Below are 57671 nucleotides of genomic sequence, written 5' to 3'. Positions count from 1 at the left end.
GCGTTGATTGTCTTGAGTTTAAATGCAGCGGCTTTTATGTCTGAAACAATACGAGGTTCCATATCCTCGGTCAATAAAGGACAAATGGAGGCCTGTGTTTCTGTAGGAATGTCATATTTGCAAGCGATGCGAAGAGTTATTCTCCCTCAGGCAACACGAGTCGCGATTTCGGCTCTTTTTAATAGTTTTATTAGCATAGTAAAAAATTCATCTTTGGCTTTTACCATAGGTGTTACGGAAATGATAGCTGTTGCCCAGCTAGAAGCGGCGTCAAGTTATAGATATTTAGAAGCTTTTATTGATATTGCTGTTGTTTATTGGGCATTAACGCTTGTTTTAGGAAAGGTGCAACAACGTATTGAACGAAATTTAAGTGTTCAAAATTAAGATTTAGGTGGTTTGTCAAATGATAGAAATTAAGAGTTTATATAAAAGTTTTGGAGATCTGAAAGTTTTAAAAGACATCAACCTCAATGTTAAAAAAGGAGAAATAGTTGCAATTATAGGCCCTTCCGGAACTGGAAAATCAACATTACTAAGATGTATAAATTTTTTGGAGGAAGCAGATAAGGGAAAAATTCGAATAGGTGCCATTGAGGTGGATGTAGAAAAGGCGGCAAAGAAAGAGATAAGGGAACTTCGCCAACAGACAGCGATGGTATTTCAATCCTTCAACCTCTTTAATAATAAAACTGTTTTGGAAAATATCATAGAAGCCTTAATTATAGTGAAGAAAGAAAACAAGAATCAGGCAGTTGAAAAAGGACTTCAGATTTTAGAGAAAATCGGACTTAAGGATAAAGCAGATTCATATCCATCCAAACTCTCTGGCGGTCAGCAACAACGTGTAGGTATAGGTAGGGCTATTGCGCTTAACCCTAAGGTTATTTTATTTGATGAGCCTACTTCCGCCCTTGATCCGGAGCTTGTCGGAGAAGTCCTTGACCTTATTCGCGAGCTTGCTCATGAGCATATGACCATGATGATTGTTACTCATGAAATTGCCTTTGCCAAAGAAGTGGCCGACACGGTAGTTTTTATGGACGAGGGAAGGATTGTTGAAACTGGCAGTCCTAAAGAGATATTTGCATCTCCTAAAAATCAGAGAACAGAGCAATTTTTGAGCCGTTTTACGAAGCAATAACAGAGCAAGTATACTTTCTCTCTTCAGTATGGCGACATTATTTTTTGTATAATTAAAGAGTCAATCATGATAGTAGAGGAGGGGAATGATGAAAAAGGTTTATGTTGTCGGAACATGCGACACAAAATCCAGCGAATTGCTTTATGTGCGAGATCTTATTCGTTCAGAGGGTATCGACGCTTTTCTTGTAGATGTTGCCACTCGTCCACACTCCTTTAGCGCGGATATCTTAAACACTCAGGTCGCTTCCCATCACCCCGATAATCCACATTTTCTTGGCTCTATCACAGATCGAGGACAAGCCATTATAGCTATGTCACAGGCCTTGTCCGCTTTTCTTTCACAACAGAATGACATTGCAGGCGTTATTGGCCTTGGCGGTTCTGGAGGAACCTCTCTTATTACGGCAGGTATGAGAACTCTTCCAATTGGAGTTCCTAAACTTATGGTTTCTACTGTGGCGTCAGGCAATGTGGCTCCTTATGTGGGGCCTAACGATATTTGCATGATGTACTCTGTAACCGATGTAGCTGGCCTCAATCGTATATCTCGTATAGTGCTTGGGAATGCTGCTCATGCTATTGCCGGTATGGCGAAAACAACGATCCCAGCGCCATCCATAGAACGTGAACCAGTAGGCATGACAATGTTTGGAGTGACCACTCCCTGTGTTGATATGATTCGTCACGAACTGGAAAAAGAATATGATTGTCTTGTATTTCATGCTACAGGAACGGGCGGTCAGTCTATGGAAAAGCTCATTGATTCTGGTATTCTCAAGAAAGTAATAGACGTGACTACAACTGAAGTTTGTGATCTTTTCATGGGCGGTGTTATGAGTGCTGGGGAAGATCGTTTCGGAGCAATTATTCGAATGGCCATTCCCTATGTTGGTTCTGTAGGCGCCCTTGATATGGTTAATTTTGGTGCTTTAGAGACTGTTCCAGAGAAATATAAAAACCGCAATCTTTATGTTCATAATCCTCAGGTAACATTGATGAGAACTACTGCTGATGAGAATGCCCGGATGGGACGCTGGATCGGAGAAAAGCTTAACCACTGTTCAGGGCCTGTACGCTTTTTGTTGCCAGAAAAGGGTGTTTCGATGATTGACGCTCCAGGTCAGCCCTTCTATGATCCCGATGCGGATGCCGTTCTTTTCGAGGCTATCGAAGAAACGGTGTATCAGACTGACATGCGCAAAGTTATCTGCTTACCCTATCATATTAACGACCCGGAATTTGCTCAGGCGCTGTTTCAGAATTTTAAGGAGGTTGCGAAATGACCTATAAAACACGATCTGAAATAATGTCATTTTTTAGAGAAAAAGTAAGTAAGAAAGAACCTATTATAGGCGGCGGTGCAGGAACCGGCATCTCTGCCAAGTGGGAGGAAGCTGGCGGCATCGACCTCATTGTCATATATAATTCTGGCCGTTACAGAATGGCTGGAAGAGGTTCCCTTGCGGGGCTTCTAGCCTACGGAAATGCTAATGAGATTGTAAAAGAGATGGCCAGAGAAGTTATTCCTGTGGTGAAAAATACGCCAGTATTAGCTGGGATCAATGGAACTGACCCTTTCGTAAAATGGGACTACTTTCTAAGTGAGTTGAGAGCTCTGGGATTCGCGGGAGTTCAGAATTTCCCTACCGTAGGTCTTATTGACGGAGTCTTTAGAGCGAACCTTGAAGAAACTGGAATGGGATATGCCCTTGAAGTTGAAGCTATTCGTATGGCACGAGAGATGGATTTACTTACAACTCCCTACGTTTTCAGTGTTGAAGATGCCATGGCCATGACTGAAGCTGGAGCCGATATTATCGTATGCCATATGGGACTCACCACAAAGGGTGGCATTGGAGCCCAGACATCAAAAACGTTGGAAGAATGCGTGCTTCTTATTGATCAATGGGCAGAAGCGGCGAGAAGCGTTCGTAAAGATGTTATAGTCCTCTGCCACGGAGGCCCTATCGCTATGCCAGAAGATGCTGAATATATTTTAAAACATTGTAAAGAGGTTAACGGGTTTTACGGCGCAAGCAGTATGGAACGTCTTCCAACTGAACAAGCCATAAAAAAACAGACAGAACTTTTTAAAACAATAAAATATTAACTAACACCAATAAATACCAAAAAGCAGGGGAGACAAAAACCTCCCCTGCTTTTTGTATTTATCATAATTTTTAGTTCGGGTTTTTTATGCTTCCCAAAGTGTCTTTTTCGGTCTTTGTACGTTTTGATTTTTTATGAAGACGTTCCAGAATCTCATCTTGACCACGTGAAACGTGCCTATGAATAATTTCTCGCGCTTTTTCTGAATCCCGGTTTTTAATAGCTTGGCAAATTTCCATATTTTCTTTTCTATGTTGTTTTAAAGCTTCTGGACTAAAATTTTTAAAGATAAGCCTTTGTGTTGCCAGTTCATTTCTGATTGATTCCAAGAGCCTCAAAATGAAGCGATTCCCTGCCATTTCAGCTAAAATATTATGAAACTTGTTGTGTATATCGGCATCTGGATTTTTTTCATTTTCAAGTAAGAGCTTTTCCAGCTTCTCTATCTCTTCTGATGTGGCGCGTTCCGCAGCCCAATAGGCAATCTGACCTTCCAGTAAAGATCGAGCTTCAACAAGTTCTTTTAAGGTCGATTCTTCAAAAAGATTCGCGACAAATTCCATATTAGCGATGTTACGAAGAGCGTTTAGCGATAAATACGTTCCGTCTCCAGGGTGTGCTTCTACAATTCCGGATAATTCCAATGCTTTCAATACTTCCCTGATGCAATTTCTACTTACGCCGAATGTTTTCGCGAGTGACTGTTCACCGGGTAGTTTCATCCCAGGTTCCCAAACGCCTTTTTTTATTGCCTCTATAATTTGATTAAGAACATTCTCATGAAGTGTTGATTTACTTGCAGGCTTGAACATAAAGTCCTCCTTGCTTGACATAAATTTCTCTAATTAAGTTTATACTACATTGAACTCAATAAAGCGATTAAAACTTTAACTTATTCTACTACATAATAAAATATATTACTTTTTATACTTCTTTCCTTCTGCCTTCTCTCCTGTTTCTTTCTAATATTTCATTTTGTGAGCGGAGAAGGTGTTGAATCATAGCTTCCTGAGCTTTTTCAGGGGCTCTTTCTTTTATGGCCTGACAAATTTCCCAATGATCTTTTTTAAATAGTTCTAATTCGGTAGATGGCCATGATTTAAAAACAATTCTTTGAGCAGAAACTTCTGTGCGAAGAGAATCGAGAAGACGCAACAGAAAAGGATTGCCTGCAATTTCTGCAAGGTAATTATGAAAGTGATAGTGAACTTCCACATTTGGTGTTTCTGGCTCCTCAACTAGGATGCGTTCGAGATTCATTATTTCTTCATCGCTTGCACGTTGTGCTGCCCAGTAAGCGAGTTGTCCCTCCAACAATTGGCGAGCCTCTATAAGTTCCATAAGTGTGCTTTCTTCGAAAAGAGAAGCCACAAGATCCGAATTGGCAATGTTGCGCAGTGCATTTTCAGAAAGATAAGTTCCGTCACCAGCCCGCGCTTCTACTATTCCTGTAAGTTCAAGAGCTTTTAAAACTTCTCTAATGCAATTTCGGCTTACTTCAAAGGCGTTTGCCAGACTTTGTTCCCCAGGAAGTTTGCTTCCCGGTTCCCATTCATTTTCTTTTATTGCGGTAATCATTTGATTAAGTACATTTTGATGCAAAGTTGCTTTGTTAGCAGGTTTAAACATAGGGACCCCCTGTATTCAATACAATTTATTTCTAAATTTTTTATTTTTTCTATATTGACGTTATTAAATGACTGTGCTAATGTTCAATTGTTCAACAGCAGTGCAGAAGAACATTGTTACTATACGGCACCTTTTACAATCAGTAAAGCAAAAATATCATTAAACTACAATGAAGGGGGAAAACTCTATGAAAACGTTGTTATTGAGCCAAGATGAAATCAAAGAGCTTATCACAATGAAAGACGTAGTAGAAGCCTGCGACAAAACCTTCCAAGGTATGGGCGATGGAACTGTTGTAAACCCCACAAAAGTTAACCTTGATCTCGGAGAAACGGCACCATTCCCACCATATAGCGGATTTATGAACGCTATGCCAGCTTACGTCGGATGGTCAGACACGGCAGGCATAAAATGGGCCGGAGGTTTCCTAGGAGAACGTAAAAAGGCTGGCCTTCCCTATATTACCTCTCTTATTATGCTTATTAATCCCCAAATGGGCAACTTTACGGCTGTATTAGACGGATCTTATATTACAAATATGCGTACCGGTGCGCAAACTGCTGTTTCCCTCAAATATCTTTATCCCAAAAAATCTCTTCGTTTAAGCCTTTATGGAGCCGGAATGCAGGGACATACCCAGACAATGGCTATTTCTGAACTTTTCGATTTAGAGGAAGTACGTGTATACGACATTAGCAAAGCTTCTGCAGAGCGTTACGCTTCTGATATGGAGCCATATGTGAAAGGGAAAATTCACATTGCCGAAACACCTGAAGAGGCTGCCGATGGTGGTGACGTAGCAGTTTGTGTAACTCAGTCTAAAGAAAAATTCTTTAAAAATGAGTGGTTTAAACCAGGCAAATTGCTTTTCCCCATGGGCTCTTACCAGGAATGTGACAACGATTGCATATTAAACGCCGATAAGATCATTGTTGATCACATTGGACAGACCCTTCACCGTGGAGCCCTTGCCGAGCTCGGTATAGCCGGAAGAATTACAGAAAAAGACATTTATTCTACCATTGGCGAACTGGCCGCAGGGAAGAAAAAGGCATCAGTTGCTGACGGTGAAAAAATCCTTTGTATTCCTATTGGAACAGGTGCTATGGATATTGGCGTTGCTTCTGTTGTTCTTGAGCGCGCACGTAAGAATAACATTGGAGGGACGTATGAATTCGTGTAACAAGTAGCGTCACAATGCATGATGGGTGTCATATGGCGAGTGTGACACCCATATTTAAAAAGTCGAGAGGGGAGGGAATTACATGTCTGAACCGAAGGGCCTTTTTAGCAATATTTTGCATTGGGCGGGACAAGCCCAAGATATGGTACTTGTTTTCCTTATGTCGTTTATTGCTATTCTCGTTTTTGGCCAGGTTGTTTTAAGATACGTATTTAAAGCGCCTCTTATGGGAATAGAGGAATTGCTTCTTTTTCCTACCACATGGGCCTACCTCATAGGCTCCATCAAAGCTTCAGCTGATAAGAATCAAATAGTAGCCCGCGTGCTTGAAGTTTTTATGAAAAAACAAAAAACAATCTATTTAGTACGAACTGTTGCTTCTGTTTTAAGTGGGATCGTTCTTATCTGGCTTTCCTACTGGGGATATGACTATCTTAAATATGCGTTGAGAGTGCAAAAAGAGAGTCCAACTCTTTTTATCCCCATGATATGGTCTGAAGCTTTGGTTTTTATAAGCATGGCTTGTATGACTTTTTACACCGTTCTTGAATTTTTAGAACACCTCAATAGTTTTGTCCACACACCCAAAGATATGTTGGCCCAAACGGAAGAGGAGGTTTTTTAAATGATATCTGTTGCACTTGTAGCGTTGCTTATTCTTGTTGTATTCCTCTCCTTTGGAGTGCCTTTGCCTTTCTGCTTTGGTGGAGCCCTCATGTATATGAGTATTGTCGGCGGAGTTTCAATGAAAGGTATGATGATGTGGGGGTTGCAACAAATTTTAAGTCCAGTTCTTTTGTGTGTCCCTCTATTTATCTTTGCAGGAAGCCTCATGAGTCAAAGTGGCATTGCGAAATATCTTCTTGACTTAGTTGATGTTTTTGTCGGACGAGTACGTGGTGGTTTAGGTGTTGTAGCCGCTATAAGCTGTGCCATTATTGGAGCTATTTCAGGCAGTGGCTTTACGGGTGTTGCAGCAACTGGCCCCATTCTCATTCCACGCATGGTCGAGCAGGGGTATCCAAGAGGATATGCAACAGCACTAGTTACCGACTCTTCAATTTTGGGACTTCTTATTCCTCCAAGCGTCATTATGATCGTTTATGGGTGGGTAACAGAAACGTCGATATTAGCGTGCTTTTTAGCGACAGTTGGTCCCGGAATTCTTGTCACCATTCTTTTTTCTGTAATCAACCTTGTATGGGCCAAGCATTTTCCTCTTAAACTGGAACCTGAACTTAAAAAAGAAGAAAAGGTACGCGAAATAGCCCGTCGTGGTTGGAAGGCCTTACCTGCTCTTATGATGCCCGTTATTATTCTTGGCGGTATCTATGGAGGCATTATGACTCCTACAGAAGCGGCGGCAGTTGCCGTTATCTATGCTATCCCAGTAGGATTTTTGATTTATAAAGGTCTTAAAGCTAAAAATTATTACGAAGTGGCCAGAGATTCCGCTATCTCGGTAGGATCAATCATGGTTATGATCTTGTGCAGCCTCATGTTGAGTCAAACCTTTGTTATGCTGCAAATTCCTCAGGCTATTGTCAAAGCCATGTTCGGAATTACCCAGAGTAAGGTCATACTTTTAATTCTTATTAATTTCCTTCTTTTCTTTATCGGAATGATAGTTAACGACCTTACGGGAGTTATTCTGGTTGCCCCTCTGCTTTTGCCTCTGGCTCAGGCCATTGGAATTCATCCGATTCACTTCGCTTCAATTCTCGGAGTTAATCTTGCAGTTGGCGGTGTTACCCCTCCCTATGCAAGCATTCTCTATCTGGGAATGAAAATAGGTAATGTGGAGTTCGTAGAAATATTGCGACCTGCCATGACTTTCCTCCTGTTAGGGTATGTACCTGTGATGATCCTTACGACATTTTGGCCGGCGCTATCGCTCTTCCTGCCTGGTCTCATGGGGTATGTGCAGTAGTAAGAGCCGTGTTTGTAAAGGAGAGTGAAAAGCGTGACCCTTTGTCGAAATCGAACGAGACTCGTTAGTCTTTTTGATTCACTCGGTCCCATAATGACCGGACCTTCAAGTTCTCATACAGCAGGAGTTCTTCGCATTGGACGTATGGGACGTTCCTTTCTTGGAGGAGAACCGGAAAAAGTAGACCTCTTTTTCTACGGGGCGCTGGCTGAAACCTATAAAGGGCACATGAGTGACTCTGCCATAGTTGGTGGCTTACTTGGTATGCATGAGGATTCGCCTGAGATAGGTGATGCTTTGGCTATTGCGGAGCAAAAAAATATCCCCGTATCTTATCACCTGGAACCACTGTCAGAGAGGAATCCTAACACAGTAGATATGCTGCTAACCGATAAAAAGCATTCTGTTCGTGTTGTTGGAATCTCAGTCGGTGGTGGCGAGATTCTCATGACAGAGTTGGAAGGATACCCGATCTCTTTACGTGGAAGTGAAGACGGAGTTGTCTTTATTGCCGAAAGTGATTTTTCAATAAAAACGCTTTCGGAGGTTTTAAAAGTCTCTGTTATCTCTTGCGAGAAGAGCGTTTCTTCTGATTCAAATGTTAAGGATTGTTTATATACCTGCCTTACAGAAAAGAGTTTAAAAAAAGAACAACTCAATGAACTGGAAAAGGTTACGGGGATTAAGAGAGTATTTTCTCTTTCTAGCTTGCTTGATTATAAATTGAAAGACGATATGCCTCTTTTCTCCTCATTTCAGGGATGGATCGATTACGCTTCATCGCACCAGATATCTTTAGCTGAAGCTGCCATAGCCTACGAAACAAAAAGAAGTGGTCTGACAAAAGAGTTTATACGCTCAAAAATTCAAGATGCATGGAAGGTTATGAGTCAATCAGTTTCTGATGGGATGAAAGAAAATTTGACTCTACTGGGAAATCTTATGCCTCATGATGAAGGTTTGAAGCTTATGAAATTAGTGGAACAAAAACGGGCTCTGTCTGGACCTACAGTTGGCAAATCCATAGCAAGAGCATTAGGAGTAATGACTCTCAATGGGTGTATGGGGTGTGTTGTGGCAGCGCCAACGGCCGGATCATGTGGAGTGTTGTCAGGGGCTCTCTTCACAGCAGCGGAGTACTTGAATTCAGAAAGCTCTCAGATAGAAGATGCTTTGCTCGTTGCAGCAATGGTCGGAGCCTTAATTGCTATGAGAGCTCCTGTTTCCGGCGCGCTAGGTGGGTGCCAGTCAGAGATTGGTGTTGCTTCGGCTATGACTGCATCTGCGTTGGCACAGCTTTCTGGCGGATCAGAGAGTCAGATTGTACATGCAGCATCTCTGGCCTTGAAAAACATTCTGGGGCTTATCTGCGATCCCGTAGCTGGACCAGTAGAAATTCCGTGTATCAAGCGTAATGCCATTGGTGTTGCTAACGCATATGCAGCTGGCGATATGGCGGTTGCGGGCATAGAAAGCATCATTCCGCCAGACGAAGTAGTAGGTGCTCTCATCAATGTTCAAAAGCTTCTACCTGTTGAATTAAGGGGAAGTATGCGTGGTGGTTTGGCTTCAACGCCTACAGCGGAGAAGCTTAAAGAAAAATGGTTCGCAAAATTGGCAGCAAAGAGTCACAAATCATAAAGGAGGCGGTAACAGTGAAAAAGTTTTTTGCAGCGTTGTTGGGGATTTCTTTTGTTTTCGCAGCTCTCTCTATGGTCGGTGGGCAGGCTATGGCTAAAGAAAAATCGTATACGTGGAAAATCTCTCATATCCGCCCGGCAGATACGGCAATTGACAAAGATGTGAAATGGTTTGCAGAGAAATTAGAGCAGGAATCCAATGGTCGTATCAAGCTTCAAATATTTGATAATGCTCAGCTTGGCGATTACACCGTTGTACACGAGAGAGTCAGTGTAGGCGCTGTAGAAATGGCTATTCAGCCAGTTGTTACAACCGCTGATAAAATGCTTCAGATTCTTAACCTTCCTTATATTGTTAGTGACTGGGAAGGCGTTAAGAAAAACTATGTAAGCGGTACGCCTCTTATGAATTGGGCTGCTGAAAGATATGCCAAACAGGATCTCAAAATTATTAGCGTATGGCCAGTCTATTTTGGTGGAACTGCTCTTATGAAAGAACCTAACAAACCTGGAGATCCTTCAGTATCCAAGGGGTTGAAGGTTCGTGTCCCGACTCAAAAGGCTTTTGAATTGTTAGCTGATGCACAGGGATATATGGCAACTCCTCTTGCATTTGCAGAAACATTTACAGCTTTGCAGACAGGTATCGTTGATGGTGCTTTTGGTGCTGGTGCTGAAGGCTATTATGCAAATTTCCGTGACATTATCAAATGCTACGTTCCATCAAATACACATTTTGAACAGTGGTATCTCATTATGAATATGGAGCTTTGGAACTCTCTTTCCAAAGAAGATCAGGCACTTATCTCCAAATTGGCTCTTGAAATGGAAAATCGCCGAGTAGCTCAGGCTGAAGCAGATCAGGCTGCCAATGAGAAACGTATGGAAGATTACGGAATCAACGTTATACGTTTAAGCGGAGAAGAGCTAGGAGTTTTGACTCAGAACGCACGTGAAAAAGTATGGCCCGAGATGAGAAAAATATTGGGAGAAAAGAATTTCGACGAGGCAGTAAAACTCGTTCTCGATTAGTAAATGTTTTAGGCAGGGGCTTCAAGCCCCTGCTTTTCAAGGAGGAAGTATCATGGCTGAATCGTTGCTGACTATTCTTAAAAAAGAAGTTAATCCTGCGCTTGGATGTACTGGTCCAACCTCTGTTTCTTTTGCGACAAGTGTTGCTCGTGCAGCTGTTGGTGGAGAAGTTGAGTCTGTCACTGTTGTAATGGATAGAGATACGTATAAAAATTCCATCGCTGTAGGTATTCCTGGAACAAAACTTATGGGACTCGACATTGCAGCATCTCTTGGTGCTGTAGCTGGCGACGCTGAGGCTGGACTTGAAGTTTTGCATAACGTGACAGAAGAAGATGAAAAAAAAGCTGTTGATATGTTACCTAAAACTCTTATTTCTATTGATTGGAGTCGTAAAGAAGTCGGTCTCTACATTGATGCTAGCGTAAAAACTACAAAGGGCATTGGTCAAGCAGTCATCGTCAAAACGCATACAAATGTAGTTCTTGTCAAAGCTAACGATGAAACGATATTAAGCAAACCTGTAGAAGAAAAGGCCTCTTCCGATTATTCAAAAGACGCTATTCTTTCTTACGTCCTTAAAGATCTTTATACATTTGCTTTAAATGAACCTGTTGAGAATTTATACTTCCTCCATAATGCCATTTCCATGAATGAAAGCCTGGCTCTTGCTGGCCTTGAGCAGCAGGCAGGCGGTCGTTTTGGTCAAGGTTTTCTTGATTATCCTTACGCCAATTCGATAACTAAGGCAAAAGCCCTTACTGCAGCTGCATCAGATGCCCGTATGGACGGGGTAGGCTTGCCTGCCATGAGTTGTGCGACCAGTGGAAATGTTGGCATTACAGCTTCCCTTCCTCTCGTTGTTATGGCTCGCGAACTTGAAGCGAACCAAGAAGTTCTCATTCGAGCACTCGCCTTGAGCTTTCTTGTAACGATTTATCTGAAGAGTCATATTGGTCGTCTTTCTCCCATGTGTGCCTGTGCAATAGCAGCAGGATTGGGTGTAGCAGCCGGTATGGTGGTGGAATTAGGCGGTTCTTTCGAACAGGTCGAAAAGGCCATTAATACCGTTGTGGGAAGTATTGGCGGAGTTTTATGCGATGGAGCAAAGCTTGGTTGTGCAATGAAATTGGCAAATGCAGTAGGGACGGCTATCGAATCTGCATATCTTGCAATGAACGATATATCCATTCGTCCAGGCGATGGCCTTGTCTGTGAAAGGGCAGATGACACTATAGCTATTCTTGGCCGAATAGCGAGAAGGGGTATGGCACCTGCCGACGAAGAAATGTGTCGCGCCATTATTGAACGCGAACAGGCTTAGGAGGAGTAAAAGATGGAAACCTTGAAGCTGAGACGAATTAAAGTAGCAGACGTGCAATTTGGTTCAGTTACAGAAATTCAGGGAAAAACGCTTTTTATCAATAAAGAAGAACTCATCTCTCTTCTGCTCGAAGATAAACAGCTTCAAAGTGTTGATGTTAAGTTGGCGAGGCCCGGGGAAAGCAAACGAATAGTTCCTGTAAAAGATGTGATTGAACCACGGACAAAATTAGACGAAAAGACATACACCTTCCCGGGCTTTTTTTGTGATCCCGATTTTATTTCTGGTCGAGGAACGACTATTGTCCTTGATGGTGCTGCCATCGTAACGTCAGGAAAACTTGTCAATTTTCAGGAAGGGCTTATCGACATGTCTGGCAAAGGGGCAGAGTATAGTGTCTTTTCGAAGAAAAATAATATTGTGCTTCTCTTCGAGCCCGTTCCTGGCCTGGGAAAACATGAACATGAACGAAGTGTACGGAACGGCGGAGTGAAAGCTGCTCGCTTCATTGCCGAAGCTGTTAAAAATTTCGGGGAATATGAAGAGGCAGAATATCCTGCAGCAACATTACTTGAACTTCTAGGTAGCAATGCTGCATTACCAAAGGTCGTCTATATTTGTCAGACCATCGCTCAGGGCCTGCTTCATGACAATTACTTTTATGGACTCAATGCCCAGGGGTGTCTTCCTGTGCTTATGAATCCAACGGAGCTTATGGACGGAGCAGTGGTAAGCGGAAACTGTGCGGCCCCCTGCCACAAGCACACCACTTACCACCACCAGAACAATCCCATTATAGAAGACCTTCTCTCTGAACACGAGAAAAAAATAACATTTCTTGGAGTTATCGTTGCACCTGTTCGTACTGCTTTTGTGGAAAAGGAAAGAATCTGTAATCAGGTTTTTAAGATAGCTCAGATGATAGGAGCGGAAGGAGCCATTGTCTCTGAAGATGGAGGCGGCAATCCTGAAGCTGATCTTATGATGCTCACGAGACTCTTTGAGAAGAATGGCATAAAAACTGTGTTGGTGACAGATGAATATGCTGGCTCTGATGGCGCTTCTGCCGGTCTCGCCGATGTAACGCCTGAAGCTGATGCTGTTGTGACGAATGGAAACGGTAATGAGCGAGTAATTCTTCCTCCTATGGATGAAGTTATTGGGCACATTGAATGTGTTGATGTAATTACTGGCGGTCATTCGGGAAGTTTGCTTCCTGATGGGTCAGTTGCTATGGAAATAGCTGGCATCATGGGGTCGACGAACGAATTAGGAACAGAAAACCTCACCACTTGGGCCATATAGGAGGACAGACGATGACTAAGATTAGAGTAGTTCATTACATGAATCAATTCTTCGGACAAATAGGAGGGGAAGACAAAGCTGGTATTCCTCCTTTTGCGACAAACGATCCAGTAGGTATTGGTAACGTTTTTCAACTCGCATCGAATAATCGCTACGTTATCGTGAAAACCATTATTTGCGGAGATAACTACGCAGCAGAAAACCTTGAAGAAGTAAAAGCAAAGGTTCTTGAATGGATTAAAGAAGAAAATCCAGATCTGTTTATTGCAGGTCCCGCTTTTGCTGCTGGTCGTTATGGCACTTCATGTGGAACTTTATGTCAGGCAGTTATAACAGAATTGGGTATTCCGGCAATAAGTGCAATGCATCCAGTTAATCCTGGCGTTGATATTGCCAAGAAAGATATGTTTATTGTCGAAACGGGCGACTCGGCGCGAGAAATCTCATCAGTTGTGCCTAAAATGATTCGCCTTGCTGACAAAGTGCTCAATAAAGAGCCTATTGGCGGCCCGGAAGAAGAGGGATACATTCCGAGGGGCATACGGATAAACGTTCGTAAAGCTAAAAGAGGTTCTCGTCGGGCAGTGGATATGCTCGTTAAGAAAATGAATAACGAGTCCTTCACAACAGAGCTCCCCATGCCGGTTTTTGATACAGTTCCTCCGGCTCCGCCTGTCTCTGATATGAGTGACGCAATCATTGCCATAGGTACGGAGGGAGGAATAGTTCCTCGCGGCAACCCTGATCGTATTGAAGCTCATAACGCATCTAAGTGGTGTCACTATTCCATAGAAGGCATTGAAAGCTTAAAAAAGGGCGATTACGAAGTTGCCCATGGCGGATATGATCCAGTGCCAGCCAATGAGAATCCCAATCGCGTATTACCTCTTGACGCAGCACGGGTTCTTGAAAAAGAAAAGGCCTTTGCACGACTCCATAATGAATATCCAGTAACTGTGGGAAATGTTACCGCCGTAAAATCAGCAGAGCGCTATGGAAAAGAAATGGGAGAGATGCTGATGAGCCAAGGGGTGCAGGGCGTTATTCTCACTTCAACCTGAGGAACAGGCACTCGTTGCGGTGCAACGCTCGCTCGCGAAATTGAACGCGTAGGTTTGCCAGCAGTGCTTATTACGGCTATTCCATCTGTTGCCTTCACTGTCGGAGCCAATCGGATTATTCGCGGGGTAGCTATTCCTTACCCTGTAGGTGCTCCTTCTGAAGAGCCCGCAGAAGAACTCTATATTCGAAAATGTCTGCTAGAAAGAGCTCTCAAGGCATTGGCAACTCCTATTTCAGAACAAACAATTTTTGAGGAATAACTATGTTGGTTCTATCGAATAATCCTCGGGTGATCAGCGCCTATTCATGTGTAGAGTCAGTTGAGGGTACGGCGATTCAGGTTCTCGAAGCCGCACAAAGATACATTTATACAGGATATACGCTTTACGGACATCCTTTGGCAGGTAACGCCCGCCTCTGTAGAAATCCATATCGTTCCGTTGCCCTTGAAGAAGGCCACAATGAAATATGTGTCCGGTCAGTCCTTTGGATAGAAGATGCTTTAGATCGTCTTTCCCGTGGAGAGTTCGATACAGATAGCTCGAAAAGTGACGATTACAGTCTTATCGATTTCGATTTATTTCTATCTATGATCCATATACATTGAGGGGAGGACTAACTATGAATCATAAATTTGCAGTACTTGGAAGTGGAAATGGAGCACGGGCTTTTTGCGCACAGATTGCAGCTAAAGGGTACGATGTTGTGATGTGGGAGCCTCTCGAAGCGACAGAAGATTACAAACGTCTTCGCGAAGAGAAAAAGATGCATCTCAAGGGAGATATTAATATAGAAGGAACTTTGTCTGGAGTAACTATGGATATTGAAGAGGCAATGGATGGAGCAAAGGTTCTTTTCGTCGTGGTTCCCTCCTTTGCTCATGAACCTATCTTCAGAAAGATGCTTCCCCATCTTAAAGATGGTCAGCATATCGTTGTTGTTCCCGGAAACTATGCAGGTTTCAGATTCCGAAAAATAATGAAAGAGGAAGGTATTGATGTAAAGGTATCTATCTCTGAAACAGCATCTATGCCTTATGCATGCAGAATCAGCAGCTACGATACGGTTATGATCTTCAAAAAGAAATTCAAATTACAGATGGCTACGTCTCCAGTATCCGATACAGAAGAAGTACATCGCATTGTTCAAGACATCTTTGAAGGATATGTTGAATATATTCCAGCTGACAACCTGCTTGCCATTGATCTTGACAATATCAATTTTACGTTGCATCCATTCCCAGTACTCTTGAACTATGGTGCCATTGAAAAGAATCCTAAGGGGTTCAGGCACTATATGGACGGAATTACTCCTGAAATAGCAAAAATCATGGAAAAGTTAGAAAAAGAGCGCATAGCTATTGGTAAAGCCCTTGGAGTACACCTTATAGGCGCTCTTGATCAGTTGAAAATGTTTTATGGAGAAAACGAAGCTCACACATATTATGAGTATGTGCAGAGTCCGGAGTCGCCTTACGTCGATTTAGTTGGCCATAATATTAAAGGAAGATATTTGACAGAAGATGTACCGGGTGTACTTGTACCGGCCTATCTTCTTGCCCAGAAGGCAGGATATGATGCTACAACAGTAAAGCTTGCCATCGATCTGGCTTCCAAACTTCACGATGTCGATTATTTGAAGAATGGCACAACACTTGAAACATTGGGAATCGCAGATCTTTCCATCGAAGAAATTCTCAATATATAAAAGGAATATGAAGTCAAAGCAAGAAGGGCCTTGCTGATAGAGCAAGGCCTTTCTTGTCTTTATTTTACTGCTTCAACATACGCGGAGCGGACAAATTTTTCTACGCCGCTTTCAGGAAACCAATCTTTTATATACTCTTGGCTCTCTTCTTTTATAGTAATTTTAAAACTTTTAAAACCAACACGTTTTAATATTTCTTCTACTTCTTGAACAGTAATAGCTCCTGCGACACAGCCACTATAAGCATCTAAATTGGTTTTTATTTCTTGGGGAAGTTCTTGTAATGCTATGACATCTGCAATAGCTACACGCCCATTTTTTCGAAGAACACGATATATTTCTGAAAATACCTGCTCTTTTTCTGGGGAGAGATTAATAACACAGTTTGAAATAACGACATCAATAGAAGCATCAGCCACAGGTAGATGTTCTATTTCCCCAAGTCTGAACTCAACATTGGAATATCCCTCTTCTTCAGCCATTACGCGGGATTTGCTGACCATTTCAGGAGTCATATCGACCCCTATCACATGTCCATTCTCACCGACAACTTGGGCTGCTAAAAAGCAGTCAAAACCGCCGCCGCTTCCTAAGTCTAAAACGACTTCGCCAGCTTGTAACTCTGCACTCTCTTGGGGGTTGCCACAGCCGAGCCCCATATTTGAGCCTTCTGGAGTAACAGAAAGTTCTTCTGAAGAATATCCTAATTCTTTAGAAATAAGAGTCTCAGGTGACGTTGAGCAACAGGAAGAGGAACCGTTGCAACATGCACATCCCGATTGCATATTTGGGTTTTGAGCGATCTTCGCATATCGTTCACGAACTTTACTTCGAATTTCATCGGAACTTTTTTGTTTTGCCTGTTCAGACATGTTTTCACCCCTAAGTATGTATTAGCTTTGTACTATATTGGAGGGCTTCATTGTGCAAAATATGTGTTTGAAATTAACTAAGGTTGAAATAATCAAATATTATTTTCGCCATTTTCTGAGAGTGCTTTCTTGAAAATCTTAAATCCGGCAATAACTACGTCACGAAGAGGGTCATCTAAAGTTTTTAATGTGTTATCGATACGTGAAATAAAAGATTGATGAAGTGATTGTGCCATTCCTTCCCCCTTGGCTGTCAAACCTACGCAGCAAACGCGTCCATCCCTTGAGTTCCGTTTTCTTTCGGCGTATTCTTTCTCTTCAAGTCTGTTTACAAGGCGAGTCCCCCCACTTTTTGTGAGAACAAGTTTTTCTGATAATTCGGATATAGAAATGTTCCCGTGTTGGTAAATGAAATAGAGAGCTCGATATTCCCCATAAGAAAGATTGCCACAACACTCTTCGTTGAAGCTTTTTCCGCTAAATTGCCAGACAATGTCTTCTATTAAAATTGCCAGATCTTGGGTTTGACGTAACATGAAGAACCTCCATATAGTTGATAAAATCAATTATATGAGATGGGGCCCTCTTTTGTAAATATGTATTTAGAAAAATATGTGTGTTCTTATTTCGATGACATGATAATTGCTACGGGACGAAGAGAAGGAACATTTTCGCACACGATCTTTATAACCACAGCAATAGGAACAGCCAAAACAGCACCTACGCCGCCCCACAGCCAGCCCCAGAAAAGAAGGGAGACAAGCACGATAATAGGATTTATATCGAGAGCATCTCCCATAACTTTGGGAGCTAAAATGTTTCCGATACCAACCTGGATAGTCAACAAAGCAATGCTCGTTATGATGGCAGGTGTGAAGTCAGGATAAAACTTTACCAATGCAACCAGAATGGGGGGAATTGATGCCAATATAGAACCGATGTAGGGAATAAAGTTAAGCAAAAAGGCTAACACACCCCAGTTTACAGAGAAATCAACGCCTATAAACTTGAGAGCCAACCAGACAGCGACTCCTGTCAAAGAACTTATAATGACGGCTGTTGCCAAATAACGCCCTATTTGTTTAGAAATTTTATCAATAATATGTTGAAATCGATAGGCAGTTCCTGGAGAGAATGCTCTTTTAAGCTTCCCAGATGAAGCGGGAGACCCCAGTAAAATAAAAATAAGAAAGACAATAACCAGAAACAAATTGCTCACGAGAGAAATAGCTGTTCCAGGCAGGGTCAGAAGCCACGTCGTGAGACGACTCCCCCAGTCAAATTCAAAGAGTAAATCTGTAGGGATATCATTAGCTTTGCCAATCTCTTCTACGAGAACTAAAAACTGGTCGTAGTACGAGGGAAAAGCATTTACGAAAGGTACCAGACGCCTATATAAGAAGGTAAAACCTAGTAGGCAGAGTCCAAGGAAGATGGCTACTAGGGCCGTAATCGAAAGGATGGGCGGTATTTTTTTGCGCTCAAGTGTCTGGATAATCGGTTTAAAAATATACGAAAGCAACCAAGCGACAACGAGAGGCATTACAACGCCTCTAGCAAAGCGTAATACCATGCCACCAGCAACAATACTTAAAAAGCCCAAGAAAAATATCTGACTTCGTATACCATATCGACCAATAAATGGAACTTTTTCTTTTGTATCTTGGCCGTTGTCTTTTTCAAAAGGAGAACTCATGATTTGCCTCCAACGATCATAATCTTTCGAAATCCAATATATAAATCATACCTTATTTTAAGGGATACGTGGCGACAAATAGAGGAAAGGGGAAAACCTCATTTTTTAAGGTTTTCCCCTTTAGCTTACCCAAAGTTGATGGCTACTCCACCTGTAAGAATCAGAACAATTCCAATCCATTGAGGAATGAGAATAGGTTCCCTATAGAGAAGTCTTCCCCAAAACGCTGCAAAGAGGGGGCTTGAAGCGGTAATGGGAGTAACGACAGATGCCGGAGCATATCGCATTGCTTCTGATGTAAGAAAACCACCTAATCCCATAGAGAGAACACCAACTGTTATCATCATGACCATATTTTTGAGAGGCATCCTGAATAATGGTTCCTGGCGATTGTTTCTTTGCCAAGAAATACCCCAACATATCCAAATGGCTATGAAAAAAGATATCGATTGCCAAAAAACAAGAGCGTGGGGAGAAATATCTCCGATAGTCATTCCCCAACGGGTCAAAACAAAGTTAACACTCCAAAAGAATGCTGCAAAAAGAGATAAAAGAACTCCCTGTAGAGATTTTTGTTTTGGCTCCTCTCGTTTCATTCGAAAGACTACAAGTCCTACAAAGATACAGAAGGTACCGACAATAGTAGCTGTAGTTGCCCTTTCGCCAAGGAAAAGTATTGCAGCAACACTTGCAAAAAACGGATAGGTACCTGTAATGGCTGTCGCTGTACCGGGACCTATAAGTCTAATCCCATGGAAAAAAAGTGAGTCACCAATAAGAAGAGCGGAGAGCCCACCTATTGAAACCATAAGAGCAGAATGTGAATGTGAAGCTACATGCAGCACATTTGGAGAGATAAGAGCAATAATGAGTCCACATCCCAGAAAACCAATACTGCGTATAGCTTGCATTTTCAACGCAGAACTATTGTTGATGCAATAACGATAAATGATTGGTGCGCTTCCCCATACAAAAGCGACGAGAAGGCTATAAAAAACTCCAAGTATATTCACAGCGATACCTTCATTCGATTTTATTCAGTAAAGTAAAAAAATTTACTTTTTTAAGCTTTCTCTAATTGCATCACTGTAGGCCTTAGTGCGGCTCCAGCCTTCCTCGTAATTTTCTTTGACAATGGCTTTGAAAGCCCGTTTTTCCAGTGCGTAAAGCTGACGAACAGAAATACCGCCAGGAGTGCTTGTCTCACGAAGAAGTCCAGCAATATCGTCGATCTGGCGTTCCCATACCTTTAGGCAACCTTCGACTGTTCCGAATGCCATGTGTGATGCACTCTTATAGTCAATGCCAAGAAGTAGTGCTGATTCAACCATGGCCTGGAAGAATGCATAAACTGGAGCAGGTCCGGTAGTTGCAGTAGCGACGTTGATTTTCTCTTCATCAAGCATGTAGGCTTTTCCCATAGAATCGAAAAGTTGCATTAACATTGCTTTCTGCTCATCAGAAACATTCTTATTAAAAGCGACAGCAACAACCCCATGTCCAATTCTGCTGGGAGGGTTGGGAAGAGCTCTGGCTATTGCCAGGTCAGGGAAGATATCTCCATAGAGTTTCATGGGAATACCAGAAGAGATAGAGATAAGAACCTTATTGCTGAAATCGGGCTGAATCTCGCGAAGTTCCTCGGCAAGATCCATGGCGTTGTCAGAACGTACACAAACAAAAACTATATCTGCCGCTTTAATAACGTCAATTTTGCTTGCGGCAACAGTAAGACCGTAGCGTTCGTGCATTTCGTTCTCTCGAGCCTTGAAGATGTCTGTAATATGAATATCTTCAGCTTTAACAAGCCCGCTATTCAAAATGTTTTGAGTGATAATCTCGCAGATGAGACCAGAACCAATAAATCCGATTTTCATAATTTTATACCTCCGATATTTCTATATTTTGTGAAGTTGCAGTTTTCTGTATGCGGTAGCTCCAGTGGAAAGCAGCAACATTCAGGCCGATTAAAACAATTGCCACCAAACGGTAGGCTTTTGAATATCCCGCATATGCGGCGATTGAGCTTATAACTGCTGGCATGATAAAGAAGGTGCCAGAGTACAGTAGTCCATAGATGGCTGCCAATTTTGTTCGAGTTCTATCATCTCCCAAATCTCCAATAAGACATGTCATTGCAGGAAATCCCACTCCCATGCCTAAACCGAAAAAAACCCCTAAACCTATTAGTTGAAAAGAAGATGTCGCAAAACTGGTGCCGAAAATACCCACAGCAGTGATAAATGTGGTAGCTCCCGCCATAAATCGACGAGGGAACCGATTGAGAAAAGATCCTCCCAAGGTGCGAATCATCAATGAAGTGATTGCAGCTGGAAGAAAGAATGCCGTGGCTATAAGCTTTCGTTCATAAGCGAGAGAGACAAACGTTATTTGCATGGCGTCTACCAATGAAAAAACAGCCATAACAGCCATAAAACCTAAAATTGGGCGCATCGAAAATATTTCTCTATAACTGGCACTTTTTGTCTCTTTTTTTGAAAGAACGGGCATCGTTTGTTCGCCCTTAAAGCCATAACACATTAGTAAGCCACCTGAAACAATCGCTACGAGAATAACCGCATAGGTGCGAGGGTATCCCTTTAAGAGAATCCATTCGAGAATAGGGGCTAAGATTAATGAGGGTAAAACATAGCCCAGAGAGATGAGCCCTATATCTCTACCCCTCGTTTGTTCAGGTACCATAACCATTTGATAGGCAATCATTGCGACTCCCTGAAGAGTCATTCCCAAACCCAAAAGAGTTTTATATAAAATGACGGTCCATACTTTGAGAGGACCGAAGGCTATTGCCAAAGATGCAGTAAGCAATAGAGTGAAACCGACTTTGAGAGAACGATCGAGCCCGATTCGATCAGCTACTGCAGGGGCAAAAAAACGTGATAATGCCGATATCCCATATCCTGCCCCCATTATCCAACCCAGCCAAGGACCTGCATAAAACCCCATCCCATCAAAATAGGCAGGCAAAAAATAGTAACCGCTATCCATTGTTGCGGCTGCAAATGTTATAAAAAGGAGTTGGAATACTACCGGGCTATATCTCATCTCTATTCGTTTGCCAATTCCTTAAGAGCATGAGCCATGATACATGTGCTACGGAGTAACCTATCTATAAGCACTCTTTCGTCAGCTCCGTGGGCAAAGTCAGGCTCCCCATTGAAGGTTCCACCGAAAGGAACCATATTAGGCATCTTTTTGGAGTACGTGCTTCCACACATAGCAAGCAGCCGACTTTTTTCTCCTGTCGCATTTTCATACCCTCTGCTTAAAGCCTTAATTAAGCGATTATCAGGAGATACGTATAAAGGTGGAATCTTTGTCTTGATATCAAGATCAATGTGTTCATCAAGGCAGGCAGCTGCAATCTTAGAGCAAACGTCGTCAAAAGAAAGTGTTTGCGCTGGAATATATATTCCTACATAAAAAGAGGCGCTATCTCTGTCACCTTCAAGAGTAGCTAAGTTACAGGTAATATTCCCTGTGTGAGGGTGAGAAGCTGCCAATTCTAATGTAGAGAGATCGGGACAAAAGGCGAAATTTTCACCAATAAACGAGAAAAAGCGCCGATAATTTTCCGCAATGTCCAATAATGACAATAGAGTGCAGAGACGACCAATAGCATTAACGCCTAATCCGGGCAACGTAGCATGAGCTGCTTTGCCTGTTACTGAAAAGCTGAGAAGAGGCCCTTCCCAGTTGAGAGAAAAAGGCCAGTTATTCTTTGTCGCCTCTTTTGTAAGAAGTGTAGATGCTTTTTCTAGGTCTTCTTTTGCTCCGCTGAGAGTGGCCTTAGCTTTAGCAGGAACTGAACCTGTTCCCTCTCCACCTTTATAAGAGACAAGTTCAATCTTGCCAGGCAGAAGATTATTAAAGCTGCAATAACCAGTAAATTTAAGAGCTCCCTTTTCGGCATTGACCACAGGATACTCTCCATCAGGAGTGTAGCCCATGAGAAGCGGCCCCTCAGAGTCAAGATATGTTGCAACATCTCTCATCTGTCCACTCTCTTCGTCAAGACCGAAAATGATTCTTACTCTGTGCTTTAGCGGTGCGTGAGAATCAGCGAGAGCTTTTAGTGCAAAGAGAGAACTGAAAAGAGGTCCTTTATCATCTTGAGTTCCTCTTCCTCGTATGTGGTTGTCTACAATATCTCCACAAAAAGGATCAAAACTCCAGTTTTCTCCAGGAGGAACAACGTCGAGATGCCCCATTGCCCCAACTATTTTTTCTCCATCGCCATATTCTGCCCAAGCAACTTTCCCGTTGAGATTAGTAGTACGAAATCCCATAGATTGGGCCACGTTTAAAGCGTGATCTAGAGCATTAGCAATTTCTTCTCCATATGGATGTTGTGATGTAGGTTCAGAACATATGCTTGGAATTCGAACGCTTTCCTGCACAACTTTTATTAAATTATCAGCGTTTGCCAACACAAGTTCGTCGAGTTTTTTCATTCTCTAAACCTCCGCTTCTTTTATATAGTGTAAAGAGAGATGAAGTTCTGCCGCTTTGAGGCGGCAGAACTTTGTATTGCTGATTATTGCTGATTAAAGAAAATCACAGATATATTCCGAAATCTCCGAGCATCGAACTTTGAATTTCGTATTTTGGGGAACCATGTACACTTCACCTTTATTGATTCTTCTCCAATCAGAGTCTTGGGGGAAAAGAACTTCCACAGAACCCTTTGTCATAAGAACCTTTTCAGGACCATCGGAGTGAAATTCGTAATCTCCGGGAAGATATACTCCGAGGGTTTTTCTGCTTCCATCTGGAAAAACTAATGTTCGACTTTGAACTTTCCCATCAAAGAAGATATTAACGGGTATCGATACTTTGACGGAGTCAAAGAATTCAGCCATGTGAAGTCTCCTCCTCATTCCCTTATTTAGCTATAGCCGCAGCTCTCCTGGCAGCTTTCCGAGCGGCCTTTTCCGGATCAAGGTAACCAACTTCAAATTCTTTCGTGAGACGGAAAATAAGAGGAGATAACAACGTTAAGGCTACAACGTTCACATACACTGGAACTGCAGGTTGAATATCCAATAGCATCCATACCACTGAAGGAACCATATTGTTATAGAAGGCATAGAGCGTAAAGAGCAACGGAACACCGGGTCCAGTAAATCGAACAAACTGTATATATTTAATACGTTGTTCACGAGTTTTGTTTCGAGTGCAATAAACAATTAATGATTCAAGATACGAGAACCAGCCTGTTGTTGTTGTCAAGGCGAAGATCAACATAAAAAATGATAGGGCATATGCTCCAAAGGGGCCGAATACTGCTGTTAGAGCATCTCCAACGGCACCGGCTCCACCGTGTCCCGTCTTCCATGCGCCGGTAACTATAACCATAAGACCAGAAATAGTACAAATTAACAGCGTATCAACACCAACTTCAAATGCTCCCCACATTCCCTGTCGTCCTGGATGATCTACATCCACTGTTGCATGGATAATGGCAGAACTGCCCCACCCTGCTTCATTGCTGTAGACACTCCGGGCAACGCCTATCTGAACGGCCTTAATAACAGCAACACCGGCAAAGCCGCCGATAGCAGCGCATGGTTTAAATGCATAAGTAAAGATACTGGCAATAGCCGTTCTAAGGGCGGAGAGATCTTGGAATATAACATAAAGACCAGCAGCTAAATAAAGCAAAACCATTGCCGGAACAACATTTTCCGCAAACTTGACGACTCTGGGAATACCACCAAGAACGATATAGTAGCAAAGGAGCGTATAAGCAATACTCATGCCGATTGCCGCATATTTTGATAAATCAAAGGAACGTTGAAAAGACTCCATAATCGTGTAGGGACCAGGAGCAACGTAAAAAGAGCCGATCATAAAGATCGTAAATACGACAGCAAGAATTTTGCACCACTTCCAGCCTCGTTCTTCAACAAGACCTTTTCCAATATAAAAAGCGGCACTTCCGTAAGAGCTTCCGTCTGAATAACGCTGTTTATAGTGCTGTGTCAAAATTATTTCAGCCATCTTTGTGGCCATGCCTACCAGCGCTGCTATCCACATCCAGAAAAGAGCACCGGGACCACCAATAGCAATAGCACTAGAAACGCCAGCAATATTACCTGTTCCTACAGTACCGCCAAGTGCTGTAGCAAAAGCTCCAAAAGAACTGATGAGATTCCCTTTACTATCTTTTTCCTTCTTCTTTTTTCGGAAGAGGGTTCCTATCGTGTTGTAGATAATGTCACTTGCTCTTCGGAATTGGAAAAAACGCATTCCTACAGTTAAATATATTCCTAAAATAATGAAGATAATTGGAAAATATGGATTCCAAAGCACTTTCCAAGCAAAGAACTCTAGTAATTTTGTCACTTGTGTAACGTCCATGGGTGACAGGCACCTCCTTAGAATATGGCACTACAGGAACTAGCAGCGCGGAAAAAAAGAAAAGATCCGCGCTGTAATAACCAAGGCTATTCAAAAAAAGTCGTGTCTGTTTCAATCCATAACGAGCTCAAGCAATTTTTAAGATCTTAAAGTTGGAAACAAGTGGTGCTGGTTCCTATCCGCGATTCCACTTCTTTTTGGCGTCTTTTTTGATATCAATTTTCTGTTTGTAATGAACGCCTCGTTTGTCTTGTTCGGCCATAACCCAGTTGTAAAAATCATCATCTGCAGCGAGTTTCTCAGCAGAAACCATGCCGCATCCCTTGATTCTTCCTTCGCACATTGCGCGAGCAAAAATGCCGCATGTGCTAGCTGTACACCAAGCCATAGAAGTGTAGCCACTCTCGGGTTTTTCAACCTGGGCTATTTCCCATGTGTGCTGAACTGCGTCATCACCTTTGTATCCCTTGGTGATAATGCGCATGATAGAAAGATCGAGGTCTCCGGGAAGTTTCTTATATTTGTCAGCGAAAAGGCTGAAAAGAATCTCGCGGGGAACAAGATCATGTTTGGCAATCTTACGAGGTTCCCAATCGAAGAGGTCAAGGTTCACCAAAAAACGCATCTGTTCGGTGAGTCCTGGCCAACGGACGGTATAGGCTGCCATATTGGGGACATCATGAAAACTACGGAAAAGGCTTCCGAGTCCGTTGCTTGTGAAGGCTTCCATTGTGGGGTAATCTTCAATTTGGAAGTCTTTAAGTTCGCTTAATGCTTTGAGAACTACTTCTTGTCCATCTCGAACGACAGTGCTTGGTTGTGCAAACTGGTTAAGGTTGTCTGTTAATGACCATGTCGTGGTATAGTTAAAAGGAGGGCGAGGGTTATAAGGAATACCACCAACATAAACATACATTTCTTCACACTTATCGAGGAGGTGATAACCACGGCCCGCAAAGAAGTTACTCATACCAGGCTCAAAGCCAATCATGGAAATTCCAAGACCGCCAGTCTCTTTCCCGATCTTGTCGTAAGGTTCATCAGAACGTCCATGCATACTAGAAACACTTGCCAGTTTCTTTCCGTATTTCATTGCGATCTCGGTTACCTTATACCCGACTGTTCCAGGCATTGCAGCAGTTACGATATCGACATCTTTAGAAACTTCTTGAAAAAGTTCTTCGTCAAGGGCAGAGCCTTTAACGGTTTTGGCATCTGGGAAGAGACGTTTAGTTTCTTCTAAGTTTGAATCACTCATGTCAAGAACGGTAACGTCGAAGTCTTTAATAATATCGTTAACGATACAACGACCGACCATCCCGGCGCCAATTTGTAGTGCTTTACGTTTAGCCATATTATAAAACTCCCTTCTGAATAATAGGTTTTGCGTTAAACGCGCAGAAAAGAAGTCAAAACAAGAAAGAACGTCGCACGACAATAAATTGAATTCATTGAATCCATTGTGTACAGCAAATAATATCAGAAAAAAAGTTTCTGTCAACGGCCATTTCATTTCAAATTAAAATAAAAAAGTGGCAGCTTTGGGCTACCACTAAAAATTCGCCTATTTCCCTTTGCTGTGAATCGGTTTTATAAGCTATTATTTGGGCTCAGAAATTCTTGCACCGCCAACATCTTCTGCGGCAGTAAGTATGTGCGACTTCATTAATGCCTCGGCTTTTTCTTCATCTCGTTCTTTTAGTGCCTCAAGAATGGCTCGATGTTCGTCGAGACTTGGGTTCCCGCTGAAATCAAAAAAGGATTCAAATAACACAAGATAGACTAAAGAACGAGAAAGAACGCTTATGATAAGATCGTAAAGAACGACATTACCACTGGCTTCAGCGATAATTCTGTGGAAGGCATTATTGATTTCCAGATACTTATCGAGGTCTTTTTCGACAAAAATATTTTCCTCTTTCTGAATTTCTTCTTCTAACATACAAAGCTGAAGAGGAGTAATACGATGCACGGCTTTTTTAATAGCAAGACATTCTAGATATGCGCGCATCTCAAATGTGTCTTCAATTTCTTCTCTTGAAGGATCGACCAGACTGGCTCCTTCATTAGGAACAATGTTAATAAGACCTTCGTTCGAGAGCCTTCGAAACGCTTCTCGTACAGGAGTACGGCTAACATCGAGTTGTTCTGCTATGGATATTTCGGGAAGGCGCTGGCCTGGCTTAAACTCTTTATTCATGATTTTATGGCGTAATTCCTTATATACGTAATCCACAGAAGACCGTGCTTGAGAAACATTTCTCAATGGCAATTCCTCCCTATTCCTCTTATTTTCTCAACAGAAATGAATAATTCACATTATACATTACATAGTAGCGATGTTAAAGAATTCAATGTATTCATTGAATTTTGTTTAGCTTATAAACTTGACAGCGCAGAAAAAATAGACTATGAATACTATGTATTCTTTGAATACTTTTAGTATTATAGCAAAGAAAGAGGAGGAAGCTCATGGATAAGAATAAAGTTGTCTATCCGTATATCCCGAACTCTGTTTCTCACGTTCAGGAAGAAATGTTGAAGGCCATTGGAGCGAAAAGCATTGATGAATTTTTTGAGTGCGTTCCAGATGAATTAAAATTAAATAAACCACTAGATCTTCCTGAACCGCTTCTTTCTGAAGTTGAGCTTAAGCGGCATTTTGAAAAAGTTCTTTCGAAAAATGCTACAACGTCAGAGAATATCAGCTTCTTAGGTGGCGGTTGCTGGAATCATTACGTGCCGGCTATATGCGATGAAATAAATCAGCGCTCAGAGTTTCTTACAGCCTACGCAGGTGAACCATATGAAGACCACGGAAGGTTCCAGGCCCTTTTCGAATTTGAAAGTATGATGGCCGAACTTGTTGATATGGATGTCGTCAATGTTCCTACATATGATGGGGCACAGGCAGCTGCAACATCAATCAGAATGGCTACTCGCATTACCAAACGTGATGAAGTGCTTGTGGCAGAAAGTATTCACCCGGAAACAAAAGCTGTTATAAAAAATTATAGCAATCCAGATCTTTACATTACATATGTTCCCTGTGATCCAGAAACAGGATGTGTCGATCTTCAAAAACTTGAAAGTCTTATCTCTTCAAAAACGGCAGTCTTCTATTTTGAAAATCCCGCTTTTATCGGAACCATTGATGTCAATGGCAAAAAAATTGCGGAACTTCTTCATAATGCCGGTGCTCTTATGGTTGTAGGCATTGACCCTTCATCCATGGGCTTATTAACACCTCCATCTCGTTATGGTGCCGATATCGTATGTGGTGATTTACAACCGCTGGGAATGCATCTCTATTATGGCGGTGCCAGAGGCGGCTTTATGGCTGTTCAAGATGACGAAACTTTTGTAAGAGAGTATCCGTCTCGTCTCTTCGGTATTACCCCTACAACTTATAAAGAGTGGGGATTCGGAGACGTAGCGTGGGAACGCACTTCTTTTGCAGAGCGCGAAAATGCCAAAGAATATGTTGGAACGGCGGCAGCCCTTTGGGGAATTACTGCTGGTGTGTACTTAGCTCTCATGGGGCCTGAAGGCATGAAGGAATTGGGCGAGAACATATATATGCGCTGTCAATATCTTATGGAGAAAATAGCCGCTCTGCCAGGAGTAAAAATTCCTCTTCAGGCAACACCTCATTTTAAAGAGTTTATTGTTAATTTTGACGGTACGGGCAAAACAGTGAAAGAGATTAACAAAGCCCTCTTAGATAGACATATCTTCGGTGGACTTGATCTTTCAACTCTTTTCCCAGGGTACGGAGAGAGTGCTCTTTATAGCGTAACCGAGTGCGTTACACAGAAAGATATGGATACTCTCATCGCGGCTCTTGGCGAAATTCTTGCGTAGAAAGGAAGGAACGCTCATGGGTATGAATATGCAGACAAAATTGAGAGACTTCCATCAGGCTCGATGGGATGAGCCCATCATTTATGAACTCACCACACAAGGTGAGCGCGGTGTCCTTTTGCCTAAAGTAGAAGATGGAATACGTGAAACTGTTAAAGATACGAAAAAGCTTCCTTCTCATATGATTCGTTCAGATAGGGCGGATCTTCCAGAAATGTCACAAATGAGAGTTTTAAAGCACTATTTGCGACTTTCTCAAGAAAACTTGGGTGCTGATCTGAATATTGATATTGGACAAGGAACATGCACCATGAAATATAACCCCAAAATAAATGAAGTGCTGGCACGGAATCCAAAAGTGAGCGAACTTCATCCCTATCAGGATGAGTCAACGGTTCAGGGTGTGCTCGAAGTTATCTATAACATGGATCACGCTCTTCGTGCCATTTCGGGAATGGATGCCTTCTCCCTTCAAAGCGGAGGCGGATCTCAGGCTATTTACGTTATTGGTTCTATCATCAGAGCATGGCTTGAAGAGACGGGGCAGACTGAAACAAAAGATGAAATTATTACCACAATATATTCACATCCCTCAAACACTGCTGTAGCTAAATTGAAGGGGTTCAAAATAATTACAATTTATCCTGGGAAAGATGGTCGTCCAGATTTTGAAGCTCTTAAAAATGCTGTCTCTGAAAGAACAGCAGCACTTATGATTACAAACCCTGAAGATATAGGTATATACAACTCTCGAATTAAAGAGTTTACAGACTTGGTGCATAGTGTTGGCGGTCTTTGCAGCTACGATCAGGCAAATCTCAACGGCATAATGGGCATTACCCGGGCGCGAGAGGCCGGTTTCGATATGTGTTTCTTCAACCTGCATAAAACGTTCTCTGCACCTCATGGCTGTGGTGGCCCCGGTAGTGGCGCTGTTGGTGTAACAGAACGATTGAAACCCTTCTTGCCGGTTCCAATTGTGGAAAAAGATAGTGAAACACAACGTTTCTATCTTAAAGATGATCTTCCCTATTCAGTAGGTAAGATTAAGAACTTTTATGGAACAGTTCCTGCGATTCTGAAGGCCTATGCCTGGATTCGAGCCCTTGGTGCTGATGGAGTAAAAGAAGCAGCCAGAGTTGCTGTTTTGAATAATAACTACATGTTTAGAAAAATATTGTCTATTCGCGGAGCTTCTGCACCTTACGCCGAAGGGGAACATCGTATTGAACAGGTACGTTACAGTTGGCAGAAGCTGAAAGAGGAGACAGGCGTAACGACAAGCGACATTCAAAATAGAATGTTTGACTTTGGCGTTCATTATTGGACAAGCCACGAACCATGGCTCGTTCCGGAACCTTTCACCATCGAACCTACAGAATCATACTCTAAGCAAGAATTAGACGAGTTTATCGCCATTACTGAGCAGATTGTCAAAGAGGCATATGAAAATCCTGAATTGGTAAAGACGGCTCCACACAAGAGCACTATTCACCATGTTGATCACGCCTATCTTGACGATCCAGAGAAGTGGGCCATTACGTGGAGAAGTTATAAGAAAAAATATAATGGCTATTTCGAAAAGAAAGAGCTAAAGGAGTAGCAAATTATGAAAAAGTTGGGGCTCATCGTCAATCCAATTGCTGGTATGGGGGGTAAGGTTGGACTGAAGGGAACAGATGGCCCCGATATTATTGCACGGGCCAGGGAGATGGGGGCGACTCCTCATTCCCCTAGTCGTGCAGAGTGTGCGCTATCGCATCTTCTTGAAATAAAAGATGAAATACGTCTCATAACCTTTCCTGGGAATATGGGGGAAAAAGTTGCCATGCAGTGTGGTTTTTCTCCAGAGGTGCTTTTAAGAGAATCTATTTCCGAGCATGTAACAGCTCGTGAAGATACCCTTTTAGCAGCAAAAGAAGCGCTGAAGCAAAATGTAGACCTTTTACTCTTTGCGGGTGGAGATGGTACTGCGAGAGATATATATGAAAGTGTAGGAACTGAACTTACAGCACTTGGAATTCCCTCTGGTGTAAAAATTCATTCAGCTGTTTTTGGCTGTTCACCCCAGCAGGCAGGGGAGCTTGCTAAGTTGTATCTGAATAATAAAAGCACTCAAGAAAAGCTTGCTGAGGTTATGGATATTGATGAAACACTCTTTAGGAAGGGCATAGTTACAGCCAGACTCTTTGGGTATCTAAATATTCCCTTTGAGAAAAGACGAGTGCAAAGACTCAAAGCGGGAAGCGCCCTGTCAGAACAGGTTTCTCAACAGGCTATAGCAGCTTATATGGCTCGTAACGAGATGTACTCTGATACGCTTTATATAGTAGGGCCTGGAACAACCACAAGGGCGTTAATGATAGAACTTGGCCTCGACTTTACCCTTCTTGGAGTCGATGTTGTGTATAACGGAAAACTTATAGCGAAAGATGTTTCTGAAGAAACGCTTCTTAAGCTTTGCTCGCGGTATAAAAAAATAAAACTTATCGTTACACCTATCGGAGGGCAGGGGTTCCTTTTCGGAAGGGGAAATCAGCAGATCAGCCCTCGTGTTCTTCGCTTTTTCTCCCGCAACGATATTTTCATTCTCTCTACGCCGGCAAAACTACATGCATTGGAGGGGGCTCCATTGCTTATGGATACTGGCGATGCGACTATAGATCAGATTTTATCAGGCTATATACGTATCGTTACCGGGTTCAACGAATTCGTGATGTACGCCATAAGTGCAATGTAATAGATAAACGTAATGATGCTCAAGCGAAAGAAAAACCTCAAGGCGGCGTAACAGCCGCCTTTTTTTATTCCCTTTTTGTTTTTTGCGCCCTTTCAACACACTTATATAGGTGAAGGGGGGTGAAAAAGAATGGCAGCTTATCTTCCATTAGAAAGTCGCCTGCAGCTTCGAGTTAACATCGGTTCTAATGAAAGCGGAGATCCGATTCTTCGTTCCATCAACTTTTCAGGAGTTTCTTCTGATGTTGAAGCTGAAAAGGTAGCAACAATTTCAACAGTGCTCGAATCTCTTCTCGAATATCCAGTAGCAGAGACACGAAAAGTAGATACAGACGTTGTGGAGTAGAGAAGAAACGCAAAATACTATATGATGGGGGTGCATCCTTAAAAGATGCCGCTCCCGTTTTTTCCAGAAAGGAGTGATTTTAGTGAAAACCCTTCGTCTTAAATTTGGTACCGCAGATGGAAAAAACCGAACCCTCTCTCTTCGCTATGCACGTGAAGATGTTACAGATACAGAGGTAAAGGAAGCAATGCAATCCTTAATAGACAACAACATCTTTGTAAAAGGGTTAGCCGCTATTCTTGGGGCTGAGCTTGTAGAGACTACTGTAACCCCTATTATCGAGGGATAAAACGTGGCCTTATGCGGCCGGAATGCACTTCCGGCCGTTTTTTCGTGTTTTAAAAAAAGGGGGGAAATGTATGGAAGACTTATTGGCATCGTGTATTCAAAGCGGTTTTTCGGTGGCTGTAGCGGCATATTTGCTTGTGCGCATGGAAAAGAGGCTTGATGATCTGGCCGGTGCCATCAGAAGTTTGGAAAGTGCAATTACTCATTTGGGAGGAGGGAAACGTTATGAAAAACAAAGTCAATTTAATGCAGCTCACGCCCCATTTTAATCTTAGCGAGTTTCAATGCAAATGTTGTTGCCACGTAAAAATATGGGCACCTCTTCTTCATCATCTCGAAGCGTTGCGACTTTTTTGGAAGAACCCCTTAGTTATTACAAGTGGTTTTCGATGTTTGCGCCATAACAAAAAGGTAGGAGGTGTTGCGCATAGTCTTCACACTCAGGGGCGTGCAGTTGACGTTGTTGTAATGAAATCTCGACAGACATTTTTTTGCAAGTTGGCTAAAAAAGCAGGATTTACAAGCATCATAGCCTACGGAAAAAGAAACTTCGTTCATTTAGCCTTAAAGACAGAAAGGAGTTATCGTGAATGACTGATTCTAAATCTTTAACACTGAAAAATATTATACGAAAGAACATTGATCTTATTGAAAAAACAGCTCGTCGTTATACTGGCCGTGGTGCAGACTTTGAAGATTTACAGCAAGAAGCTTGTCTGGCACTGATTCATTTAGTTCAAAAACGTCCCCTCGAATCATGTAACGACATAGGTGAATATTTACGAAAAAGACTTCCCGGTAGAGTACGAGATGCAGCTCGCCGGCATAGGTATGAAGAGCATAATTGTGCCCTTACTGAAGCTCACGAAGTTTCTATTCCTGCTCCGACGAAACACCTGCCTGTGGATCTCATCGATCTAATAGAGCGCAATTTTTCTAAACTTGATTGCTTTATTATCCGGCATCTTTTTTACGGATACACCCAAAAAGAAATATCGAAAAAGATTAATAGAACGCAGCAATGTGTTCACTATCGAATAAAGAAAATAAGAAAACGCCTTGACGAACTTCTTAGGCGTTATGAATTTTAGAGGGCTTGTTAAAGAGGGAGTTTAGCCACTCCCTCTTTTCTCGCAAATGGGCTATAATCGCATCTATTGTTTCAATAAGCACGTATAACGTATACAAGGTGATAGCATTGAATAAGCATTTCTTAGGCATTCTTTTAGCGTTGGCAACTGGCATTTCGTGGGGGATAGTAAGCCCCATCGGCAGAACTCTTGCTCTTCAGGGTGTCAATATGACAACCGTGATCTTATTGCGTACTTTTTTAGTCGTTATTGGGTGCGGACTTTTTATGGTGTTACGAACCCCGCAACATTTTCGAGTAACTTTACAGAATCAATGTACTCTTTTTATTTACGGGCTTCTATCTGTGGTTTGTACATACACAGGTTTTTTATATTCGTTGAAATACCTTACTGTTTCAGCAGCCCTTATTATTCACTACACCTTCCCCCTTGTAACCCTTATGGGAGGAATTATTATTACGAAAGAACGCCCTACACTGGCACAGGTTCTTTCTTCATTCTTGATTCTTCTTGGTGTCTGGGTTGGAATGTTTTCGGGCAAGGATGCAACACAGGCGCTGCCTTTGGCAGGTATTTTATGGGGCCTCGTTGCTGTGGCTGGCATGGCCGGACAATCTCTTCTCGGTCGTGAAATCGCACGAGAAAACATAATATCACGAGAGAGCCTCATCTTTTATTCCCATGTTTGGGGTGGTCTCTGTATGATTGCCATTAAGCATTTTTCGCATGGATGGGCAGATGTGCCCCTATTGACACTTAAGTCGTGGGGAGCCATAGCTTTACTCTCTTGTGTAGGTAGTCTTGTTGCCTACGCAGCATATTACACTGCTCTGCGCTATATATCGGCAACAGCAGCAAGCCTCGTCTGCACAGTTGAAATAGTTACAGGCATTACTCTTGCTGCTTTTATGAGTAAAGAACTGCCAACGGCATATGAATTAGCGGGAAGCACTATAATCGTTCTTGCCATTGTATTGGCAGCATTGCCACCCGATCTCTTTCAACGCCGCTTCAAACGAACCCCCAGACAAAATAACGTGTAATAGTAAAGATCAAGAGCGCTTTTTACAAGCGCTCTTTTATTTGACTTCACTCTTTATGAGTAATAAAATAACTCGAAATAGAGAAAGGAAAAAGATATCTTTATGATAGATTCTTTAATTACATCGAAAACACGAGTTAAATTGCTTTTAAAGTTCTTTCTCAATCCAGAGAATAGATCGTACTTGCGAGAACTTGCCGATGAGTTTGGCGAGTCGACGAATTCTGTGCGGGTTGAGCTCAATCGCCTTACAGATGCGGGGCTTTTAGAGAGCCACGACGAAGGGCGGACAAAGCTGTATAAGGCCAATACCAAACATCCGCTTTTCTCCGAAATACGAGCCATCGTTACAAAAACTCTCGGAATCGACCAGCTTGTAGATCAAGTTATAAAACGCCTCGGAAATGTAGAACTTGCCTTCATAACGGGAGACTACGCAAATGGCATTGACTCTGGCCTTATCGACCTTGTTTTGGTTGGTGAAATTGACAGAGCTTACCTGCAAAGTCTAATAGATAAGCTTGAAAAAATGATTGAGCGGAAGATACGAGTGCTAGTGCTGAAAAGGGATGAGTTGCAAGCGTTACGAGACAGGTTTGAAGGGCACGTGCTTGTGATTTGGGAAGAGACTACCTCTAAACATTAAGAATAAAGGCGGAGGGTGAAATGCTTTTTAATTCTTATAGCTTTATATTTTTATTTATCCCCATCGTATGGCTAGGCTTCAGATTTTTTTCATATAGGGGACTTTTAAGGGGTGCTTTGATATGGCTAACGGTATCCTCTTTTTGCTTTTATGCTTATTGGAACCCGCCATTTATTTTCTTGTTATTGTTTTCTATAGGGTTTAATTTTTACATTGCGAAATTGCTTAATAAAGGGAATCTACATAGAAAATGGTTCTTGCTTTTGGGAGTTATTGTTAATTTAGCTTTTATTGCTTATTTCAAATATGGCAATTTTATTATGAGTAATATTTATGCCTTATCGTATTCACATTGGGTTAGCAAAGATGTTTTCCTTCCATTAGGAATTTCTTTTTTCACATTTCAACAAATTGCTTTCTTAGTTGAGGTTTATCAAGGGGAGATAGTGGCTTCTTCATTGTTGGATTATTCCTTGTTTGTTTCTTTTTTCCCTCAGTTGATTGCGGGACCAATTGTTCGTTACCCGGAAATTGTACCCTTTTTCTCTAAGAAAAAATTTTTCACAATGAATTATAAAAATGTAGCTTTGGGATTATTCCTTTTTTCTGTGGGACTAGCGAAAAAGGTGATTATCGCTGATTCTTTGTCTCCTTGGGTATCTCCTATCTTTGATAGGGCAGAACCGTTACAATTTTGGAGTGCTTGGAGCGGTGCCCTTGCTTACACTTTCCAGATATACTTTGATTTTAGTGGCTATTCCGATATGGCACTAGGTTTGGGAAAACTTTTTAATATCAATTTACCCATTAATTTTAACTCTCCTTATAAGGCCCTTTCTATTACAGATTTTTGGAGACGGTGGCATATTACGCTATCAAGATTTTTAAAAGATTACCTTTACATCCCTTTGGGGGGAAATAGAAAAGGGAAGTTAGCTCAATATAGAAATCTTTTAATAACAATGACATTAGGTGGATTATGGCATGGAGCTTCATGGACTTTTGTTTTCTGGGGGCTATATCATGGCTTATTGCTTTTAGGACATAAGGTGATATCTAATTTGTTCAAAATTAATCGTCATTATAATAAATACACTGTGATCTTAAAATGGGGTGTAACTTTTTTTTGCGTTACAATCGGATGGGTGTTATTTAGGGCACATTCGCTTACTCAAAGCATAGAAATTATAAAAGCGATGTTAGGATTAAAAGGAATTTCTTCTTTCGGGGTATCTTTATTTCGAGAAATGCACTTCCCAGAATTGCTGACTTGTCTTCTCATTTGTTTATTTGTGCCTCAGTCGTGGGAGATTGTTCCCTTTTATAAAAATGTAAACAATGTCAAAGCATATGCTTTTCTCAGAAGCAAAATAGTTATTGCCGCGATTGTTTTTGTTCTGGCTGTTGTTCTTATAAGTACAAAACCAACAGAATTCCTTTATTTTCAATTTTGAGGTTTTATGATGAAAAATAGACAATTAGTTTTGCTTTGGCTTTTTATTGTAGGAGTTGGGATTTCTATCTTTTGGGGAACTCTTATCGTTGTCGATCCTTTAGGTATTTGGCATTTTCCTATAATAAAAGGATTCAATAACTATAAAGTATCACAACCTGCTTATTTAGACTTCTTTAAACCATATGAATATCGTATGGTAAAACCAGATGTGGTTTTTTTGGGGTCTTCTCGGGTTTATGTAGGGTTATGTCCTGATGACTATCCTGATGAGAGTGTAAAAGTCTATAACATGGGTATGAGTTCTTTATCCATACGAGATGCGTACCAATATCTAAAGTTTATGATTAGAGTTCATAAGCCTAAAAAAGTCTATTTAGGATTAGACTTTTTTCAATTTAATAAAGAAAATTTTATTAGGAATAGAAATGGTTTTTCTCAACAACGACTAGATAAAATTTCTGGAAATTGGTTTTCATATATGGCATATAAATTGCAAGAAACAGCGAGACTTAGAGGAATGGTAAAAGATACTTTTCTAAATAGCCAAAAGGAACCAAATCAAGTACTTTTTTATAAAGGTTGGGATATTAGAAGGGGGAAATTTTTACAAAGTGACCATAAAATTTATGAACGTATTATGAATGACTTCTTGGAAAAATATCAGAGTTTTATTTTACATGAAGAGTCTTTTAGCTGCCTTGAGAAAATAATTGAAACGACAAAGTCTGAAGGAGTAGAGCTTGTTGTGTTTTTTAATCCTATATCTTCAGATCTTTTATCAACAATTTGGATTTCAGCACAATATGACAAATTTGAAGCCGTGAAAATGAGAGTTGCACAGTTTTTAGATTATTGTGATTTTGCTTTTATCAACGATAAAACAACAAACTTAAATTTGTTTTACGATTGTTCGCACTATAGAGCTCAACTGGGTTCATTTATTTTTTATGCTTTAAATTGTCCAGAGCAAAAATCAAAAAATTATACCTTAGAGAAACTACGCTATTATCTTTTATCTAAAAACTATGGGGGCCAAACATTGGATAAAAAAACAAGGGTAAAAGATTTAAAGTTATTTAAGAATAATTTTCGTAGGGATGCTCCATTAAAGACTTTTTAAATTGGATATATAAAATTATTGCTTTATATATTTTGGGAGAATTAAATGGTATTTTTTAAAAAAATAAAAATTAAATTTTTAAAGGAGTCTTTTATAAAAAAAATTACGATTGTTGCTGGCGGAACGGCTTTAGGTCATGTAATTGGAGTTTTAGTTTCTCCTATTCTGACTCGTTTGTTTTCGCCAGAAGAATTCGGAATTTTTTCGGTTTTTACTTCTTTCGGAGGAATGTTGGTTTCTTTTGCATGTTTAGCTTATGAAAGGGCCATACCCATTCCTGAGGAAGAAGAGGATTCATTGGCGTTAGGTTTTGTAAGTATTTTCCTGTCTCTGCTAATAGGGGGGCTTTTGCTTATCGTTCTTATTGTATTGAAGTCAATAAAATTAGATATTAAAGTGATTAATCAGCTTGGATTTTATGCCTATTTATTGCCTTTTTTTGTTATATCGTTAGGAATATATCAAGTCTTTACCTGTTTAGCAATTCGATTTGACCGTTTTAAAGATTTGGCAAGAACTCGTGTGTGGCAGAAAACGCTAGGAGCTACTACACAAATAGTTGGCGGGATTGCAGGTATGGGAACCTTTGCGCTTATTTTAGGTGGGATGATTGGTCAAGGAGGAGGTTCTTGGTATTTAAAGAAAAAGATTATAGGGAAGGGATTTTATCGAGTTAAAGAAATTTCACATAAAAAAATGCTTTTTGTTTTAAAACGTTATAAAAATTTTCCTCTTTTATCTGCTCCAGCCGCTTTAATGAACGTTGCAGCTAACAATTTAGTTCCTATTTTCCTTTTGGCTTTTTATGGTGGCGAAGTTGCAGGCTTTTTTGCATTAGGACAGAGAGTAATTCAGACCCCTCTTTCTTTTATAAGTCAAGCAGTGAGCCAAGTATATGTAAGGGAAGTAACAAAACTTAAATATACTAATCCTCAGGCACTTTTACCACTTTTATATGTTACAACTAAGCGATTAGCGATGGTTGGCTTTTTCCCTTGTGCGATATTAGTCTTTGGGGGAGTGAAACTTTTTACTTTAATTTTTGGGTCTCAATGGTACGAAGCAGGGGTTTACGTTCAAATTTTAGCAATTCTAGAGTATGTAAGATTTATTGTCTCGCCATTGAGTCAGTTGAATGCGTTGGAGAAGCAGATGACAGTGTTTGTATGGAATTTACTAAGGATAATAGGCGTCCTTTTATCTTTCAGTGCTTCTTCTTTTTTTGATGTTACTCCGATAAGAAGTCTTAGCTTTTATGTTACCGTTATGGTTTTCCTGTTTATTTTGAACTATTTACTATTTCGTAAAGCAATAATAAATTTAATTAATGATTCTGATTTTTGATTATTTTTTATTTCCCCTTGTTGGGAACGTGTAGAGACGAAAAAATAAAAAGGAGTAGGTATGATTCATAAGGGAGGCTTTTTCCATGGATGAGGTGAAAAAAGAACGGATTATTGAAGATTTACGATCCTTGGGGTTATCACGAGGAGATTTAATTAATGTAAAAATGTCTTTAAAATCAATAGGGTACGTTCCTGGTGGTGCGAAAACCGTGCTTGAAGCTATATTAGACGTAATAGGGCCGGAAGGAACAATTGTTACGGATTCTTTTGTCCGCGTATATCGATTGCCTATTATTACGAGGAAAAAAAGGAAGATAACAGGTGAAAAAACTCCCTCTTATGCTGGCGCATTGGCTAATGCAATACTAGAACATCCGAATGTGATTAGAAGTACACATCCTATACAAAAATTTGCTGCAATAGGTAAATTGGCGAAAGAGCTTATGTTAAGTCATACTCCCGAGTCATATGCCTACGATGTATTGCGTAAAATGGCTAATATGGGAGGGAAAAATCTTAAAATAGGAACCGATGAACAAGTTGTAGGTGTAGGAACTACTCATGTTGCAATAGGGAGTTTAGGTTATAGACAAAAACGCCCTTCTCTTGGAGTTTTTTATAAAAATAAATTTGGTGAGCATGAGTTATTTAAACTAAATTGGTCGGGTATATGTGTTAAAGGTTTAATTAAGTTTATACCCCATTATCGTGAGGCAGGAGCCATATTATCAGAGGGGTATGTAGGGGAAGCAGAAGCGAAAATAACAGATATGAAGAAAACGCTAGAAGTAGAATTGGATCTCCTTAAAAAAAATCCGTCGTTCTTTTTTTGTAATGACCCTTGTTGCGATGGGTGTCGACTTTCGTGGACTTTTTCTGAAAAAAAATATCTAAAATTTTTGTTGGATTGTTTGCACGCAAAAAAGTATAAAAAAATAATCAGGGTTTTTTTGTTAGAACCGATTTTTGCAATAATAAATAAGATATAGTTTTAATGATTATTGTTTATTAATGCTGATTGGAGGGAATGTCGTGGAAGCAAGTAATTTAGGGAATTTTTATGAAGACTTTTTAGAAGGAGATGTCATATACCATGCCCTTTCTAAGACAATATTTGAAAGCGATAATAACTTATTTTGTTTGCTCACGATGAACCATCATCCTGTTCATTTAAATATGCATTATGCTTGTGATCAGCAACATGGCCGTATCTTAGTAGTGGGCACATTAGTCTTTTCACTGGTTGTGGGAATGACGGTTCCTGATATTAGTGGAAAAGCTATTGCTAACTTGGGTTATGAAAAAATTGAGCATCTTGCTCCGGTTTTTATTGGCGATACCATTTATGCCAAAACGCGAGTGTTATTAAAGAGGTTATCTAAATCGAAGTTAGATCGTGGAATAGTAGATGTAGAAACTATTGGCTATAATCAAAAAAATATCGATGTTTTAAGATTTAGAAGAAAAGTTTTAGTGAAGAGAAAGAGCGGTGAAATATCATGAAGGGGCTAGAGAAGCAAAAATACATACTTCGAAGCTTAATGTTTGTTCCTGCTCATAATGAAAAGTTCTTAAATAGCGCTATGAAGGCTGATGCTGATGTATTGTTGCTTGATGTTGAAGATTCCGTTCTTCCATATGAAAATAAGCAAATAGCACGAGATAATATCGTCCGTTATGTAAGTCAAAAAAAATTTAAGCAAGTTATTTTCCCTAGGATTAATGACAGAGAAAGCGGACAATTACTTAAAGATCTTATGCAGTTAACGATTCCAGGGATAAGTGGCTTTATGTACCCTAAATCGTATACAGGCCAAGATATTTACTTTATTGATAAGCTTTTAGAAACTCTAGAATATGAAAAAAGACTTCCGTTGGGAACTTTTAAACTTATTCCTCTTATTGAAACTTCAGCTGCGGTCTTGAATGCGCAAGATATTTGTAAGGCCTCAAAAAGAGTTATTGCTATTGCTTTTGGTTGTGAAGATTTTGTAACAGACTTAAAAGGGATACATGATAAAGGTGGACAGAGTCTTTCTGTTCCGAGAGCGTTGATATCATTAGCTGCTCGAGCTAATAATGTAGCACCTATAGATACTGTCCATATTAAGGTGCATGATCTTCAAGACCTAGAGAGGAATTTAGTTATAGCTAAAAATTTGGGGTTTGAAGGGATGTTAGTGTTGCATCCTAAAGAATTACCGTTAGTGAATAAGTATTTTTCCCCTTCAGAGGAGGACGTTTCAGATGCAGAAGAAATGCTGCAATTGGCAAAGGAGGCAGAGAGAGAAGGGAAAGGGGTTGCCGTGAAAAATAATAAATTTATAGGGCCACCTATGGTGGCACAAGCGCAAAACATAGTTGAAAAAAATGAGCTTATAATGGGAAAATTAAGATAGATATTTAATGAATTGAATATGAAATATAAAAAGAGGGACGTTTTTTTGCTTAAAATTATTGTGCCAACTGGTTTTAAAGAAGAAACAAAGTACATTCTTAAAGTTATTTTTGAAGATTTTTTAGGTGTTCCATATTGCCTTTTTTTTTCAGATAAAAGTTATTTTGTTATATCTATGAATAATAGTCAATGTAAGATAAGTGTTGAGGGAATGTTCCAAGCGGTGAATCCATGGAGTAATGAAGAAAAAATTAAGCCAGTGCCACTTTACATGGCAAAAACTCCTATTTTGAGTGGTAGAGATGATTTGAGTTCTATAGAAATACCTTTATGCGGCATAGATACAGGAAAACCCTTTTTAGAGATTAACAAAGAACAAATTTGTTTAAATTTTGATCTTTTTGGGAGTGCGTTCTATTTCCTTTCTCGCATGGAAGAGTACGTAAGCGCAGAGCGAGATTGTCACGGGCGGTTTCCTGCTACAGCATCACATGGGTATAAAAATAATTATTTGCATAGGCCAGTTGTAAATGAATATATTGAAATTCTATGGTGGTGTATGAAAAAACTCTGGCCTAGATTAGAGCGCAAACAGAGGTCATTTGCTATGAAGTTGACCCATGATGTTGATTCCCCCTTTGAGAACTTATTTAAGCCTTTATGGGCATGTATAAGGTCTTTTGGCGCTGATATTATAAAGAGACATGATTTGACACGTGCTATTGATAGGACATTACGTTGGATTGACGTTAAAAGAGGACACTTAGAACGTGATCCTTTTTATACTTTCAAGTTGATTATGGATATAGGGGAATCTGTTGGGAGTAAAGATGCTTTTTACTTTATTCCTCTTAATAGGGTTCACTTTGATGGGGATTATTACATTGAGCGCCCAGAGATAAAAAACATTATGACACTTATTCACAACAGAGGGCATGAAATAGGCTTCCATGGTAGTTATGAGACATATCGCGATTCAGTGTTGACACTGAAAGAATATTCTGCTTTGCAAGAAGCATGTGTGTCTCTTGGTATAGAACAGCCGATATGGGGTGGACGTCAGCATTACCTGCGATGGGAGGCTCCTAAGACATGGCGTAATTACGCAGAGGCTGGGCTACGTTATGATACGACGCTTTCTTACGCAGATTATGCAGGTTTTAGATGTGGTACTTGTTATCCCTTTCAAGTATATGATTTAGAGAAAAGAAAGCCACTAAATTTATGGGAACATCCATTGACGATAATGGAATGTTCTTTGTTTGATAAACGATATATGAACTTGCCTTATCATGATGCCTTTGATTATGCGAAGAAACTGAAAGATGCTTGTAAAAAGTATAGGGGGGAGTTTGTTGTACTTTGGCATAATAATCACTTTGTGCTCCCTGAAGAAATTGAATTTTATAAGAATCTCATCATTGGGTAACTTTGTGTTTCTTTTCCATTGGGAATTAAAATTTTGCTAACCATTCCTAAGAGTAGTCGTATATAGGAGAATCTGTCGCTACAGTTTGCACTGATTCCTATAAAGCAGAACCTACCTTCCACTTAGACAGAAAAAATATGCTGATATAGGGACTTCTTTTCGCTTTATGGTGTTGGGATGAATACTTTCTGATAACATGCAATAATTTTTAAGATAAAAAGACGCGACAGTTTCCTGGAAGCTGAAGGCAACGCGGGTCGTCGATATAAACCATTTTTTGAGCGAATGGAAAACAGGACAGGAAATCTTCATAAGAAAGTGAGTTAAGTTATCCTCAAAATATCGAAGCAAAGATATCTGTCCTTCGAAACATTTATAAAATTAATCAAGCCAAGAGAAGAAAAGCTTCCTTTTCCCGTCTGGAGGAACGTGGATTAAAGGATGTTGGTCTTTTCGTCTCCAATAGCTAACTGGGACTTGTTGAACGACGAGTAGCTTCGACAAAAATGGAGTACTCGAAAGTACATGGACACAGCGTGACTTTATGTTTATACGACAAGATCATGAAAAGAAAAATCCTTTCTTCTGATAAGTTGTAAAAGCTTTCTTCTAGAAAACAAATGCTCGGGAAATATTGACGCTACCTAGCCTAATCTATGCTTATATATTAAGTTTAGCCGTTTAATATTCTTTGAAATAAGTTTATTTCTTTTAACATAGTGTTCTCGCTAAAATATTTTAAATTTTTCCCTTTCATTTGCCATTTTTTTATATCAGAATATATTGAATCTAAATTTATATTTTTAATTTCATTATCTATAAAAAACACATTTTTGAATCCACAGAAAATTTCTTCGCAAACATCAATATTTGATGTAATTAATGGCATCCCGAACGTTGCTATTTCACAAGCCATGACACCTTGAGAATCAGTCCTTGTTGGCATTAATGCACATCGTGATATGTTGAGGTATCTTATAACTTCGGAATGATCTAAATTTTTATTTATCCAAAGAAGATTTTCAGGTTTTTTATTGTATTTATAAAAATTTCCTTTTCCAATTACGCAAAACGTATATTTAGGATTACATAAGGCAATATTTGTGACAAGATCTATACAATATTTAGCTCCATCTAGATTGTTTCTAATAGTGATAAAATCATATTTTTTATCTGCATTAATATCATAAATGCTTGATTCAAAATTTTTCCCAATGGCGTTAGGAATAATTTGTGTTCTAGGTTCAATTATGAGGGCGTCTAGTTTTATGTATTTCAAAAACATATGGAACATCCAATTACTTACAAAAACAAAATAAGATTTACTTATCGTTTTTGTAAAATATTTTTTCCATACTTTAAATTTTATTTCGTCATATAAGTTTCTAATCATTTGGGAAATTATCGGAGATGATTTTATATAATCATATGGTTTAGGGTATACTTCCGATATCTGTAAGACTTCATGACCATGAAAAAAAAAGACAGTAGCAGGAAAGTTTTTCCCATATTTATTTAAGAAGAAAAAATGATTTCGCAAGTTAGGTGCATGAGAAACAAGGATATCAAAAAGTTTAGGATTTTTCTTATATTCTTGTAAGCTAATGACATTAATATTGTCTATTTTGTAACTTCTATGAGTTTTAAAATTTAATACAGTAACCTTAATATTATTTTTTGCATAATATTGATTTCTAGTATGAATGTACATTAAAGAGGGATCTTCATTATTTTTAGGATAATCTGTTGCCAAAACTAACAATTCCATAATTGCACCTCTACTTTTTATTAAATCATACTATCCATTTTGCTAAAGAATAAAAACATAGACTCGTAATACTGTTTCTTTATTCTAAATTTTTATCGAGTGAGAATTATTGAGGGTTGCTATGGCTAAGCTAAGCATAATCCACATAGGAAGAACATAAATAACGGAACTCGTGCTTACAGAAGCAAAAGCAAATCCTATCATACTGGTGCATAGGGAGCCACTAAAATACATAATAGTACTATTCAGTATAGAGGGAATCTTTTTGCTTTTGTGATACAGGTGATAGAGTTTTATTGCTATCCAAATGTACCATAAAATAAAACCGCCGCCGGCAAGAACGCCTCCTTCTACAAGTAATTCTACCCAGAAATTGTGCATACTAGCAGCCGAATGTTTCTCTTTTTCAAAAATTGCTTTAGAAGCCCCTCCTCCAACTCCTAATCCTTTGGTAAGCTTCAGTTGATATATTCCCCTTTTTATAAAATATTGGCGTTTTGAAATTGAATTCCCATTGTAATTAGCAATGTCTTTTGTAAGGTAGGTTTTTAGTGCTGAAAAGGATGAAAGCACATCCGATATTTTCGAGACTGCTTTATCTGAGGTATATTAAGAATACAAGAGAGTAGAAATAATGATATAGGCAGATAGAAAAAAAGCATTTTTATTGCTCTTTTAGGAGAAAATGTAAGCCCCCATACAAATAACGTTAATAAATAAGCTAAAAAACATCCTCTTGATCCAGCTGCTATTATTAAAAGGAGAATAGTAAGAGCCCCTAAAAACTTAATTCTTTTCTTAGATGAGAAAAGAAAAAAAGGAAGGACCATGATCATTACAGCAGAAAGATTATTAGGATTCCAATGAAATCCTGTAGGCGTAGATTTTACATATAACATTGTGTTTTCAGATATAAAGTTTGCTGAAGATCTTCCAAAAAAGGACAACCACTTGGAAAAAGGTGAAATAGGAAGTCTAAATTGTGTAAAGACTTCTAGTAGTGAGAATAAAATGTCAGCGCTTACGACGTAAATAAGAGACTTAAAAATACGCAGTTGCATATTTAGACTATTCATCCAATACATTGTTGAGCAAAGGATAATTCCTCCGCAAAAAAGATAAAATAAGTATATGAGAGAGTAGCTTTTGTTGAGACTCCATAAGATTGATAAAAAAGACCAGCCGCAAAAAAAATAAAAGAAAGTATATCCTTTTTGTTTAGTAACAATACGAGGCGAAAAGAAAACATAATAAAGAAGAAGGAACATTGTGGGAAATGCTACAAAATGGAAGAAATAAAATTTCCCATAACTGATTCCGACCCCTATAAAAGCTGCAACATAAAGCCAAGATAATAATCTTGCAATGCTAATCATTTTTTGACCGTAAATTTATTTTAAGCAAGAGAGAATTTCCTTTCCTACTTTGTTTAAATTTTCTTCTCTTGAATATATTTTATTTTTGATCGTACTTTTAGAATCCGTCAAATATCCTTGAAAAAATTTTGTGAAATTATTTTCTTCATCAAAATAGTTTAATATAGGCTTTTCACATAAAATATAATCAAAAATTTTTGTGCCGTAATCATATCTAGGATCCCTAATTATTGTTATGCAAATATCACTATCAATAATTTCTGAAAATAATTTTTCTCTTGATATTCGGGGTAAAATCTTTAGAGATAAATTATCTATTTTCTCCTCCTCAATATAAGAATATATCCAATTGTTAGCAGCGGCATCAGCTCCAAATATCTGTATTAAACAATTATTGCAAGGGTAAGATTCTTTTAGCTTTTTTATTATGGATACAATTTTTCCTTTCCCATATTCAGAGAATTTCCCAGCACATACAAATTTAATTAAGGCATTTTTGCTGCGTTTTTTGTCTTTTTTACGTTTAAGTTCGGTAACTTTTTCGATATCTTTTTCATTAACACCATTCATTGCTAGAAGGATGTTTCTTTGGGTAAGCTGTTGCAAATAATTTTGCAACCCGTGTGTGCAAGTTATTGTTCGTTTTGCCTTTCTTATCCCCATAAATTCTACAAATTTTGCTATTCGGGCTTTAATGGGTTGGGGGGCTACTGTCTCACCATATCCTATTGCTATAGCTAAAGACCATCCGTCCCTTATATCTATTATTACGTTAATACATGGCAGAAAACAAAGCAACCAATTTATAGAAAAGGGAGGCATGGTGACAAAAACATTTCTAAAGTGACATTTGTAGATATAAAAATAAAGAGAGATTAGTTCTTTAATATTTCGAGGAGAATTATATGTTTGAACACTAATGTCATTTTTTAAAAAAAAGTTTAAATAAGCATTACACCTTTCACTAACAGGCGTTCCTTTAGAACTGATCGGTCTTATCAATAATAATTTTTTCATGTTTAATCTCCATTAATATTTATATAAAAAATATATTTACATTGTTTTCTTATACGCTGCTTCAATTATCTCCACAGTTTTTCGTGCCTCTCGCCCTGTAACTATAGGATACGCTTTGCCATCTAGAACATCCATAACGTGACCATAGTAATCAAAGTGTCCAGAACCATAGACACTCTTTGGATTAGTGTTAACTTCATTGATAGCTTCGTCCATGGGATCGTTATCAGCAAACTGCCACGTTTCAATTTTATTCATGGCGACACCACCAATTCGTACCGTTCCATTTTCTCCGAGAATAGTGATGCTGCCCTCAAGGTTTTTGGGGTAGGTAAGGGTAGTGACATTTATAGAGCCAAGAGCACCACTTCTGAATTTGATATTCACAACTATAGTGTCTTCTGCTTCAATTCGTCGTGCGAGAGTAGAACTGAAGGCGCTCACCTTTTCTACAGAGCCGCCCATCCACTGAACCATATCCACATAATGAGCGGCCTGATTTGAAAGGCATCCGCCGTCAAAATCCCAAGTTCCTCTCCATTTGGCTTGGTTATAGTAGTCTTGTGGGCGGGTCCAGAATACATTAGATGTAATCATATAAATCTGACCAAAGCGATTGGCTTCAAGAGCTTTACGCAAAAGTTGAATGGTTTTGTTAAAACGGTTTTGTTTCACTACAAGATAATAGACGTGTGCTTTATCACATGCTTCTATAGCTGCATCTACTGATTTTAAAGATGTGCCTGCCGGTTTTTCGCTAAGAACATGTTTCCCCGCATGTGCAGCCATTGTAACATGGTTTGGATGAAGGCCAGAAGGAGTGCAAATAGAAACAACATCAAACTTTCCGTCGTTAAGCATTGATGCATAATCGTAATATGGAACGCACCCTGTTTGAGAAGCCACAGTATTGGCTTTTTCTCGAACAAGATCGCAACAGGCAACAAGTTCTGCTTTGCCTTCCTCTTTTAATTTTGCTAAAGCTTCTATATGATTTTTGCTGATTCGGCCGCAGCCAAGCAGTGCAAATTTATACATAATGGATAACTCCTTTATTTATTCATATATTCTTCAATTGCGAGGCAAACATAATTTATATCGTCATATGACATCTCTGGATAAAGTGGTAAAGACAGTATTTGATCTGATATTTCTTTCGTTTGTTTTAATCTTTCCTTTGTTAGTTCAGAGGTTTGTTCCTCGTATGCCGGTTGAAGGTGAAGAGGCAAAGGATAATGAACGCCAGTCTCAATTCCTTTATCCTTTAAAAATGCCCTTAATTCATCTCTGGATTTATTAAGCAATCGTATTACATAAAGATGATAAACATGAGATACTCCTTCCTCTATATGAGGCGTTTTGATCCCTTGTATCGTTGCTAATTTTTTTGTATACGTAGCAGCAAGCATTTGTCTTTTCTCTGTCCAACTATTGAGATATTTGAGCTTGACATTGAGTATGGCAGCTTGAATTGAATCCAAACGGCTATTTATCCCTTCTTGATCATGGATATATTTTTCTTTTCGTCCGTGATTTGCTATAGATCGAACCTTTTCAGCTAACATTTTATTGTTCGTAACAATAGCACCACCGTCTCCGTAGGCTCCTAAATTTTTCCCAGGGTAAAAACTATATGATGCTATGTCGCTAAGACTAGGTATACTCATGTTGTTTATTTTAGCTCCGTGAGCTTGTGCAGTGTCGCTTAAGATAAACAAAGAGTGTTTCTTTGCTATTTTTTGTAAAGCAAATAAATTAACAGGGTTACCATAAAGGTGAACTGGAATAATGCACTTAGTTCTAGATGTAATATAACTTTCAAGATTATCGAGACGCATTAAATAAGTGTCTGGGTCGATATCGCACCAAACTATTTTACCTCCAGCGAGGGATATACTTTCGCTTGTTGCAATAAAAGTGTTAGGAACGGTAATAACTTCGTCACCTTTGTTAATTCCTATTGCTTTTAAACTAAGATATATGGCATCTGTTCCATTTCCTAAAGAAACGCAATATTTAGAGTCGAGGTAAGAAGCGAAGTTTTCTTCAAACTCTTTAACCCACTTTCCATTAATAAAATGGGCACTATTTAAAACTTCAGAAATAGCACCGTCAATTTCTTGCTTTATTGAAGTGTATTGAGCTTCTAAATCTACGAGCGGCAAATGCATTTTTATTTTACCTCCGGGCAATAAGGGTTAGAAATTAAGTTGTATCGGCATTTTATATCTTTTAACTCCATGATTTTTTTACATGGAGTTCCTGCATAAACTCCCGATTCTTCTATTGATTTTGTAACAAGCGATCCTGCTGCAATTAAACAATTAGATACTATAAAAATATCAGGAAGTGTTGTTACGTTTGCACCAATAATTGTATTTTCTCCTACAGTGATTCCTTTGATGCAGTCTTTTACTTTGGGGCACTTAGGATGTAAAGCATTTGTAACAACTACACATGGACCAATCCAGCAATTTTTCTTTAAAACTGAATATTCAGGAATGAATACGTCAGAGTGAATCCTTACTCCATCTTCGATGACAACATGATGTTCTATTACTGAATGAGTTCCTATACTTACATTATTTCCTATAATATTTGCTTCTCTGATGCTTACGCCAGCTCCAGTTTGGAAATTATTCCCGATAGTATTTCCTTCATAAATAATTGAGTAAGGTCGGATAACTGCATTTTCCCCGATAACAGTTATATTGTGGGAAAATTCACCGTTGCAAGGATATCCAACCAAACTGAATAATCCAATTTTCGCATTTTCTCCTATTTTTGTTTCTGGATATATGACATATGATTTTTCCATATTAATAAATATCCTTTCATTTTATTGCTTCTCTTCCAATACTATAATAAATAAAGCCCAAATCTTTCATTTTAGAAGGAGAATAGATATTCCGCCCGTCAAAAACCAAAGGTGATTTTAAACGTTTCCTAACCTCCTCAAAATCTGGTTTTCTGAATAAAGGCCATTCTGTTGCAATTATAAGAGCTTCGCTGTTTTCTAATGCGTCATAATTATTGCTAAAATATGTTACGGAGTCTTGTATTTGAGTATTTTTAAAGTAATTTTGGGTGTTTTTAATAGCAATGGGATCATAGGCATTAACTTTTGCTCCCTTTTTGACAAGTTCCTGAATTATTGCAAGAGAGGGTGCTTCTCGAATGTCATCTGTATGTGGTTTAAAACTTAATCCCCATAAAGTAAAAGTTTTATTTGTTAAATTGTTTCTAAAGTGAGAAGTTAAAAAATCAACGATTCGGATTTTTTGTCTATTGTTTACTTTTTCGACTGATCCTAATATTTTTAGATCAATATTATGCTGAGATGCGGTGTGTATTAATGCCTTTACATCTTTGGGAAAACATGAACCACCGTATCCTATCCCTGCGTAAAGGAATGCACTTCCTATTCGACTATCTGCTCCCATACCTTTCCTCACATCGTTTATATCAGCACCTATTTGTTCACAAAAAGTTGCAATTTCATTCATAAAACTAATTCTTGTAGCAAGCATAGCATTAGATGCGTACTTGGTAAGTTCTGCGGAACTTACATTCATGATGAGGAAACGGTCTTCTCTTTGTACAAATGGCGCAAAGAGCTCTTTTATTCGTTCATATTTTATTAAATGACCATTTTGTTCGAGACCAACTATTACTCTATCCGGTTTCATAAAATCATTAACAGCAGATCCCTCTTTTAAAAATTCGGGGCAAAAGGCGATGTCAAAAGGGACATTGGCTTGACGTTCAAGTATTTGTTTTTTAATAATATTTTTTATTTTAATAGTAGTGCCGACAGGGACAGTCGATTTAACTATAATTATTTTATATTCATTAATATAAATTCCTATATTATTTGCAACATCATAGATATACTCTAAATATGCAGAGCCATCTCCATTTGAAGGTGTCCCTACAGCAATAAAGATAATTTCTCCCGAATATATTCCTTTTTTTGTGTCAGTTGTAAAAGAAAGTCTTTTTTCGGAAACATTTCGTTCAACTATTTCTTTTAAGCCTGGTTCATATATAGGAATCTCTCCATAATTAAGCATGTTTATTCTTTTTTCATCTATATCTACGCAACAAACGTTGTTTCCTACTTCGGCGAAACATGCTCCCGTTACTAATCCAACATATCCAGTTCCTATAATGGTGATATTCAAAATATATTCTCCTTATCTATTGAGAAGTTTTATAAACAAATTAAGAAGTATATTTAAGCTGAGTATATAATTTTTCTGTTAAAAATTGCCAATTATAGTGTTTTTGGGCGTATTGTTGACCTTTTTCCCCCATTGCTATTTTCTCCTCAACACTTAATTGTTCAAATTTTAATAAGACTTGAGGTAGATCTCGTACTGATGAAGCAATTAAACCAGCCCCAGATTCAATCACAGGGTTTTGAGCACATTCACCAACGGCGATGATTGGTTTACCAGCAGCATGATAATCCGCTAGCTTATTTAAACTAATTCCATATTTATATAAAACAGATGGACGTAGATAAAATAAAAAAGCATCTGCGGATTGGAGTACTAGTGAGACTTTTTCCTTTGATACGGGGGCATGTATGAAACATGCAAGGCCTTTTTCTTTAATATAACGAAGTAGTGATTTTTGGGAAGTTCCTTCTCCCCAAAAGTGGAATTCAAAATTGCGAAGTTCTTTCTTATGTGCAGAGATTACCTGTAGTATGTCAATCAAACCATTAGCTTGTCCCAATGCTCCAGTATATACAACTCGGAAAGGGGTGCCCTTCTTTTTTTTAGCGAGAAGACCTTGATTAGCTTCATCTTCTGTCTCCATAGAGAGATTTGTCCCATTTGTAATCCATAAAAACTTACTTTCAGGAAGATTCCACCGCTCAATATAATATTTTTTCATAAGGGGGGCAGTTGTAATTATTAGATTTGATTTAAACGCAAAAAGTTTATCGAGATAATCAAGATATAAGATAAAAGGGTGATGTCGAGAAACTTTTCCAATTTCAATTATAGATAAAGGCCATAAATCTCTTATTTCATAAAGAAAAGGAACTTGAAATTTTTTGCTAAGTTTATATGCAGCTAACGTTCCAAATGGATGGGCTGTAGATCCCCATATAATATTAGGTTTATCCGTTGATTGAGATAAATATTTAAAGACATCGTGATAAAAAGACACCATACTTAATACACGACCAACGGAAGCATTACCAGCATATTTTCTTACATGAAAAGTTAAAAAGTTAACGCCATTATGATTATAAAAATAGGGCTTTTGACTTTTTTCTATTTTGTTATTTAGCGAGTTTGGAATAACGTTGCCAGTATGATCATGATTGCCGTTAATAATAGTTGTAGATACATTGTATTGATTTAATTTTAAAGCAATATCATAATGTCTCGTTATGCCAGATACAGATGGAGTTCTAGCATATTGGTTAACTATCCAGAGTTTCAATTTACCGTGCTCCTCTCATTCCAAGCATGGTTTCTATCGTGCGAAGCACAATTTGTAAGTCTAGAAGCAAGCTTTGATTTTTTAAATAATAAAGGTCATATTCTAGTTTCTTTTTTGTTTCCTCAATAGATGCTGAGTATGAATAATTAACTTGAGCCCAACCAGTAATGCCAGGGCGTATTCGATGTCTGTAATTATAAAAAGGAATTACTTTAATAAATTCCTTGACGAATTCTGGTTGTTCAGGACGTGGACCAATAAGTGCCATTTTCCCAATTAGCACATCCCATAGTTGAGGTAATTCATCAAGACGAGTTTTGCGCAAAATTTGGCCAAGAGTAGTAATACGTTCTTGGTCTTGATCTGCAAAGGTCGCGCGATTACTTTTTTTAGCAGTCATCGTTCTGAATTTATGAATGGTGAAAGGCTCTCCATAAAGACCGATTCTTTGTTGCGTAAAGATGATGGGGAATCCCATTGTTAGAACAATAAAAATAGCTATTATAACCATTATAGGCAATGCTACCAATAAACCTATTCCTGCTACAAAGAGATCAAGAGCTCTGGAATAAGCCTTGGGGGTTGCTATATTGAAAGAAATTTCATAATATTGACAAAATTTATTAGACATTGTCAAAGGGATACGGCCGAGACAAGATTCAGTTACCGATGGAAGGTAACGCACAAAAATATTATTGCGAGTATCCCGAAGTTGTCTGAATAACTTCATAAGCTCTGGATTATCTACTTTATCACGGTCAGCAACAATAATAGTACTAAGATGAGGAGTTTTTTCTATGAAAGATTGAATTGATGACGGGGTAGGATTTATATAGCCTATGACATGTATTTTATTAGATACAGCTTCTGATATTTCTTTAAATAAATCTGCCCAATGTTCTTCTTTCCCTATAACGAGAGTATGTTCTACAGGTGTGGTATTGCTTACGAACCATTCAATCAGTACGTGGAAAAATGCAATAATAATAAGGGAGGATATTATAACTCCAAGCATAGCAATGCGTGGCAACCGGGTGGGGAAAAATAAAATAAGTGGAATTGAAATTACATAACCTATAATAGCTCCAGCACAGGTAGAGAGTATAATTTTTTCGAGAGAGCGATGCATTCCAAATTCATACGATTTAGAAGCATAAAGCGCAAGTAAAACACAAAGCATAACCCATCCATATTGGAAAAAAAGAATAGCAGTTCCCTTTTTTATCCAAACGAAAACTAAAGATAGACAGCATAAGATGATTGCATCACCTAAAAAAGCTGCGTATCGAATTCTTCGAAGATGTTGCATAAGTGGTGTCACTGGGCCACCTTCTTTTTTTTAGCAAACCACTGTATTGTACGTTCAAGTCCTTCTCGCATGTTTACTATTGGTGAGTAGCCAAGCTCACGTTTAGCGAATGCGAGGGAAGCATAAGAATGACGAATATCACCTGGCCGGGAAGGTAGATAATTTGGTTCTGTTGTTGCGGAAAGACGTACTTTCTCAGAAATTATGTCGCCAATAATGGCAGAAAGCTCATTAAGAGAGAGGTGATACCCTCCTGCGACATTGAAAGATAATCCAAACGCATTCTTGTTTTTTGTTGCGGCAGCGAGTAGGTTAGCTTGAACAACGTTATCAATATAGCAGAAGTCGCGAGTATTTTCTCCATCTCCATATATGAGAGCGGGTTTTTTTGTTAGGTATGCATTTATCCATGCAGGAATTACCGCGGCGTAAGCGCCGTGAGGATCTTGTCTCGGTCCGAAAACATTAAAGTAGCGTAGCCCTATTGTGTGAACGTTATAAAGAGCCGTATAAAGGGCTGCGTATTCTTCGCATTGAAGCTTGGTGAGCCCATATGGGGAAAGTGGTGCAGGGGGCATCGTTTCGATTTTAGGAAGACCTGATGCGTCGCCATATATGGCACTCGACGAAGCATATACTACTCGTGCATTGTTTTTTCGAGCGGCTTCTAATATGTTGAGAAAACCTGTTACATTTACGTCATGAGTCATAAGAGGATTCTCAATAGAGGTCGGTACAGAAGCAAGCGCTGCTTGATGCAATATCACGTCGATACCTTCAGAGAGGCGAAAGCAGAACTCGCGATCTCTAATGTCTCCAGAAAAGAATGTAAAGTTTTCTCTTTGTTGATGAGACAACAAAGATTCTATTTCTTTTATATTTTCTTGTTTCCCCGTGGAGAAATTATCTATGCCTATCACTCGTTGTTGGCATAGAAGTAAGGTTTGTGCTAAATGAGAACCTATAAAACCGCCAACGCCGGTAATAAGCCATGAGCGGCATTCTTTTTTTATCAAGTCAAGGCAATTTTTATACACATTCATAAGAATACTGTCCCCTTTAGTACATAAAATTAGCTTTGTTTCCGTTCAATAGGGTTTATGCTAATGCATGTTCGAAAAAAGTAGAGGATGTTATTTGTACTACATCTATTACTTTTCGACATCATTCATTTCTGATCACTTTGGGTTCGTGTGAAAAAAATGATTTCGTATCTCTGCAAGCTTAAGAGCACGTTCTGGGTCTTTGCTTGCATTACACATAAACTCTCTAATGAACGCTGCAAATATACTCAAGAAAAGTCCCAATATAGTGGCAAGAACTACCATTAACGTTCGCTTAGGTTTTATAAGTGACGATGAGATATTTTTTCCAAGAGCTGATATAGAGATTGGTCGTTTCAGTTCAGAAAGAGCCGCTTTTCGTTGTTGAAGCATTCGATATTGATCTTCAAGAAGTGTTATTTCTCGCAGATGACGTAAATATTCAAGGCCTCCATCTGGCAGTGCATAAAGTGAAGAGGCTTTTTGGGATGCTTCAAATGACGAAGAGGGGTAAAGTAGTTGTGCGTTTTGTTGCGTAGAGGCTACTTGTTTAATATAGCGGGCTAAAGCTTCTTCCTTTTCTGAAAGCTGTTTTTGAACCTCGTTTATCTCGAAAATTAGTGCATTTTCAAGCTGAGCAAACTCACTATTTTTATCTTCGATAAGTGTTTCTAATTCAGATTGGGCTACGTTTATAGCTTCTCGCACAGCCATAGCAGAAAGAGTAGGAGTGCTTGCTGTGGTGCTAAGAGTGATAATTTGGGTTTTGTTATCCACGGTTGCTTGAAGGGTAATTGATGAGATAGCTTCTGATTGTGGCAGGTTGGCTTTTGTCTTACTGACAACGTCGTTTGTTGAAAATAGTTTCGTAATAAGCTCTGGGGTAAACGTTGAGACACTACGCACATAATCAGTGTTCTTGTCTATAAAGACAGATTGATCTGATCTGGATAAAAAAACAGTAGTTGATGATCTATACACGGGAGTCATTACAAAACTTGCAATAAGAGCTCCACAGGCAAAAAGAAAAGTAATGCCTATAATAAGCCATTTATTTTTTACTAGTACAAGCAGAAGATCAAGAATATCAATTTCGTCTTCATCAGCATAAGGCTGAGGGTTCTGAGAATAGTGAAACTGTTCTTCCATAACTAGAGAGGCCCCTTTCTTGTTTATCAATCATCACGGGTATTATACCTATTCTATCAATATATTACATAAAAATTAGGAAGAAGAAAGAGTTCCTCGTGCCTGCCTGCGATGGGTCTCTAGAATATAAGCTCATAGGGTTTTGAAAATGAATGCATTATACAGCGCCCTCCATATTTAATGTTTAAAAGAAAGATGATATACAATAGTTACAAAATTCAAACCTTTTGGGGAGGGGGAAGGGTTTTGACCATTCGAAAGAAGTTGCTTGGTGTTAGTGTATGTGTCCTTATTCTCTTTTCCATGGCGCTGTTTGTTGTGAACCAAAGATCTGAACGTTTTTTTGTCCGTTACTTAGAGGCATCTGGTATGGAAACAATTGCGGCAGATGCTCGGATTGTAGGGGCTTTTTTCGAGAAATACGAAAACTTCATGGATGCGGCGGCCTCTACGGCGGAACAATCCTATCGTCTTGATTCAATTTTGAAACCTGCTTTAGAAAAAATGACGACGAAAATGGCGAAGGATGGGGTAATGGCTGTCTATTTGGGAACGGAAGACGACGGCCGTTTTGTTGTGGGAAGCGACTGGGTTCCTCCTGAAGGGTGGGATCCCCGCGAAAGACCGTGGTATAAAGAAGCTGTAGAGCAGAATAAAGCGATTTTTACACGCCCATATATTGATTCTATTACAGGTGGTGTTGTAACAACTGCTGCTATTCCCGTTTATGAAGACTCTAAATTGATTGGTGTTGTCGGTTGCGATATTGATATTACTACCTTAAGTGATTTCGTGGCTAGTTTGAGAATTGGCGGAGAGGGATCAGGCTTCCTTTTGACTCCAGATGGATTGGTAATGGCAAGTTCTCATGAAGAGGATGTTATGAAGGCCAACATGGCAACTCACCATCAGTTTTCTGAGTCTCTTCGAGGTATTGCAAACCGCATGATTAAAGGGGAATCCGGCATGGATAAATTTATGCAAGATGGTGTGGAACAATATGCTTTCTTTGCTCCCACCCGACACGGTTTTTCTCTTGGCGTTACTTTTCCCACATCGGCAATAAAAACCCAAGTTGGTGCTATTACTCGCCAGTTGCTCTATATTGCCGGTGGTATCTTTTTGCTTCTTTTAATTGTCTTAAGGTGGATTTCTGTTGGAATCAACCGTTCTGTAGATATGCTTACATCTGATGTTAAAGAATTAGGCCAGAAAAATTTGGCTGTTCGCTGCTTTGCGAAGGGTAACGATGAAATGAGTGTTATAGCTACGGAGTTAAATAAAATGATAGATTCATTGAGAGATGCTATGGGTATAGGGCGTCGTCAGGCTCGGCAGACTTTAGACAGTTCACAGGCCCTTAGTGCTCTTTCTGAAGAGACATCGGCTTCCATGGAAGAAGTAAAAGCTTCGGTAGACGAGGCAGAGCTAGCTATTAATTCTATTCTCCAAGCGGCCACTTCCGTTTCAAATGTAGTTCATTCTTCTGAAGAAACCGCTCAAGATGTGGCTAAAGAAACTCAGCAGATAGCGTCGCTGACTGAGCAGGCGCAGTCTCTTACAGAAGAGGTTCGAGAGTTAAGCTCCTCTATTGTGTTGAATATAGATAACGCTGTGCATCAGGCAACTGTTAACGGCGAAGCCTCTCGCCAATTGTTGGGATCTATTGATAAGGTAAAGATCTTCGTAGAGACTATTACGAAAATTGCAGACCAGACGAACCTTTTGGCGTTAAATGCGGCTATTGAAGCGGCACGAGCAG

Annotated in this window: 56 protein-coding genes (2 of these 56 cut by a window edge); 32 read left to right on the top strand and 24 right to left on the bottom strand. The window is 39.5% G+C overall.

All coding sequences use genetic code 11. The features are described 5' to 3' along the window. The 4 genes from VB083_RS08680 to VB083_RS08665 all read left to right on the top strand — a co-directional run. Window positions 1-387, top strand: the 3' portion of a protein-coding gene (locus VB083_RS08680; RefSeq protein WP_323401988.1) for an amino acid ABC transporter permease. It extends 282 nt beyond the left edge of the window; only the last 387 of its 669 coding nucleotides appear in the window; the start codon falls outside the window, past its left edge; its stop codon occupies window positions 385-387. Between the two features lie 19 nt (window positions 388-406). Further along, entirely contained in the window at window positions 407-1144 is a 738-nt protein-coding gene (locus VB083_RS08675; protein WP_213690496.1) for an amino acid ABC transporter ATP-binding protein, read from the top strand. An 88-nt stretch (window positions 1145-1232) separates the two neighbouring features. Further along, window positions 1233-2429 (top strand): Tm-1-like ATP-binding domain-containing protein, encoded by a 1197-nt coding sequence (locus VB083_RS08670; RefSeq protein WP_307879741.1) that lies wholly within the window; start codon window positions 1233-1235, stop codon window positions 2427-2429. Beyond that, a complete protein-coding gene (locus VB083_RS08665; protein WP_323401987.1) occupies window positions 2426-3256 on the top strand; it encodes a phosphoenolpyruvate hydrolase family protein in 831 nt (276 codons plus the stop codon). Before VB083_RS08670 ends, VB083_RS08665 begins: the two co-directional genes overlap by 4 nt. 70 nt (window positions 3257-3326) lie before the next feature. Here VB083_RS08665 and VB083_RS08660 read toward each other — a convergent pair whose 3' ends face one another. Beyond that, on the bottom strand, window positions 3327-4067 hold the full coding sequence (locus VB083_RS08660) for a FadR/GntR family transcriptional regulator (RefSeq protein WP_213690493.1): 741 nt from the start codon (window positions 4065-4067) through the stop codon (window positions 3327-3329). Between the two features lie 112 nt (window positions 4068-4179). Then, on the bottom strand, window positions 4180-4884 hold the full coding sequence (locus VB083_RS08655) for a FadR/GntR family transcriptional regulator (protein WP_213690492.1): 705 nt from the start codon (window positions 4882-4884) through the stop codon (window positions 4180-4182). A gap of 187 nt (window positions 4885-5071) precedes the next feature. Here VB083_RS08655 and VB083_RS08650 point away from each other — a divergent pair, with 187 nt between their 5' ends. The 10 genes from VB083_RS08650 to VB083_RS08605 all read left to right on the top strand — a co-directional run bounded on the left by VB083_RS08650 (window position 5072) and on the right by VB083_RS08605 (window position 16067). Beyond that, window positions 5072-6067, top strand: coding sequence for an ornithine cyclodeaminase family protein (locus VB083_RS08650; RefSeq protein ID WP_213690491.1), 996 nt, complete (start codon window positions 5072-5074; stop codon window positions 6065-6067). A gap of 82 nt (window positions 6068-6149) precedes the next feature. Beyond that, window positions 6150-6692, top strand: coding sequence for a TRAP transporter small permease (locus tag VB083_RS08645; protein WP_213690490.1), 543 nt, complete (start codon window positions 6150-6152; stop codon window positions 6690-6692). After that, window positions 6693-7997 (top strand): TRAP transporter large permease, encoded by a 1305-nt coding sequence (locus tag VB083_RS08640; RefSeq protein WP_307879742.1) that lies wholly within the window; start codon window positions 6693-6695, stop codon window positions 7995-7997. It abuts the gene before it with no gap. 33 nt (window positions 7998-8030) lie between these two features. Continuing rightward, window positions 8031-9638, top strand: a complete 1608-nt coding sequence (gene sdaAA, locus VB083_RS08635; protein ID WP_323401986.1) for an L-serine ammonia-lyase, iron-sulfur-dependent, subunit alpha — start codon at window positions 8031-8033, stop codon at window positions 9636-9638. Window positions 9639-9652: 14 nt separating this feature from the next. Further along, window positions 9653-10669, top strand: coding sequence for a TRAP transporter substrate-binding protein DctP (gene dctP / locus VB083_RS08630; protein ID WP_307879744.1), 1017 nt, complete (start codon window positions 9653-9655; stop codon window positions 10667-10669). 52 nt (window positions 10670-10721) lie between these two features. Then, window positions 10722-11993 (top strand): serine dehydratase subunit alpha family protein, encoded by a 1272-nt coding sequence (locus VB083_RS08625; RefSeq protein ID WP_213699169.1) that lies wholly within the window; start codon window positions 10722-10724, stop codon window positions 11991-11993. A gap of 12 nt (window positions 11994-12005) precedes the next feature. Next, complete coding sequence (locus VB083_RS08620; protein WP_213690487.1) at window positions 12006-13298, top strand: glycine/sarcosine/betaine reductase component B subunit; 1293 nt, start codon at window positions 12006-12008, stop codon at window positions 13296-13298. Window positions 13299-13309: 11 nt separating this feature from the next. After that, entirely contained in the window at window positions 13310-14620 is a 1311-nt protein-coding gene (locus VB083_RS08615) for a glycine/betaine/sarcosine/D-proline family reductase selenoprotein B (protein ID WP_213690486.1), read from the top strand. 2 nt (window positions 14621-14622) lie between these two features. Continuing rightward, a complete protein-coding gene (locus VB083_RS08610) occupies window positions 14623-14967 on the top strand; it encodes a GrdX family protein (protein ID WP_213690485.1) in 345 nt (114 codons plus the stop codon). 14 nt (window positions 14968-14981) lie between these two features. Further along, on the top strand, window positions 14982-16067 hold the full coding sequence (locus VB083_RS08605) for an NAD/NADP octopine/nopaline dehydrogenase family protein (RefSeq protein WP_213690484.1): 1086 nt from the start codon (window positions 14982-14984) through the stop codon (window positions 16065-16067). A 59-nt stretch (window positions 16068-16126) separates the two neighbouring features. Here VB083_RS08605 and arsM read toward each other — a convergent pair whose 3' ends face one another. The 11 genes from arsM to VB083_RS08550 form a co-directional block, all read right to left on the bottom strand. Then, window positions 16127-16939 carry an arsenite methyltransferase gene (gene arsM, locus VB083_RS08600; protein ID WP_323401985.1) on the bottom strand — a complete coding sequence of 271 codons (813 nt, stop codon included), beginning with the start codon at window positions 16937-16939 and terminating at the stop codon, window positions 16127-16129. Between the two features lie 92 nt (window positions 16940-17031). Next, window positions 17032-17475, bottom strand: a complete 444-nt coding sequence (locus VB083_RS08595; RefSeq protein WP_213699166.1) for a MarR family winged helix-turn-helix transcriptional regulator — start codon at window positions 17473-17475, stop codon at window positions 17032-17034. 86 nt (window positions 17476-17561) lie between these two features. After that, window positions 17562-18635: an AI-2E family transporter gene (locus VB083_RS08590; protein ID WP_213695497.1), complete on the bottom strand. Its 1074-nt coding sequence runs from the start codon at window positions 18633-18635 to the stop codon at window positions 17562-17564. A 125-nt stretch (window positions 18636-18760) separates the two neighbouring features. Continuing rightward, window positions 18761-19648, bottom strand: coding sequence for a DMT family transporter (locus tag VB083_RS08585; protein WP_323401984.1), 888 nt, complete (start codon window positions 19646-19648; stop codon window positions 18761-18763). Window positions 19649-19690: 42 nt separating this feature from the next. Next, window positions 19691-20512 (bottom strand): pyrroline-5-carboxylate reductase family protein, encoded by an 822-nt coding sequence (locus VB083_RS08580; RefSeq protein ID WP_213690479.1) that lies wholly within the window; start codon window positions 20510-20512, stop codon window positions 19691-19693. Window positions 20513-20516: 4 nt separating this feature from the next. Further along, window positions 20517-21644, bottom strand: a complete 1128-nt coding sequence (locus tag VB083_RS08575) for an MFS transporter (RefSeq protein ID WP_213695495.1) — start codon at window positions 21642-21644, stop codon at window positions 20517-20519. Between the two features lie 59 nt (window positions 21645-21703). Next, complete coding sequence (locus VB083_RS08570; protein WP_323401983.1) at window positions 21704-23110, bottom strand: Sapep family Mn(2+)-dependent dipeptidase; 1407 nt, start codon at window positions 23108-23110, stop codon at window positions 21704-21706. Window positions 23111-23203: 93 nt separating this feature from the next. Beyond that, window positions 23204-23518 carry a pyrimidine/purine nucleoside phosphorylase gene (locus VB083_RS08565; RefSeq protein ID WP_213690476.1) on the bottom strand — a complete coding sequence of 105 codons (315 nt, stop codon included), beginning with the start codon at window positions 23516-23518 and terminating at the stop codon, window positions 23204-23206. A 22-nt stretch (window positions 23519-23540) separates the two neighbouring features. Beyond that, on the bottom strand, window positions 23541-25019 hold the full coding sequence (locus tag VB083_RS08560; protein ID WP_323401982.1) for an amino acid carrier protein: 1479 nt from the start codon (window positions 25017-25019) through the stop codon (window positions 23541-23543). 175 nt (window positions 25020-25194) lie between these two features. After that, entirely contained in the window at window positions 25195-26373 is a 1179-nt protein-coding gene (locus tag VB083_RS08555) for a saccharopine dehydrogenase family protein (protein ID WP_213690474.1), read from the bottom strand. Window positions 26374-26619: 246 nt separating this feature from the next. Further along, the gene (locus VB083_RS08550; RefSeq protein WP_213690473.1) at window positions 26620-27285 is read right to left on the bottom strand and encodes a GntR family transcriptional regulator; all 666 of its coding nucleotides are present in this window, start codon (window positions 27283-27285) and stop codon (window positions 26620-26622) included. Window positions 27286-27491: 206 nt separating this feature from the next. Between VB083_RS08550 and gcvPA the strand changes: the two genes are divergently transcribed. The 17 genes from gcvPA to VB083_RS08465 all read left to right on the top strand — a co-directional run bounded on the left by gcvPA (window position 27492) and on the right by VB083_RS08465 (window position 42784). After that, window positions 27492-28883, top strand: a complete 1392-nt coding sequence (gene gcvPA, locus VB083_RS08545) for an aminomethyl-transferring glycine dehydrogenase subunit GcvPA (protein ID WP_323401981.1) — start codon at window positions 27492-27494, stop codon at window positions 28881-28883. A 16-nt stretch (window positions 28884-28899) separates the two neighbouring features. Further along, window positions 28900-30486 carry an aminomethyl-transferring glycine dehydrogenase subunit GcvPB gene (gene gcvPB / locus VB083_RS08540; RefSeq protein WP_323401980.1) on the top strand — a complete coding sequence of 529 codons (1587 nt, stop codon included), beginning with the start codon at window positions 28900-28902 and terminating at the stop codon, window positions 30484-30486. A gap of 6 nt (window positions 30487-30492) precedes the next feature. Then, window positions 30493-31623 (top strand): ATP-NAD kinase family protein, encoded by a 1131-nt coding sequence (locus VB083_RS08535; protein WP_213690471.1) that lies wholly within the window; start codon window positions 30493-30495, stop codon window positions 31621-31623. A gap of 129 nt (window positions 31624-31752) precedes the next feature. Then, a complete protein-coding gene (locus tag VB083_RS08530; protein ID WP_213690470.1) occupies window positions 31753-31968 on the top strand; it encodes a DUF1659 domain-containing protein in 216 nt (71 codons plus the stop codon). Between the two features lie 82 nt (window positions 31969-32050). Then, window positions 32051-32257 (top strand): DUF2922 domain-containing protein, encoded by a 207-nt coding sequence (locus VB083_RS08525; protein ID WP_213690469.1) that lies wholly within the window; start codon window positions 32051-32053, stop codon window positions 32255-32257. Window positions 32258-32327: 70 nt separating this feature from the next. Continuing rightward, window positions 32328-32525 (top strand): YvrJ family protein, encoded by a 198-nt coding sequence (locus tag VB083_RS08520; protein WP_213690468.1) that lies wholly within the window; start codon window positions 32328-32330, stop codon window positions 32523-32525. After that, window positions 32482-32850 (top strand): D-Ala-D-Ala carboxypeptidase family metallohydrolase, encoded by a 369-nt coding sequence (locus VB083_RS08515; protein WP_213690467.1) that lies wholly within the window; start codon window positions 32482-32484, stop codon window positions 32848-32850. Before VB083_RS08520 ends, VB083_RS08515 begins: the two co-directional genes overlap by 44 nt. After that, window positions 32847-33347: a sigma-70 family RNA polymerase sigma factor gene (locus VB083_RS08510; protein WP_213695489.1), complete on the top strand. Its 501-nt coding sequence runs from the start codon at window positions 32847-32849 to the stop codon at window positions 33345-33347. The genes VB083_RS08515 and VB083_RS08510 overlap by 4 nt, the downstream gene beginning before the upstream one ends. A gap of 107 nt (window positions 33348-33454) precedes the next feature. Next, complete coding sequence (locus tag VB083_RS08505) at window positions 33455-34390, top strand: DMT family transporter (protein WP_213690465.1); 936 nt, start codon at window positions 33455-33457, stop codon at window positions 34388-34390. Between the two features lie 102 nt (window positions 34391-34492). Further along, window positions 34493-35035 carry an ArsR family transcriptional regulator gene (locus VB083_RS08500; protein WP_323401979.1) on the top strand — a complete coding sequence of 181 codons (543 nt, stop codon included), beginning with the start codon at window positions 34493-34495 and terminating at the stop codon, window positions 35033-35035. Between the two features lie 20 nt (window positions 35036-35055). Continuing rightward, window positions 35056-36489, top strand: a complete 1434-nt coding sequence (locus VB083_RS08495) for an MBOAT family O-acyltransferase (protein WP_323401978.1) — start codon at window positions 35056-35058, stop codon at window positions 36487-36489. A gap of 9 nt (window positions 36490-36498) precedes the next feature. Then, complete coding sequence (locus tag VB083_RS08490; RefSeq protein WP_323401977.1) at window positions 36499-37611, top strand: hypothetical protein; 1113 nt, start codon at window positions 36499-36501, stop codon at window positions 37609-37611. A 45-nt stretch (window positions 37612-37656) separates the two neighbouring features. Beyond that, entirely contained in the window at window positions 37657-38955 is a 1299-nt protein-coding gene (locus VB083_RS08485) for a lipopolysaccharide biosynthesis protein (protein ID WP_323401976.1), read from the top strand. A gap of 85 nt (window positions 38956-39040) precedes the next feature. Further along, window positions 39041-39946 carry an AAC(3) family N-acetyltransferase gene (locus VB083_RS08480; RefSeq protein ID WP_323401975.1) on the top strand — a complete coding sequence of 302 codons (906 nt, stop codon included), beginning with the start codon at window positions 39041-39043 and terminating at the stop codon, window positions 39944-39946. A 43-nt stretch (window positions 39947-39989) separates the two neighbouring features. Further along, window positions 39990-40460, top strand: a complete 471-nt coding sequence (locus VB083_RS08475; protein WP_323401974.1) for a MaoC family dehydratase — start codon at window positions 39990-39992, stop codon at window positions 40458-40460. Next, window positions 40457-41356, top strand: a complete 900-nt coding sequence (locus VB083_RS08470; RefSeq protein WP_323401973.1) for a CoA ester lyase — start codon at window positions 40457-40459, stop codon at window positions 41354-41356. Before VB083_RS08475 ends, VB083_RS08470 begins: the two co-directional genes overlap by 4 nt. Before the next feature lie 45 nt (window positions 41357-41401). Then, complete coding sequence (locus tag VB083_RS08465; RefSeq protein ID WP_323401972.1) at window positions 41402-42784, top strand: polysaccharide deacetylase family protein; 1383 nt, start codon at window positions 41402-41404, stop codon at window positions 42782-42784. 673 nt (window positions 42785-43457) lie between these two features. On the opposite strand, the gene VB083_RS08460 is transcribed toward VB083_RS08465, so the two are convergent. The 11 genes from VB083_RS08460 to VB083_RS08410 all read right to left on the bottom strand — a co-directional run bounded on the left by VB083_RS08460 (window position 43458) and on the right by VB083_RS08410 (window position 55909). Then, window positions 43458-44552, bottom strand: a complete 1095-nt coding sequence (locus VB083_RS08460; protein ID WP_323401971.1) for a glycosyltransferase — start codon at window positions 44550-44552, stop codon at window positions 43458-43460. A gap of 84 nt (window positions 44553-44636) precedes the next feature. After that, window positions 44637-45125, bottom strand: a complete 489-nt coding sequence (locus tag VB083_RS08455; protein ID WP_323401970.1) for a hypothetical protein — start codon at window positions 45123-45125, stop codon at window positions 44637-44639. Between the two features lie 818 nt (window positions 45126-45943). Continuing rightward, window positions 45944-46945: a hypothetical protein gene (locus VB083_RS08450; RefSeq protein WP_323401969.1), complete on the bottom strand. Its 1002-nt coding sequence runs from the start codon at window positions 46943-46945 to the stop codon at window positions 45944-45946. A gap of 36 nt (window positions 46946-46981) precedes the next feature. After that, window positions 46982-47983 (bottom strand): Gfo/Idh/MocA family oxidoreductase, encoded by a 1002-nt coding sequence (locus tag VB083_RS08445; protein ID WP_323401968.1) that lies wholly within the window; start codon window positions 47981-47983, stop codon window positions 46982-46984. Between the two features lie 14 nt (window positions 47984-47997). Next, the gene (locus VB083_RS08440) at window positions 47998-49116 is read right to left on the bottom strand and encodes a DegT/DnrJ/EryC1/StrS family aminotransferase (RefSeq protein WP_323401967.1); all 1119 of its coding nucleotides are present in this window, start codon (window positions 49114-49116) and stop codon (window positions 47998-48000) included. 2 nt (window positions 49117-49118) lie between these two features. After that, window positions 49119-49763, bottom strand: a complete 645-nt coding sequence (locus VB083_RS08435; protein ID WP_323401966.1) for a hypothetical protein — start codon at window positions 49761-49763, stop codon at window positions 49119-49121. Window positions 49764-49779: 16 nt separating this feature from the next. Continuing rightward, window positions 49780-51129: a UDP-glucose/GDP-mannose dehydrogenase family protein gene (locus tag VB083_RS08430; RefSeq protein WP_323401965.1), complete on the bottom strand. Its 1350-nt coding sequence runs from the start codon at window positions 51127-51129 to the stop codon at window positions 49780-49782. Window positions 51130-51169: 40 nt separating this feature from the next. Further along, window positions 51170-52408, bottom strand: a complete 1239-nt coding sequence (locus VB083_RS08425) for a glycosyltransferase family 4 protein (RefSeq protein ID WP_323401964.1) — start codon at window positions 52406-52408, stop codon at window positions 51170-51172. Between the two features lies 1 nt (window position 52409). Beyond that, window positions 52410-53729: an exopolysaccharide biosynthesis polyprenyl glycosylphosphotransferase gene (locus VB083_RS08420; protein WP_323401963.1), complete on the bottom strand. Its 1320-nt coding sequence runs from the start codon at window positions 53727-53729 to the stop codon at window positions 52410-52412. Beyond that, on the bottom strand, window positions 53726-54760 hold the full coding sequence (locus VB083_RS08415) for an SDR family oxidoreductase (protein ID WP_323401962.1): 1035 nt from the start codon (window positions 54758-54760) through the stop codon (window positions 53726-53728). The genes VB083_RS08420 and VB083_RS08415 overlap by 4 nt, the downstream gene beginning before the upstream one ends. 135 nt (window positions 54761-54895) lie before the next feature. Beyond that, window positions 54896-55909 carry a Wzz/FepE/Etk N-terminal domain-containing protein gene (locus tag VB083_RS08410; protein ID WP_323401961.1) on the bottom strand — a complete coding sequence of 338 codons (1014 nt, stop codon included), beginning with the start codon at window positions 55907-55909 and terminating at the stop codon, window positions 54896-54898. 246 nt (window positions 55910-56155) lie between these two features. Between VB083_RS08410 and VB083_RS08405 the strand changes: the two genes are divergently transcribed. Continuing rightward, on the top strand, window positions 56156-57671 hold the 5' portion of the coding sequence (locus VB083_RS08405; RefSeq protein ID WP_323401960.1) for a methyl-accepting chemotaxis protein. It continues 500 nt past the right edge of the window; the window shows 1516 of its 2016 coding nt (coding positions 1-1516); it begins with the start codon at window positions 56156-56158; its stop codon lies beyond the right edge, outside the window.

The sequence above is a fragment of the Aminobacterium sp. genome (genome assembly GCF_034926885.1).
Lineage (GTDB): Bacteria > Synergistota > Synergistia > Synergistales > Aminobacteriaceae > Aminobacterium.
This window is presented reverse-complemented; position numbering and strand designations above follow the sequence as displayed.

What these genes read in the sequence shown, in the direction of transcription:
- VB083_RS08675 (WP_213690496.1), top strand. Translation starts at nt 407, where the DNA reads ATGATAGAAATTAAGAGTTTATATAAAAGTTTTGGAGATCTGAAAGTT.
- VB083_RS08670 (WP_307879741.1), top strand. Translation starts at nt 1,233, where the DNA reads ATGAAAAAGGTTTATGTTGTCGGAACATGCGACACAAAATCCAGCGAA.
- VB083_RS08665 (WP_323401987.1), top strand. Translation starts at nt 2,426, where the DNA reads ATGACCTATAAAACACGATCTGAAATAATGTCATTTTTTAGAGAAAAA.
- VB083_RS08660 (WP_213690493.1), bottom strand. Translation starts at nt 4,067, where the DNA reads ATGTTCAAGCCTGCAAGTAAATCAACACTTCATGAGAATGTTCTTAAT.
- VB083_RS08655 (WP_213690492.1), bottom strand. Translation starts at nt 4,884, where the DNA reads ATGTTTAAACCTGCTAACAAAGCAACTTTGCATCAAAATGTACTTAAT.
- VB083_RS08650 (WP_213690491.1), top strand. Translation starts at nt 5,072, where the DNA reads ATGAAAACGTTGTTATTGAGCCAAGATGAAATCAAAGAGCTTATCACA.
- VB083_RS08645 (WP_213690490.1), top strand. Translation starts at nt 6,150, where the DNA reads ATGTCTGAACCGAAGGGCCTTTTTAGCAATATTTTGCATTGGGCGGGA.
- VB083_RS08640 (WP_307879742.1), top strand. Translation starts at nt 6,693, where the DNA reads ATGATATCTGTTGCACTTGTAGCGTTGCTTATTCTTGTTGTATTCCTC.
- VB083_RS08625 (WP_213699169.1), top strand. Translation starts at nt 10,722, where the DNA reads ATGGCTGAATCGTTGCTGACTATTCTTAAAAAAGAAGTTAATCCTGCG.
- VB083_RS08620 (WP_213690487.1), top strand. Translation starts at nt 12,006, where the DNA reads ATGGAAACCTTGAAGCTGAGACGAATTAAAGTAGCAGACGTGCAATTT.
- VB083_RS08610 (WP_213690485.1), top strand. Translation starts at nt 14,623, where the DNA reads ATGTTGGTTCTATCGAATAATCCTCGGGTGATCAGCGCCTATTCATGT.
- VB083_RS08605 (WP_213690484.1), top strand. Translation starts at nt 14,982, where the DNA reads ATGAATCATAAATTTGCAGTACTTGGAAGTGGAAATGGAGCACGGGCT.
- arsM (WP_323401985.1), bottom strand. Translation starts at nt 16,939, where the DNA reads ATGTCTGAACAGGCAAAACAAAAAAGTTCCGATGAAATTCGAAGTAAA.
- VB083_RS08595 (WP_213699166.1), bottom strand. Translation starts at nt 17,475, where the DNA reads ATGTTACGTCAAACCCAAGATCTGGCAATTTTAATAGAAGACATTGTC.
- VB083_RS08590 (WP_213695497.1), bottom strand. Translation starts at nt 18,635, where the DNA reads ATGAGTTCTCCTTTTGAAAAAGACAACGGCCAAGATACAAAAGAAAAA.
- VB083_RS08580 (WP_213690479.1), bottom strand. Translation starts at nt 20,512, where the DNA reads ATGAAAATCGGATTTATTGGTTCTGGTCTCATCTGCGAGATTATCACT.
- VB083_RS08575 (WP_213695495.1), bottom strand. Translation starts at nt 21,644, where the DNA reads ATGGATAGCGGTTACTATTTTTTGCCTGCCTATTTTGATGGGATGGGG.
- VB083_RS08570 (WP_323401983.1), bottom strand. Translation starts at nt 23,110, where the DNA reads ATGAAAAAACTCGACGAACTTGTGTTGGCAAACGCTGATAATTTAATA.
- VB083_RS08565 (WP_213690476.1), bottom strand. Translation starts at nt 23,518, where the DNA reads ATGGCTGAATTCTTTGACTCCGTCAAAGTATCGATACCCGTTAATATC.
- VB083_RS08560 (WP_323401982.1), bottom strand. Translation starts at nt 25,019, where the DNA reads ATGGACGTTACACAAGTGACAAAATTACTAGAGTTCTTTGCTTGGAAA.
- VB083_RS08555 (WP_213690474.1), bottom strand. Translation starts at nt 26,373, where the DNA reads ATGGCTAAACGTAAAGCACTACAAATTGGCGCCGGGATGGTCGGTCGT.
- gcvPA (WP_323401981.1), top strand. Translation starts at nt 27,492, where the DNA reads ATGGATAAGAATAAAGTTGTCTATCCGTATATCCCGAACTCTGTTTCT.
- gcvPB (WP_323401980.1), top strand. Translation starts at nt 28,900, where the DNA reads ATGGGTATGAATATGCAGACAAAATTGAGAGACTTCCATCAGGCTCGA.
- VB083_RS08535 (WP_213690471.1), top strand. Translation starts at nt 30,493, where the DNA reads ATGAAAAAGTTGGGGCTCATCGTCAATCCAATTGCTGGTATGGGGGGT.
- VB083_RS08530 (WP_213690470.1), top strand. Translation starts at nt 31,753, where the DNA reads ATGGCAGCTTATCTTCCATTAGAAAGTCGCCTGCAGCTTCGAGTTAAC.
- VB083_RS08520 (WP_213690468.1), top strand. Translation starts at nt 32,328, where the DNA reads ATGGAAGACTTATTGGCATCGTGTATTCAAAGCGGTTTTTCGGTGGCT.
- VB083_RS08515 (WP_213690467.1), top strand. Translation starts at nt 32,482, where the DNA reads ATGAAAAACAAAGTCAATTTAATGCAGCTCACGCCCCATTTTAATCTT.
- VB083_RS08510 (WP_213695489.1), top strand. Translation starts at nt 32,847, where the DNA reads ATGACTGATTCTAAATCTTTAACACTGAAAAATATTATACGAAAGAAC.
- VB083_RS08500 (WP_323401979.1), top strand. Translation starts at nt 34,493, where the DNA reads ATGATAGATTCTTTAATTACATCGAAAACACGAGTTAAATTGCTTTTA.
- VB083_RS08495 (WP_323401978.1), top strand. Translation starts at nt 35,056, where the DNA reads ATGCTTTTTAATTCTTATAGCTTTATATTTTTATTTATCCCCATCGTA.
- VB083_RS08490 (WP_323401977.1), top strand. Translation starts at nt 36,499, where the DNA reads ATGAAAAATAGACAATTAGTTTTGCTTTGGCTTTTTATTGTAGGAGTT.
- VB083_RS08485 (WP_323401976.1), top strand. Translation starts at nt 37,657, where the DNA reads ATGGTATTTTTTAAAAAAATAAAAATTAAATTTTTAAAGGAGTCTTTT.
- VB083_RS08480 (WP_323401975.1), top strand. Translation starts at nt 39,041, where the DNA reads ATGGATGAGGTGAAAAAAGAACGGATTATTGAAGATTTACGATCCTTG.
- VB083_RS08470 (WP_323401973.1), top strand. Translation starts at nt 40,457, where the DNA reads ATGAAGGGGCTAGAGAAGCAAAAATACATACTTCGAAGCTTAATGTTT.
- VB083_RS08460 (WP_323401971.1), bottom strand. Translation starts at nt 44,552, where the DNA reads ATGGAATTGTTAGTTTTGGCAACAGATTATCCTAAAAATAATGAAGAT.
- VB083_RS08450 (WP_323401969.1), bottom strand. Translation starts at nt 46,945, where the DNA reads ATGAAAAAATTATTATTGATAAGACCGATCAGTTCTAAAGGAACGCCT.
- VB083_RS08445 (WP_323401968.1), bottom strand. Translation starts at nt 47,983, where the DNA reads ATGTATAAATTTGCACTGCTTGGCTGCGGCCGAATCAGCAAAAATCAT.
- VB083_RS08440 (WP_323401967.1), bottom strand. Translation starts at nt 49,116, where the DNA reads ATGCATTTGCCGCTCGTAGATTTAGAAGCTCAATACACTTCAATAAAG.
- VB083_RS08435 (WP_323401966.1), bottom strand. Translation starts at nt 49,763, where the DNA reads ATGGAAAAATCATATGTCATATATCCAGAAACAAAAATAGGAGAAAAT.
- VB083_RS08415 (WP_323401962.1), bottom strand. Translation starts at nt 54,760, where the DNA reads ATGAATGTGTATAAAAATTGCCTTGACTTGATAAAAAAAGAATGCCGC.
- VB083_RS08410 (WP_323401961.1), bottom strand. Translation starts at nt 55,909, where the DNA reads ATGGAAGAACAGTTTCACTATTCTCAGAACCCTCAGCCTTATGCTGAT.